The 57,294-nt window shown below is 67.4% G+C and carries 47 protein-coding genes and 1 tRNA gene; 19 read left to right on the forward strand and 29 right to left on the reverse strand.

The annotated features are described in order from the left end of the window. Positions 1-114: 114 nt before the first annotated feature. Positions 115-636 (reverse strand): DUF2244 domain-containing protein, encoded by a 522-nt coding sequence (locus MGN01_RS18505; RefSeq protein WP_147048310.1) that lies wholly within the window; start codon positions 634-636, stop codon positions 115-117. A 20-nt stretch (positions 637-656) separates the two neighbouring features. Here MGN01_RS18505 and nth point away from each other — a divergent pair, with 20 nt between their 5' ends. Beyond that, complete coding sequence (gene nth / locus MGN01_RS18510; RefSeq protein WP_147048311.1) at positions 657-1,427, forward strand: endonuclease III; 771 nt, start codon at positions 657-659, stop codon at positions 1,425-1,427. 189 nt (positions 1,428-1,616) lie between these two features. Next, positions 1,617-2,411, forward strand: coding sequence for a phosphoribosylaminoimidazolesuccinocarboxamide synthase (gene purC / locus MGN01_RS18515; protein WP_147048312.1), 795 nt, complete (start codon positions 1,617-1,619; stop codon positions 2,409-2,411). Positions 2,412-2,414: 3 nt separating this feature from the next. On the opposite strand, the gene MGN01_RS18520 is transcribed toward purC, so the two are convergent. The 4 genes from MGN01_RS18520 to MGN01_RS18535 form a co-directional block, all read right to left on the reverse strand. Then, positions 2,415-4,070 carry a glycosyltransferase family 2 protein gene (locus MGN01_RS18520; RefSeq protein WP_147048313.1) on the reverse strand — a complete coding sequence of 552 codons (1,656 nt, stop codon included), beginning with the start codon at positions 4,068-4,070 and terminating at the stop codon, positions 2,415-2,417. Between the two features lie 151 nt (positions 4,071-4,221). Further along, entirely contained in the window at positions 4,222-6,315 is a 2,094-nt protein-coding gene (locus MGN01_RS18525) for a glycosyltransferase family 2 protein (RefSeq protein ID WP_147048314.1), read from the reverse strand. 43 nt (positions 6,316-6,358) lie between these two features. After that, complete coding sequence (locus MGN01_RS18530; RefSeq protein ID WP_147048315.1) at positions 6,359-7,027, reverse strand: hypothetical protein; 669 nt, start codon at positions 7,025-7,027, stop codon at positions 6,359-6,361. Between the two features lie 58 nt (positions 7,028-7,085). After that, complete coding sequence (locus MGN01_RS18535; RefSeq protein ID WP_238257813.1) at positions 7,086-7,622, reverse strand: invasion associated locus B family protein; 537 nt, start codon at positions 7,620-7,622, stop codon at positions 7,086-7,088. A 342-nt stretch (positions 7,623-7,964) separates the two neighbouring features. Here MGN01_RS18535 and MGN01_RS23690 point away from each other — a divergent pair, with 342 nt between their 5' ends. From MGN01_RS23690 to MGN01_RS18550, 4 genes are all read left to right on the forward strand, one after another. Further along, positions 7,965-8,132: a hypothetical protein gene (locus MGN01_RS23690; RefSeq protein ID WP_170246061.1), complete on the forward strand. Its 168-nt coding sequence runs from the start codon at positions 7,965-7,967 to the stop codon at positions 8,130-8,132. Beyond that, complete coding sequence (locus MGN01_RS18540) at positions 8,129-8,893, forward strand: fumarylacetoacetate hydrolase family protein (RefSeq protein ID WP_147048316.1); 765 nt, start codon at positions 8,129-8,131, stop codon at positions 8,891-8,893. Before MGN01_RS23690 ends, MGN01_RS18540 begins: the two co-directional genes overlap by 4 nt. 146 nt (positions 8,894-9,039) lie before the next feature. Next, the gene (locus tag MGN01_RS18545) at positions 9,040-10,047 is read left to right on the forward strand and encodes a 2-dehydropantoate 2-reductase (protein ID WP_147048317.1); all 1,008 of its coding nucleotides are present in this window, start codon (positions 9,040-9,042) and stop codon (positions 10,045-10,047) included. 28 nt (positions 10,048-10,075) lie between these two features. Then, on the forward strand, positions 10,076-11,626 hold the full coding sequence (locus MGN01_RS18550; RefSeq protein WP_147048318.1) for an acyl--CoA ligase: 1,551 nt from the start codon (positions 10,076-10,078) through the stop codon (positions 11,624-11,626). 65 nt (positions 11,627-11,691) lie between these two features. On the opposite strand, the gene MGN01_RS18555 is transcribed toward MGN01_RS18550, so the two are convergent. Both MGN01_RS18555 and MGN01_RS18560 read right to left on the reverse strand, forming a co-directional pair. After that, entirely contained in the window at positions 11,692-13,575 is a 1,884-nt protein-coding gene (locus tag MGN01_RS18555; protein WP_238257815.1) for a potassium transporter Kup, read from the reverse strand. Between the two features lie 219 nt (positions 13,576-13,794). Beyond that, the gene (locus MGN01_RS18560) at positions 13,795-14,049 is read right to left on the reverse strand and encodes a hypothetical protein (RefSeq protein ID WP_147048320.1); all 255 of its coding nucleotides are present in this window, start codon (positions 14,047-14,049) and stop codon (positions 13,795-13,797) included. A 243-nt stretch (positions 14,050-14,292) separates the two neighbouring features. On the opposite strand from MGN01_RS18560, the gene MGN01_RS18565 reads away from it, so the two are divergent. Beyond that, entirely contained in the window at positions 14,293-16,614 is a 2,322-nt protein-coding gene (locus tag MGN01_RS18565; RefSeq protein ID WP_147048321.1) for a Tex family protein, read from the forward strand. A gap of 23 nt (positions 16,615-16,637) precedes the next feature. Here the strand turns inward: MGN01_RS18565 and MGN01_RS18570 are convergent, their stop codons facing one another. Then, positions 16,638-20,111 (reverse strand): ATP-binding protein, encoded by a 3,474-nt coding sequence (locus MGN01_RS18570; RefSeq protein WP_147048322.1) that lies wholly within the window; start codon positions 20,109-20,111, stop codon positions 16,638-16,640. Beyond that, the gene (locus MGN01_RS18575) at positions 20,112-21,380 is read right to left on the reverse strand and encodes a metallophosphoesterase family protein (RefSeq protein ID WP_147048323.1); all 1,269 of its coding nucleotides are present in this window, start codon (positions 21,378-21,380) and stop codon (positions 20,112-20,114) included. 200 nt (positions 21,381-21,580) lie between these two features. Between MGN01_RS18575 and MGN01_RS18580 the strand changes: the two genes are divergently transcribed. Together MGN01_RS18580 and MGN01_RS18585 are read left to right on the forward strand one after the other, a co-directional pair. Further along, positions 21,581-22,360 carry a LamB/YcsF family protein gene (locus tag MGN01_RS18580; RefSeq protein WP_147048324.1) on the forward strand — a complete coding sequence of 260 codons (780 nt, stop codon included), beginning with the start codon at positions 21,581-21,583 and terminating at the stop codon, positions 22,358-22,360. 91 nt (positions 22,361-22,451) lie between these two features. Next, positions 22,452-24,473, forward strand: coding sequence for an AI-2E family transporter (locus tag MGN01_RS18585; RefSeq protein ID WP_238257808.1), 2,022 nt, complete (start codon positions 22,452-22,454; stop codon positions 24,471-24,473). 152 nt (positions 24,474-24,625) lie between these two features. Here the strand turns inward: MGN01_RS18585 and MGN01_RS18590 are convergent, their stop codons facing one another. From MGN01_RS18590 to MGN01_RS18600, 3 genes are all read right to left on the reverse strand, one after another. Further along, positions 24,626-26,113 (reverse strand): amino acid permease, encoded by a 1,488-nt coding sequence (locus MGN01_RS18590; RefSeq protein ID WP_147048325.1) that lies wholly within the window; start codon positions 26,111-26,113, stop codon positions 24,626-24,628. A 121-nt stretch (positions 26,114-26,234) separates the two neighbouring features. Next, complete coding sequence (locus MGN01_RS18595) at positions 26,235-27,002, reverse strand: DJ-1/PfpI family protein (RefSeq protein WP_174804606.1); 768 nt, start codon at positions 27,000-27,002, stop codon at positions 26,235-26,237. A 10-nt stretch (positions 27,003-27,012) separates the two neighbouring features. Continuing rightward, positions 27,013-28,008 (reverse strand): alpha/beta fold hydrolase, encoded by a 996-nt coding sequence (locus tag MGN01_RS18600; RefSeq protein ID WP_147048326.1) that lies wholly within the window; start codon positions 28,006-28,008, stop codon positions 27,013-27,015. A gap of 179 nt (positions 28,009-28,187) precedes the next feature. Here MGN01_RS18600 and MGN01_RS18605 point away from each other — a divergent pair, with 179 nt between their 5' ends. Beyond that, positions 28,188-28,661 (forward strand): Hsp20 family protein, encoded by a 474-nt coding sequence (locus MGN01_RS18605; protein WP_147048327.1) that lies wholly within the window; start codon positions 28,188-28,190, stop codon positions 28,659-28,661. 114 nt (positions 28,662-28,775) lie between these two features. Here MGN01_RS18605 and MGN01_RS18610 read toward each other — a convergent pair whose 3' ends face one another. From MGN01_RS18610 to tesB, 5 genes are all read right to left on the reverse strand, one after another. Then, the gene (locus tag MGN01_RS18610; protein ID WP_147048328.1) at positions 28,776-29,075 is read right to left on the reverse strand and encodes a hypothetical protein; all 300 of its coding nucleotides are present in this window, start codon (positions 29,073-29,075) and stop codon (positions 28,776-28,778) included. Positions 29,076-29,209: 134 nt separating this feature from the next. Further along, entirely contained in the window at positions 29,210-30,490 is a 1,281-nt protein-coding gene (locus tag MGN01_RS18615) for an outer membrane beta-barrel protein (protein WP_147048329.1), read from the reverse strand. 366 nt (positions 30,491-30,856) lie between these two features. Then, complete coding sequence (locus MGN01_RS18620) at positions 30,857-32,365, reverse strand: ammonium transporter (RefSeq protein ID WP_147048330.1); 1,509 nt, start codon at positions 32,363-32,365, stop codon at positions 30,857-30,859. 88 nt (positions 32,366-32,453) lie between these two features. Continuing rightward, entirely contained in the window at positions 32,454-32,792 is a 339-nt protein-coding gene (locus tag MGN01_RS18625; RefSeq protein WP_147048331.1) for a P-II family nitrogen regulator, read from the reverse strand. Positions 32,793-33,116: 324 nt separating this feature from the next. Then, entirely contained in the window at positions 33,117-33,989 is an 873-nt protein-coding gene (tesB, locus tag MGN01_RS18630; protein ID WP_147048354.1) for an acyl-CoA thioesterase II, read from the reverse strand. A gap of 394 nt (positions 33,990-34,383) precedes the next feature. On the opposite strand from tesB, the gene MGN01_RS18635 reads away from it, so the two are divergent. Next, complete coding sequence (locus tag MGN01_RS18635) at positions 34,384-35,643, forward strand: FAD-dependent monooxygenase (RefSeq protein ID WP_147048332.1); 1,260 nt, start codon at positions 34,384-34,386, stop codon at positions 35,641-35,643. Between the two features lie 11 nt (positions 35,644-35,654). Here MGN01_RS18635 and MGN01_RS18640 read toward each other — a convergent pair whose 3' ends face one another. Continuing rightward, entirely contained in the window at positions 35,655-35,843 is a 189-nt protein-coding gene (locus tag MGN01_RS18640; RefSeq protein WP_147048333.1) for a hypothetical protein, read from the reverse strand. A 373-nt stretch (positions 35,844-36,216) separates the two neighbouring features. Between MGN01_RS18640 and MGN01_RS18645 the strand changes: the two genes are divergently transcribed. The 4 genes from MGN01_RS18645 to bioD all read left to right on the forward strand — a co-directional run bounded on the left by MGN01_RS18645 (position 36,217) and on the right by bioD (position 40,135). Further along, complete coding sequence (locus MGN01_RS18645) at positions 36,217-37,353, forward strand: ATP phosphoribosyltransferase regulatory subunit (protein ID WP_147048334.1); 1,137 nt, start codon at positions 36,217-36,219, stop codon at positions 37,351-37,353. Between the two features lies 1 nt (position 37,354). Continuing rightward, on the forward strand, positions 37,355-38,344 hold the full coding sequence (gene hisG / locus MGN01_RS18650; protein WP_147048335.1) for an ATP phosphoribosyltransferase: 990 nt from the start codon (positions 37,355-37,357) through the stop codon (positions 38,342-38,344). Positions 38,345-38,630: 286 nt separating this feature from the next. Next, on the forward strand, positions 38,631-39,404 hold the full coding sequence (locus MGN01_RS18655; RefSeq protein WP_147048336.1) for a ferredoxin--NADP reductase: 774 nt from the start codon (positions 38,631-38,633) through the stop codon (positions 39,402-39,404). Then, complete coding sequence (gene bioD, locus MGN01_RS18660; protein ID WP_244612310.1) at positions 39,401-40,135, forward strand: dethiobiotin synthase; 735 nt, start codon at positions 39,401-39,403, stop codon at positions 40,133-40,135. Before MGN01_RS18655 ends, bioD begins: the two co-directional genes overlap by 4 nt. 28 nt (positions 40,136-40,163) lie before the next feature. On the opposite strand, the gene MGN01_RS18665 is transcribed toward bioD, so the two are convergent. From MGN01_RS18665 to MGN01_RS18675, 3 genes are all read right to left on the reverse strand, one after another. Beyond that, positions 40,164-41,336 (reverse strand): zinc-dependent alcohol dehydrogenase, encoded by a 1,173-nt coding sequence (locus MGN01_RS18665; RefSeq protein WP_147048337.1) that lies wholly within the window; start codon positions 41,334-41,336, stop codon positions 40,164-40,166. Between the two features lie 82 nt (positions 41,337-41,418). After that, positions 41,419-41,904, reverse strand: coding sequence for a DUF3429 domain-containing protein (locus MGN01_RS18670; RefSeq protein ID WP_147048338.1), 486 nt, complete (start codon positions 41,902-41,904; stop codon positions 41,419-41,421). 10 nt (positions 41,905-41,914) lie between these two features. Continuing rightward, a complete protein-coding gene (locus MGN01_RS18675) occupies positions 41,915-42,727 on the reverse strand; it encodes an SDR family oxidoreductase (RefSeq protein ID WP_174804607.1) in 813 nt (270 codons plus the stop codon). Between the two features lie 486 nt (positions 42,728-43,213). Here MGN01_RS18675 and MGN01_RS18680 point away from each other — a divergent pair, with 486 nt between their 5' ends. Then, complete coding sequence (locus tag MGN01_RS18680; RefSeq protein WP_147048340.1) at positions 43,214-43,597, forward strand: VOC family protein; 384 nt, start codon at positions 43,214-43,216, stop codon at positions 43,595-43,597. On the opposite strand, the gene MGN01_RS18685 is transcribed toward MGN01_RS18680, so the two are convergent. The 3 genes from MGN01_RS18685 to MGN01_RS18695 all read right to left on the reverse strand — a co-directional run bounded on the left by MGN01_RS18685 (position 43,594) and on the right by MGN01_RS18695 (position 47,023). After that, the gene (locus MGN01_RS18685; protein WP_147048341.1) at positions 43,594-44,523 is read right to left on the reverse strand and encodes a prephenate/arogenate dehydrogenase family protein; all 930 of its coding nucleotides are present in this window, start codon (positions 44,521-44,523) and stop codon (positions 43,594-43,596) included. The genes MGN01_RS18680 and MGN01_RS18685 overlap by 4 nt on opposite strands. 1 nt (position 44,524) lies before the next feature. Continuing rightward, positions 44,525-45,637, reverse strand: a complete 1,113-nt coding sequence (hisC, locus tag MGN01_RS18690) for a histidinol-phosphate transaminase (RefSeq protein ID WP_147048342.1) — start codon at positions 45,635-45,637, stop codon at positions 44,525-44,527. Positions 45,638-45,712: 75 nt separating this feature from the next. Further along, positions 45,713-47,023: an MFS transporter gene (locus MGN01_RS18695; protein WP_147048343.1), complete on the reverse strand. Its 1,311-nt coding sequence runs from the start codon at positions 47,021-47,023 to the stop codon at positions 45,713-45,715. A gap of 237 nt (positions 47,024-47,260) precedes the next feature. On the opposite strand from MGN01_RS18695, the gene metX reads away from it, so the two are divergent. Together metX and metW are read left to right on the forward strand one after the other, a co-directional pair. Continuing rightward, positions 47,261-48,472 (forward strand): homoserine O-acetyltransferase MetX, encoded by a 1,212-nt coding sequence (gene metX, locus MGN01_RS18700; RefSeq protein WP_147048344.1) that lies wholly within the window; start codon positions 47,261-47,263, stop codon positions 48,470-48,472. Positions 48,473-48,483: 11 nt separating this feature from the next. Further along, on the forward strand, positions 48,484-49,161 hold the full coding sequence (metW, locus tag MGN01_RS18705) for a methionine biosynthesis protein MetW (RefSeq protein ID WP_373319206.1): 678 nt from the start codon (positions 48,484-48,486) through the stop codon (positions 49,159-49,161). Positions 49,162-49,170: 9 nt separating this feature from the next. Here metW and MGN01_RS18710 read toward each other — a convergent pair whose 3' ends face one another. Both MGN01_RS18710 and gltX read right to left on the reverse strand, forming a co-directional pair. Then, positions 49,171-50,556: an FAD/NAD(P)-binding protein gene (locus tag MGN01_RS18710; RefSeq protein ID WP_147048346.1), complete on the reverse strand. Its 1,386-nt coding sequence runs from the start codon at positions 50,554-50,556 to the stop codon at positions 49,171-49,173. Between the two features lie 258 nt (positions 50,557-50,814). Continuing rightward, the gene (gene gltX, locus MGN01_RS18715) at positions 50,815-52,161 is read right to left on the reverse strand and encodes a glutamate--tRNA ligase (protein WP_147048347.1); all 1,347 of its coding nucleotides are present in this window, start codon (positions 52,159-52,161) and stop codon (positions 50,815-50,817) included. A 120-nt stretch (positions 52,162-52,281) separates the two neighbouring features. Here gltX and MGN01_RS18720 point away from each other — a divergent pair. Continuing rightward, a tRNA-Val gene (locus MGN01_RS18720) sits at positions 52,282-52,356 on the forward strand. A 314-nt stretch (positions 52,357-52,670) separates the two neighbouring features. Here the strand turns inward: MGN01_RS18720 and gph are convergent. The 3 genes from gph to MGN01_RS18735 all read right to left on the reverse strand — a co-directional run bounded on the left by gph (position 52,671) and on the right by MGN01_RS18735 (position 57,038). Beyond that, a complete protein-coding gene (gene gph / locus MGN01_RS18725) occupies positions 52,671-53,348 on the reverse strand; it encodes a phosphoglycolate phosphatase (protein ID WP_147048348.1) in 678 nt (225 codons plus the stop codon). Between the two features lie 457 nt (positions 53,349-53,805). Beyond that, entirely contained in the window at positions 53,806-54,708 is a 903-nt protein-coding gene (locus MGN01_RS18730; RefSeq protein ID WP_147048349.1) for a class I SAM-dependent methyltransferase, read from the reverse strand. Between the two features lie 326 nt (positions 54,709-55,034). Beyond that, positions 55,035-57,038 carry a putative bifunctional diguanylate cyclase/phosphodiesterase gene (locus MGN01_RS18735; protein WP_147048350.1) on the reverse strand — a complete coding sequence of 668 codons (2,004 nt, stop codon included), beginning with the start codon at positions 57,036-57,038 and terminating at the stop codon, positions 55,035-55,037. Positions 57,039-57,294: the final 256 nt, after the last annotated feature.

Genomic DNA, 57,294 nt, shown 5'->3' on the forward strand with positions numbered 1-57,294 from the left:
GACGGAGATATACGGATGGTCCGATCGGGCGTCAACCCGAAAGTGCGCCGCAACAAAGAGACGTCTGTCGCAACGGCGGCGCAGCGAATGCGACGGTCGGTACGAGCGGCTGCCTCAGTATCCCTTCTTCGCCTGGGCCAGGGCCCGGCTCAGTCCTTGTGCAACGGCTTCACGCTCCGAGGGTGATGCATCGCGCGCGACTGCGACATGCTCATGACGAGAGACGAAGGTGAGAGATCTGAGGCCATACTCTTCGTCCTCGACGCGGGTCAGGCGGGTCCAAAGCGGGTTGAAGCGCCATTCATGCCGCTCCCCACGATGGCTCACCCGCCTCAGCAGCACCTCGATCGGCGAGATCGCCACTTCCTCGAAGGAATGCGCACGCCGGAAGCTCACCTTGAGCGCGACGTAGAGGGCCAGCATGTCGAGACCGAAGAATCCGGCGACCGGCCAGAACCCCTTCGTCAGACAGGCAATCGAGGTGACAAGGGAAACCACGCAGCACGCCGCCATGACGAGGCGGAAGCCATCCTGGCTCAGCGATTGGTGCGGCCTGATCACCGCCGCGTAGATCGGGCGGTCGACCGCGTCCGGATCGAGGCCGTCGGGATGAGCATGGAGGTTGCCGCTCGCCATGGGGGCAATATAACGCCCGGATGCCCGCCAGGAAGACGCCGCCCGTGACAAAACCGACGGCGAAAGCGGGCCGAGCCGCCAAGCCTGCGGGCCGGCTCGAGACGCCGCTCGCCGCGCGGGTCGAGACCACGCCGAAGCCCGTCGATGCGGCGACGCTCTCCGAGATCTTCTCCAGGCTGCGCGACGCCAACCCGGAGCCGCGCGCCGAGCTGCATTATATCAACCCCTACACGCTGCTCGTGGCCGTGGTGCTCTCGGCCCAGGCGACCGACAAGGGCGTGAACATCGCCACGCGGCCGCTCTTCGCCATCGCCGATACGCCGCAGAAGATGCTCGACCTCGGCGAGGAGCGGGTGCGCCATGCCATCCGCACCATCGGCCTGTTCAACACCAAGGCGAAGAACGTGATCGCGCTCTCGCGCATCCTGGTGGAACGGCATGGCGGCGAGGTGCCGCGCACCGCCGAAGAACTCGAAGTGCTGCCGGGCGTGGGCACCAAGACGGCGAGCGTCGTGCTCAACGTCGCCTTTGGCATCCCGCGCATCGCGGTCGACACCCATATTTTCCGGGTCGCCAACCGCATTCCGCTCGCCGTCGCGGCGACCACGGACAAGGTGCAGGCGGCGCTCGAGCGGATCGTGCCCGAGCCGTTCCTGCTCAATGCCCATCACTGGCTGATCCTGTTCGGGCGCTACATCTGCAAGGCGCGCCGGCCCGAATGCCCACGCTGCCCGATCGTCGATCTCTGTCGTTACCCCTCGAAGACCACGGAGATCGGGGCGGCCGACTAAGAGCCAGCGGCGGCTTTGCACGCAGGCGCGATGCCCGACCAACGCGTTGTGCTGCCTCGGCTCATCGGGTAGTTTGGCAGCCGGCTGCGGCAGATTTCGGCAACGATGTCTTCCGCTGCCCGACCCCGCTCCGGGTCGCCGCGCCGCGGATTCCGCATCAGGTGCCAATCCCGCAAGGAGCCCCGGCCCATGGACTTCCTCAAACCACGGTACATACCCATGAACCGCCGCCGTCGCATTTACGAGGGCAAGGCGAAGGTCCTCTATGAGGGTCCGGAGCCGGGGACGCTGATCCAGCATTTCAAGGACGACGCGACGGCCTTCAATGCGAAGAAGCACGAGGTCATCGACGGCAAGGGCGTGCTGAATAACCGGATCTCCGAGTTCCTCTTCCAGCACCTCAACGACATCGGCGTGCCGACGCATTTCATCCGCCGGCTGAACATGCGCGAGCAGCTCATCCGTGAGGTCGAGATCATTCCGCTCGAGGTGGTGGTCCGTAACGTTGCCGCCGGCTCGCTGGCGACGCGCCTCGGCCTCGAAGAGGGCACGCAGCTGCCGCGCTCGATCATCGAGTTCTACTACAAGAACGACGCGCTCAACGACCCGATGGTCTCCGAGGAGCACATCACCGCCTTCGGCTGGGCGACGCCTCAGGAGATCGACGACATCATGGCGCTGGCCATCCGGGTCAACGACTTCCTGTCCGGCCTCTTCCTCGGCTGCGGCATCCGTCTCGTCGACTTCAAGATGGAGACCGGGAGGCTCTGGGAAGGCGACCTGATGCGCATCGTCGTCGCCGACGAGATCTCCCCCGACTCCTGCCGGCTCTGGGACATCAAGTCCGCCGACAAGCTCGACAAGGACCGCTTCCGCAAGGATCTCGGCGGCCTGATCGAGGCCTATACGGAGGTCGCCAAGCGGCTCGGCATCATGTCCGAGAACGAGAAGGTCCAGGGTGGCGGTCCCCGCCTCGTCCAGTAAGCGCTAGCGCGGCTCGGCTGGCTCCAGACCGGTCCAGCCCGCCCGGAGCCGGGCGTGGGTCGACAGGTTCGGGTCGAAGCCCGGGTGATAATGGGGGTCCTGCGCGAGCAGCGGCCCCCATCTCGTTTCGAGATTGGCGACCTCCCGGTGGTGGCGCGCCTCCGCCTCGGGATTGCGCACACGGCTTGCAGCCTCGCGGTGATGGAGCACGGCCGAGGGCACCAGCAGGGTGCGCCAGCCCGCTGCGTTCAGGCGCAGGCACAGGTCGACATCGTTGAAATCGACGGAAAACCGCTCGGCATCGAAGCCGCCGACTGCCCGGAATTTGCGAGCCTCCACCACGAGACAGGCGGCCGTGACGGCAGAGACGCGGTGCGTCGCCAGCAACGCCCCGAGATAGCCCGACGCATCGCCAGGAAAATGCCGGTGGCCGTGCGTGACGAGGCCGCCACCGGTGCCGAGCACGATGCCGCCATGCTGAATGCGGCCTTCGCCGTCGAGGAGCTGGGCGCCCACCGCTCCAACCTCTGGACGCAGCGCCTCGCGCACCAGGCGCTCGAGCCAATCCGGCCGGAACGCCTCGACATCGTTGTTCACGAAGGCGAGCAGGCGGCCCCGCGCTGCCTCGGCCGCCCGGTTGTTCATGCCGGCGAAGTCGAAGGGGCCCGGACAGGAAATTGTGCGGCCGAGCCCGCGTGTTTCGAGGTCGCGCAGATAGGCCAGCGTCTCCGGCTCGCGGCTGCCATTGTCGCAGACGAGGATTTCCTTGGCCGGCCAGTCGGTGCGCTCCAGGAGGCTCGCGATGCAGGGCCGGAGCAGATCGAGCCGATCGCGGGTCGGCACGATGAGGCTGACGAGCGGGCGCGGCTCGGGCAGCGGATGCGCGATGGCAACGATCCCGTCCTCGACCGAGACCTCGCCGCCCTCCCCGCGTCGGTCGAGATCCGCACGCACGGCCGCAAGGCGTGTCTCGGGACCGGAATCGGCGAGGTCAGCCAGAGGCGAGAACGAGAGAATGCGCGGGAGATGGCAGACGAGACCGCCCGCGGCATCGATGCGCAGACACAGATCAAGCGCCTCCGCCCCCACCACGAGATTCTTGCCGAAGGCGGCGAGGCTGTTGCGGCGTAGCGCCAAGACCGGCCCAACGACGTCGAGGCCTCGCAGAAAATCCGGATCGAAGGCCGGTCGCAGGATCGGCAGCACGGCGCCGTCCTCCCGTTCGGCCAGGGCGTCGCCATAGAGGGCCTGGACCGCCTCGTTCTCCGAAAAAACCTGCGCGATGGCTGCGGCTGCACCTGCGACGAGGCTGTGCCCGGCCGGAAGCAGCACGATCAGCGGCGCATCGCCGATGGGCGTATCCGAAAGCCGACTGGGTTCGCGAGCGTCGATCCCGCTGGCCGCGAGTGCCGCGGCAGTCTCCGGCGCGGGCCGGGCACTCGCGGCCAGCCAGAGTCGGTGATCGATGCCCGCGAGCGCCGCAAGCTTCTGCCGCGACCGCAGGCGCTTTCCCATCAGCCGCGCCCAGGCGACGGCGCGCGCCTCACGCGGATGGCGCAGGAGAGCGGCGGCGATTGTTACGAGCCCGCGTTTCGGTGTGGTGGCGAAGCGCAAGTGAGCAGGCAGAGCACCGGGGGAAGACGTGTCGCGTTCGCTCATCCAGCGGTGCGCCTTCGACTGAAGGGCTTGCCGGTCCCCGTTCCGTCCTTGGGAGCGAAGCAAAGCAATCCAGGGCCGCAGACAGGGCGATAGCCCGTCGGCTTTGAATGGCTTCGCCTGCGGATCGCGATGAAGATTGTCGAAGCCCCCACTATTCCAGGTCCTCGCCGAAGGTCGTGAGCGAGAGCGCCGGGTGGTAGTACGGGTCGTGGCGGATCACGTTGCGCCAGCGCGCAGCAAAGGCGTCGGCCTCGCGCTCGAAGCGGCGCCGTTCCTCACCTTTCGGCCGGCCGCGGCTGACCGATTCGAGATGCGACAAAGTGGCCTTCGGCGTCCAGATCGTCTTGAAGCCACGCGCCCCGAGGCGCAGGCAGAAATCCACGTCGTTGAAATCGATGCCGAAGGTTTCCTCGTCGAAGCCGCCCACCGCATCGAATTTGTGACGCTCCACCGCGAGGCAGGCCGCCGTCACTGCCGAGACCTCATGCGCCACCGTCAGCCGGCCGAGATGGCCGGGCGTATCGCCGGGCCGCCGCCGCAGGATGTGGCCGGCGCGGCCTCCGAGACCAACGACGACGCCGGCATGCTGCAAGGTGCCGTCCTCGTAGAGGAGCTTGGCTCCAACGGCCCCCACCTCCGGTCGCACGGCCTGGCCCACCATCGCCGAGAGCCAGCCCGGTTCCAGTATGGCGATGTCGTTGTTGAGGAGCACGAGCACCCGTCCGCTGGCGACGCGCACGCCGGCGTTGGTCATGGCCGAGAAGTTGAAGGGATGCGGATAGGGTTCGATGCGCACCCGCGGGTCAGCGCGTAGCCTCTCGTAGAGTTCCAGCACCTTCGGATCGGTCGAGCCATTGTCGACGATGACGAGCTCGATTGCGGGATAGTCGGTCTGGCGCAGCACCCCCTCGGTGACACGGTCGATCAGGTCGAGCCGGTCGCGGGACGGGATGACAATGCTCGCGAGCGGTGCGGGTTGCGGAACCGGCCAGCACAGGTCGAGCACGCCGCCGTGGATCTCTGCCCGGGCCGGCGAGCCGACGGCGGCGAGGTGTCGATTGAGCGTCGCGGCCCGTCCAGCTGTGTCATCGGGCACCGGCTCGGTTCGGCACAGGATGCGCGGAACATGGGCGATCCGTTCGGCTGCCGATGTCGCGGCCAGAGTGAAGGCAAGCCCTTGCTCGATCGCATCTTCTCCCAGGCGGTTGCAGAGCCGTCGCGACAGCAACATGAGCCCGCCCGGATATCCGGTGACGAGGGCAAGGTCGGGACTCCAGTCCGGCTTGAGGCTCGGCAGGAGGGCTGTGCCTGTCGATTCCTCGTCCGCATAGACAAGATCCGGCGCGTCGGCCTTGCCGAGGCGGCCGGCCAGGATGTCGAGGGCCTCAGAGCGGAGCTGGTCGCCGGACCGAAGCACGAGCAGGGCGTCGGCATCGCCTAGATGTGTGGCTGCCGACGCAGTGCCATCCCAGACGGTCTCGGCGATCCGCGGGTTGTGCACGGGACGCTGCCCGGCTCGATCGTCGTCTTTCCGAGCGATCGTCGCCGACCAAAGGCGGTGCTTCTGCGCAACCAGGCTGGCGAGCGTCGTCCCGAGCGCAGCAGCGTCGGAGCGGCTGACCGAGACGACGACACGGATCGCCAGGGCCGATCCGGCGGGCGCCGAGTCTCGCAAGCGCTCCTCACGCCAAGTCCGATAGCGGGACTGGGGTGTGACCGCGCAGGCGCCGCGCAGGATATCCCGGAAGCGCCGCTCGTTGCCGCGCAGCCGGTTGTAGAGCGCTGGCACCACGCGGATCGGGCGTTTCCCAAGGCATTCCGCGATGACGCTCGCATGGTCCCGTAAACCGACCCGCTCCAGAGTGAAGCCGGGACCGGCCGCAAGCCGGATCTCCTCGAGATCCCTTGGCAAGAACCCGAGCCAGGAAGCGGCGCCGAGCGCGACGCCCGGCAACACGAAATCCTGCGAGGCTCCATCGGCGCGTAGGAGCCGGATCAAGGGACGCGACGGCGGCGCGAGAACATCCATCCGGTAGCTCAGCACGATCCAGCGGTCGCGAAGCCGTCCGGCAGGCACAAGGCGTTGGTCGAAGAGCGGGTCGTCGACGGGCTCGAGTGCGAATGCGGTCTCGCGGCCGATCCAGCGACCGGCCGGGCGGCATGGTTCTATCGGCGCGATGGCGACTGCATCCCGATGCTGAGCCGGGCCTGGCAGCGGCGAGGGGGACGCGGGAGCCTGCTCCATAGTGCGCGGCTTATGCGGGACGCCCTCGCGCGCGTCACCCCTCTCACTGGGCGTCAGGAGCCGGTTCGGCTGGGGCAGCGACGGCCTCGGCCGGGGCTTTCCGCGAACGGCGCGCCGCGCTCTTGGCCTTGGGCTTGGCAGCCGAGCCGGCGAGCGCCACTTCGATCTCGTAGCCGACCGCCATGTCGGCCGGCACCTGCAACCCGTCCTCGACGACCGAGGTCTGGCCGAGCGCGGCGCCCGCCGGCACCGACACCGCGACCTGCCGCGTATGCGTGGCCATGACCTTGTCGTTGTACTTGAGTGAGACGGTGAGCGGCGCCTGGAAGGTGCCCGGCCCGCCGGCCGGGCCGAGCAGCGCCCGCACCTGAACGCCGACGCGCACACGAACCCCGCCATCCGGGAGTGGGGCACATTCGCGGCTCATCTGGCCGAAGATGATCTGGTGTCGTAGGCGGCTGGAATCGCCGGAGGCGCCCGCAAAGGCCTGGATGGCGGCTCCGCCGTCACGCACGTCGATCTGCGGGCAGTACGCCTCGTCCGGGTCCTGGAGCTTCGGGCCCCTCAGGAGCGGAGTCGCGTCACCGCCGCTGCTCGAGCCTCCGCCCCCTCCGAACATATTCTTGAAGAAGCTGCCCGATTCCGCCTGCGCCGCACCGATCCCGGCGAGCAAGAGCGTGAGAACCGCCGCCGACTGACCCCATCCCCTCATGGTACCGTTTTCCGATTCGTCTCGTCCGCTGCGCCTCTGGCACCGAAATCGGACGATTTTATTTCATCGACTCGAAGCCGGTGTCGAAGCCCTTGAGCGACAAGGGGATGCCGACCCCCTCCTCCGGCGTCTGGAAGACGATGAAGGTCGCCTGCTTGCCGCTTTTGAAGGTGCGGATCAGGCCGTCATCCATGACGACCTCGGCGACGCAGCCCGTGGTCAGGCAGCGCACGAAGCCGGCGCGGCCGATGTCGTTGGCGTCGATCTTGAGGCCAAGGCCCGAGGGAAGCAGCACGCCGAGCGGAGCGACCACGCGCAGCAGGTAGCCACGATTGTCGGCCGTCTTCAGCACGATGACCACCAGCGAGAGGTTCGGCCGGTCCTCGGCAGCGACGTATTGCACGAGCGCGCATTGCTCGGCCTTAGCGCCGGCCGGCGTCTCGCAGCGCAACTGCCAATCGTCGAAGGTCTTGCGGACCTCGCCCTGGGCCTGCGCCGTGCCTGGCACGGCAAGTCCGAGGGCAAATGCCAGCGCCACGAGAAGGCCCGGCAGATGGCGAACCGTGCGGGGCCAGCCTACCCGTCGCAACCCCATGCTCAGCCTCACGCGCCGTCCCTCGCACCACACTCGTGTGTCCCGCGGGGCGCCGGATGCACCGCGAAAAGCCAGGGTGTTCCGACCATGGAGGGCTGTCGCCTGTCAAGCGACCGAGCGGGCCGAGAAGGCGTCGCCACACCAGCAGCTTGACCGTCGGCCGGATATCCGGCGCACGCCTCTGACCGCGTGCATCTTTACGTTGACCTTCAAATTTTTTGCAGCCGTGCGCTAAATATTTTGCGGAGACCCGGAAGGTCCACACAGACGAAGCTTGTTGTATTCAAAATGCGCCGACCTAGAAGCAAAAGCGCAAAGAAAAACTCAAAGACACCATCTGGGATGCCGAGGAACGCTCATATGGCCGCGCACGCCGCCGACCCTTTGCCCGGCGACGCCACCTATGCCGGGGCCGTTACCGTCCCCGCCTTCGGCCGCTGGGGGCAGCTCGCCATTGCCGTGCTGAAGCCCTGGCGCGCCCGCGTCGTCGCCCGGAGTGCCGAGGCATGACCTTCTGGATCCGCTACACCCATGACGGTCGCGAGGGCTTCGGCCAGCTCGACGGCGACCGCATCGCCGTCTTCGCGGGAGATCTGTTCGGGGAGGCAACGGCGACAGGTGAGACCCTGGCTCTCGCCGAGGTTACGGTTGCCCTGCCCTGCCGCCCCTCGAAGCTGATCGCCCTGTGGAACAACTTCCACGCCATGGCCGAGAAGCAGGAGCTGACGCGTCCCGAGGCGCCGCTCTTCTTCGTGAAGCCTGCAAGCAGCTACGCCGCCTCCGGCGCCGTGATCGCGATCCCCGAGGCTGCCGGCCGCGTGGTCTACGAGGGTGAGCTCGGCATCGTAATCGGCAAGCGCATCCGCGACGCGGACGAGGCCACCGCCGCGGAGGCGATCTTCGGCTACACCTGCACCAACGATGTCACCGCGCCCTCCATCCTCAAGGCGGATGCGAGCTTCGCGCAGTGGGTTCGTGCCAAGGGCCTCGACGGTTTCTCGCCTTTCGGCCCGGTCATCGCCACCGGCATCGACCCTGCGACGCTCACGGTGCGCACGCTCGTGAACGGACGCGAGCGCCAGAACTACCCTGTCGCCGACATGATCTTCCCGCCGGCCCGCCTCGTCTCGCTGCTCTCGCAGGGCATGACGCTGGAGCCAGGCGATCTCATCGCCTGCGGCACCTCAAACGGCGTCGGACCGATCCCGAAGGGCGGTACCGTCGAGGTCGCGATCGACGGCGTCGGAACGCTGTCCAATCGCTTCGAGTAGGAGTCGAGCAGGACTAAGGGACAGGTGTCTCCATCGGACTGGCATGGAATATTACCGCCAGCCTAACGTTTGAACGACACGCGACAGGCCTCTACGGGACGACAGTTCCGGTAGGGGCTCGAGAGAAACAAGACACGGAAACAGGCATGAGCATCGCGATCGTCGGCGCCGGAGCCATCGGCGGCTATCTCGGGGTCAGGCTGGCGGAAGCCGGCGAGGACGTCACCTTCATCGCCCGCAGCAACGCCGCGGCCATCGCAAAGGATGGCCTGCGTCTGATCGAGGAAGACGGCCGGGCGATCCACGCCAAGTCCGTGAAGGCGACGCGCTCCATGGAGGAGGCCGGCCGGCACGACATCGTGCTGCTGACGGTGAAGGCGCATCAGGTCGGGCCGATCGCGGCCGATCTCAAGCACCTGATCGGACCCGAGACGGTCGTCGTGACCATGCAGAACGGCATTCCGTGGTGGTACTTCATGGGCGGCCACGGCGGCCAGTACGAGGGCACGCAGCTCGAGACCGCCGATCCGGGCGGCCTGATCGCCCAGCATCTCGACCCGCGCCAGGTGATCGGCTCGGTGGTCTACCCGGCGGCCGTGCTGACCGATCCCGGCACCGTGACGGTGATCGAGGGCAACCGCTTCGGCCTCGGCGAGCTCGACGGCTCGAAGTCGGAGCGCGCGCTCAACCTCTCGCAGCGGCTCAACAAGGCCGGCTTCAAGGCGCCGGTGACCAACGACATCCGCGCCGAGATCTGGCTCAAGCTCTGGGGCAACCTCTCCTTCAACCCGATCTCCGCGCTCAGCCACGCGACGCTCGAGGACATCTGCCGCTTCCCCGACACCCGGGCGCTTGCCGTCGAGATGATGAAGGAAGCCGAGAAGATCGCGAACGCCCTCGGGGTCGTCTTCCGCATCGGCATCGACAAGCGGGTCGCCGGTGCCGAGAAGGTCGGCGCGCACAAGACCTCGATGCTGCAGGACGTCGAGGCCGGCCGGCCCATCGAGCTGGAGGCCCTGGTCGGCTCCGTGATCGAGCTCGGCAAGCTTGTCGGCGTGCCGACCCCGCATATCGATACCGTTTACGCCTTGATGAGGCTCCTGGCGCGCAGCCTCGAGACGGCCAACGGCCGCCTCGCCATCGCGAAGAGCTGATTTCCAAACCATTCCGATCGCAGGGAAAATGACCGTGGCCGCATCTGCTCCCCCGTCAGCGACGACCCTTCACGCGCTTATCCAGCACGGCGCCGAAAACGCTCCGGCGCTGTCGAGCCCCGGCGGCGTGCCGCTGAGCTTCGGCGCGCTCCGCGCCCTCGCCGACCGCACCGTCGCCACCCTGAACGCACAGGGCATCGGCCGCGGCGATCGTGTGGCGATCGTGCTGCCGAACGGGCCGGAGATGGCCACGGCCTTCATCTCGGTCGCCTCCGGCGCCACCTCGGCGCCGCTGAACCCGTCCTACAAGGGGGACGAGTTCGAGTTCTACATGAGCGACCTCAAGGCGAAGCTGCTCATCGTGGCCGAGGGCAGCGAGTCGCCCTCGATCGCGGTGGCAGCGAAGCTCGGCGTCGCCGTCGCCCACCTGATCTCGACACCCGAGCAGGGTGCCGGCAGCTTCACGCTGACCTTCGCGGAACAGGCCTCCGCTCCTGCCGAGAATCCGGGCCCGGCCGAGCCGGACGACATCGCGCTCGTGCTGCATACCTCCGGCACCACCTCGCGCCCGAAGATTGTGCCGCTCAAGCAGTCCAACGTCTGCGCCTCGGCCCGCAACATCCGCACCGCGCTCGCCTTCACGCCGGAGGATCGCGGCCTCAACATCATGCCGCTGTTCCACATCCATGGGCTGATCGCGGGCGTGCTCGCGCCGCTCTCGGCCGGTGGCCAGGTCTGCTGCTCGCCGGGCTTCAACGCGCTGAAGTTCTTCGGTTGGATGGAGGAGGTGAAGCCCACCTGGTACACGGGCGTGCCGACGATGCATCAGGCGATCCTCGGCCGCGCTGCGCGCAACCGCGAGATCATTGCCTCGACGCCCCTGCGCTTCATCCGCTCGTCGTCCTCCTCGCTGCCGCCGCAGGTCCTGCGGGAGCTCGAAGAGACCTTCAACGCGCCGGTGATCGAGGCCTACGGCATGACCGAGGCCGCTCACCAGATGGCTTCGAACCCGCTGCCGCCCAAGCCCAATCGTCCGGGCTCCGTCGGCCTCGCCGCCGGCCCGGAGATCGCCGTGGTGGATCACGACGGCGAGCCGCTGCCCGCGGGCGAGACCGGCGAGATCGTCATCCGTGGCGACAACGTGATGTCGGGCTACGAGAACAACGACAAGGCCAATGCCGAGGCCTTTACCCGGCAGGGCTGGTTCCGCACCGGCGACCAGGGCGTGATCTCGCCCGACGGCTACCTGACGATCACCGGGCGCCTCAAGGAGATCATCAACCGCGGCGGTGAGAAGATCTCGCCGCGCGAGGTCGATGAGGTCCTGATGGACCACCCGGCGGTGTCCCAGTGCGTGACCTTCGCAGTGCCCCACGACAAACTCGGCGAGGACATCTGTGCGGCCATCGTGCTGCGCGAGGGCGTCTCGGCGCTCGAGAAGGAGATCCGGGGCTTCGCCTCCGAGCGGCTCGCGGCGTTCAAGGTGCCGTCGAAGATCGTGATCCTCGACGAGATCCCGAAGGGCGCTACCGGCAAGCTGCAGCGCATCGGCCTCGCCGAGAAGCTCGGGCTGGCCTGACAAGGTCGGGGAGCCGGCTCCCCGACGGTGCCGAGACGCCGCCCTGTCGATGGGCGGCGCTCGACTCAGATCTCGATCTCGGTGCCGACCTCGACCACTTGGCGGGTCGGCAGCCCGAAATGCGCGCCGGTGCGCTCGGCGTTGCGCTTCATGAACGCGAACACGCCCTCTCGCCAACCGGCCATCCCAGGATGGGTCGATGAGGGGATCACCGCCTCGTGCCCGACGAAGTAGGTGAGATCCTCGATGAACTCGGGCGGCAGCAGGCCGCTCGCCACGGCGCATTTCAGGCCTTCGGGAATCGAGGCGGTCTGCATGAAGCCGTAGCGCAGCACGACGCGCTCCATGCCGCAGGTGTGATGCGAGATCGCCTTGCGGATGCCGGAGGCGACGAGGGTTACCGTCGCGCGCTCGCTGACATCGATCACCGGCTCCTCCTCGTAGATCACGGTGATCAGCAGGATGCGCTCGTGCAGGCAGCGGCTGCGATCGACCAGCCGGCTCAGCGCCAGAGGGATGCCCTCGGTGGATGTCGCGAGGAAGGCCGCGGTGCCCGGCAGCGTCACCGGCGGGTCCGATGCCAGCTTCGCAAGGAAGCTCTCGACCGGCTCGCGCAAGCTCTTGCGCTGCTCCTCCAGCAGGCGGTTGCCGGTCAGCCAGGTCAGCATCAGGAAGGCGACGGTGAAGGCGAGCACGAGCGGAAACCAGCCGCCCTCGAACAGCTTCACGCTGTTGGCTGCGAGGAAGACGAGGTCGATGACCAGGAAGGTGCCGTTCAGCGCGAAGACGGCGATCGGGTTGTAGCCCCATTTGAGCGCGACGAGCGCCGCGAGCAGGGTGGTGATCGCCATCAGAGCCGAGACGGCGATGCCGTAGGCACCGGCCAGCGCGTCGGAGGAGCCGAAGATCAGCACCGCGGTGATGGTGGCGAGCGCGAGCAGCCAGTTCACCGCCGGCACGTAGATCTGGCCGCGCTCGTCACGTGCCGTGTGGACCACGCGCAGGGGCGGCATGAAGCCGAGCTGGATCGCCTGCTGGGTGAGCGAGAAGACGCCGGAGATCACGGCCTGGGAGGCGATCACGGCGGCCAGCGTCGCGAGGGCGAGCAGCGGATAATGGGCCCAATCCGGCGCGAGGCGGTAGAACGGGTTCTCGATCGCGTCCGGCTCGACGATGAGCAGCGCGCCCTGCCCGAAATAGTGGATCACCAGCGCCGGCAGCACGAGGCAGAACCAGGCCTTGCGGATTGCCGAGGCACCGAAATGGCCGAGATCGGCATACATCGCCTCTCCGCCGGTCACTGCGAGGAAGGCCGCGCCCATCATCGCGAAGCTGACATGCCAGCCGGCATGGGCGATGAACTCCACCGCCTTGAGCGGATTGATCGCCAGCAGGATCTGGGGGGCGTGCACGATGCCGCCGACACCCATGAGCGCCAGCACCACGAACCAGATCAGCATCACCGGCCCGAACACCTGCCCGATCCTGGCGACGCCCTTGCGCTGCACGTAGAAGACGCCAAGCAGGATCACGAGGGTGATCGGCACCACGAAGCGCCCCAGGGCCGGCGCATCGACCTTCAGGCCCTCAATGGCGGAGAGCACGGAGATCGCCGGTGTGATCGCACCGTCGCCGTAGAGCAGCGCTGCGCCGATCAGGCCGACGACGAGCAACAGCCCCTGACGTGTGCCGGCCGCGGCGTGGCGCGCGCCGAGCAGCGCCAGCATCGCGACGATGCCGCCCTCGCCCCGGTTGTCGGCGCGCAGGATCAGCACGGCATATTTCAGCGAGACGATGAGGATCAGCGCCCAGAGGATCAGCGAGATCGCGCCGGTGGCGGCCAGCGGAACGGGAGCGCCACCTGCCGTGGCCGCCCTCACCGCCTCCTTGAAGGCGTAGAGCGGGCTGGTGCCGATGTCGCCGTAGACGACGCCGAGCGCCCCGAGCATCACGGCCGGACCCGCTGCACGGCGCACCGCCCCGGGCTTGCGCGCGACGGGAGGTGTATCGACGATCGGCGCAGCAGCTTGGCTCAACGGACGGCTCCGATCGCGGGCGCCACTCTCGTCCATGGAGGTATTCCAAACCGCAGCCGCGTCCAGGGCCTTGCGCGTGCTATCCCCTTCGGATCACGGCCTCGTGTCGCGGCGATGACGGCCTCGCCATCATCAGGCCAGGGCCGGGGCCCGCTCGATCGAAGCCGGCCCAGCGCCAAGCGGGCCGGCGAGCAGCGCGTCGGCGAGGCTGCGGATCTCGTCGGGGAGCAGCGAGACGTGCTCCAGGCCGAAGGCGGTGTCCAGCGCCGGGCCGAGGGCTCTAACGAGGGTATGGCGAGCCGCCTCTTCCTCAGCGGCGCTGCCGGCGGCGCCGAACTGGATGAAGCCGGAGACGAAATCGATGGAGAAGGCCCGAGGGGCAGGCATGGCAGTCCGAACCAAGCACGTCCGACGGGAATTGCACCGCGGCTCGTGCATCGGTCCAAGCTGAGGCATTGCGCTTGAACGGGGGCTGAAACCCGCTGCGTGACTCGGTTCAGCTATGAGCACGGCCGAGGCCGAACGGGGCGAGGCCGGCGTCTCGGACATCCGCCGGCGGTCGGCAACGGCGCGGCGACCTGATAGGTGATGTGCCGGGGGCGCAGGCCCGTGACATTGCCGGAGGGACCCTTGAAGTCCGTGACCCTGCTGATCGCCGAGGAACTCGGAGTGAGGGAGGCGCAGGTGGCCGCCGCCGTCGAGTTGCTCGATGGCGGAGCAACCGTGCCGTTCATCGCGCGCTACCGGAAGGAGGCGACGGGTCTGCTCGACGATGCCCAGCTGCGCACCCTCGAAGAGCGCCTCGGCTATCTCCGCGAGTTGCAGGATCGGCGCAAGGCGATCCTCGACAGCATCGGCTCCCAGGACAAGCTGACACCGGAGCTCGCCGCGGCCATCGCCGCCGCCGACACCAAGGCGCGGCTGGAGGATATCTACCTTCCTTACAGGCCGAAGCGTCGCACCAAGGCGCAGGCCGCTCGCGAGGCTGGCCTCGGCCCGCTCGCCGAGGCACTGCTGGCCGACCCGTCGAGAGCCCCTGAGACGGTGGCGCGAGCCTACGTCTCGCCTGCCAAGGGCGTGCCCGGCATCGACGAAGCGCTGGAGGGCGCCCGGAACATCCTCATCGAACAATTCGCCGAGGATGCCGATCTCGTCGGCCGCCTGCGCGAGGATTTCTGGCGCGGTGGCAGTGCCGTGTCGAAGGTCTGCAGGGGCAAGAAAGAAGCCGGCGCCAAGTTCGCGGATTATTTCGACTGGAACGAGCGCCTGGAGCGGATGCCCTCGCACCGTATCCTCGCGCTGTTTCGCGGCGAGAAGGAGGAGATCCTCAGCATCGAACTCGCCGCCGAGGGCGAGGACATGCCGGCCGGCCAGCCAGGCCCGTTCGAGCTCGCCATCTGCCGGCGCCACGGCGTCTCCGACAGGGGGCGGCCGGGAGACCGCTGGCTTCTTGAAACGGTGCGCGCGGCCTGGCGCACCAAGATCCGCCCCGGGATCAAGGCCGACCTGCGCACCCGCCTTTTCGAGAGGGCCGAGACCGAGGCCGTGAAGGTTTTCGCCGGCAACCTCAAGGACCTGCTCCTCGCAGCACCCGCTGGCGGACGCGCGACGATGGGGCTTGACCCGGGCTACCGGAACGGCGTGAAGGTTGCGGTGGTCGACGCCACCGGCAAGGTTCTCGCCGTCGAGACCACCTACCCGCACGAGCCGCAGCGCCGCTGGGCGGAGACGGTGCAGGTGCTGGGCCGGCTCTGCCGCCAGCACAAGGTCGAGTTGCTGGCGATCGGCAACGGCACGGCCTCGCGCGAGACCGACAAGCTCGCCGCCGAGATCCTCGCTGCCCAGCCGGACCTCAAGATGGCGAAGATCATGGTCTCGGAAGCGGGCGCCTCCGTCTACTCGGCCTCCGAGATCGCCAGCCGCGAATTGCCGGGGCTCGACGTCTCGCATCGCGGCGCGGTGTCGATCGCACGCCGGCTGCAGGACCCGCTGGCCGAACTCGTGAAGATCGACCCGAAGTCGATCGGCGTGGGCCAGTACCAGCACGACGTCGGGGAAGCGAAGCTCTCGAAATCCCTCTCGGCCGTCGTCGAGGACGCGGTGAACGCCGTCGGCGTCGACGTGAACACCGCCTCACCCTCGCTGCTGGCGCAGGTTTCCGGCCTCAGCACGACGGTCGCCGGCAAGATCGTGGCCCATCGCGACGCGAACGGCCCTTTCCGCACCCGCGCGGGGCTGAAGAAGGTAGCGGGGCTCGGCGCCAAGACCTTCGAGCTGGCAGCCGGCTTCCTGCGCATCCAGGGCGGCGAGGACCCGCTCGACAGTTCGGGCGTCCATCCGGAATCCTACCCAGTGGTGCGCCGCTTCCTGGCGGCGACGAAGAGCGACATCCGTGTTCTCATCGGCAACGAGACGGTGCTGAAGGGCCTGTCGCCCGCCGCCTTCGCGGACGAGCGCTTCGGCATCCCGACCGTGCGCGACATCATCGCCGAGCTGGAGAAGCCCGGCCGCGACCCGCGCCCCGCCTTCAAGACCGCGACCTTCCAGGAGGGCGTCGAGAAGATCGGAGACCTGAAGCCTGGCATGCAGCTCGAGGGCGTCGTCACGAACGTCGCCGCCTTCGGCGCCTTCGTCGATATCGGCGTGCACCAGGACGGCCTGGTCCATATCTCGGCGATGGCGCGCAAGCGCATCGCTTCGCCCGCGGAGGTGGTGAAGACCGGCGACGTGGTGCGCGTGCTCGTCCTCTCCGTCGATCCCGCCCGCAAGCGGATCGGTCTCTCCATGCGCCTCGACGATCCGGTCGACCGTGCGGCGGCCCCAGCGGGCCAGCGCCCGGGCGCGCGGCCGGACCCGCGGCACAGGGAGCCGAAACCGGCCCCGGGCGCGCAGCCCGGCGGTGCCCTCGCCGATGCTCTTCGCCGCGCGGCGGAGACCCATCGGCGCCGGTAAGAGGCTGCCTGCGGCCTCCTCGATCAGGCCCCCGGCAGTTCGTGGATGCGCACGCCGGGGCTGACCTTCCTGGCCACGTCGCAGAGGTGGCCGTGGTGGGTGAGGTAGACGACCTGACCCTCGCGGGCCATGCCGGCGAGCAGCCCGAACGCCTCCTCCGCGCGAAAATCGTCGAAGGTCTCCATGATGTCGTCGGCGATGAAGGGCAGCGGCGCCCGCGCCCGCACGAACTCGTGGTAGCCGGCCACGCGCAGGGCCAGGTAGAGCTGGAAGCGCGTGCCCTTCGAGAGCTGGTCCGCCTCCTTCGAGCCGCCGCTGGCTGAGAGGGCGATCAGGGTCTCGCCGTCCTTGGCCGGTTGCGCCGCGAGGCCCGAATAGGCGCCGCGGCTGATCGTGCAGAAGGCCTCCGAGGCGCGGGCCATCATCGAGCTGCGATGCCGCTCGCGATAGACGCGCAGCCCGTGCTCGGTGGCGGCCGTGCCGGCCCGGAGCTGCAGGTAGCGCGCCGCCCCCTCCTCGATCTCCAGGAGCGTCGTGCGGCGGCGGCTCTCGATCTCGGCGACCCGGTCGTCGCCGCCGATGGCCTCGACCTTCGCCACCGCCTCGCTGCGCTGGGCGAAGGCCTCCTGGCAGAGCCGGTCCTGGTCGTCGAGGCGCTGCCGGAGTTCCGCCACCTCGGCATCGAGCGCCGCGCGGTCGGCAGCGTCGAGCCGCTGCTCGGCCTCGGCGATGCTGGCGAGGCGCAGGGCGTCCAGGATCTCGCGCTCGGCCGCCTCGGCCTGCTCGCGCAGCTCGTTGCGCCGGCTCACATCCGCCAGCCGCTGACCAACCTCGGCGAGGGTTTCGACGGCGAAGAGAGCAGTCATCTCGGCCTTGCGGCCGGCATGGATCGCCAGGGCCTCGTCGAGACGGGCCTTGCGTGCGCCGGCCTCCGCGGCGGCCTCGACGAGCTTCTGCCGGCGCTCCCGATCGGCCCCGGCCTCGCGGATGCGCTCGCCGATGCGCCGCGCCAGATCGAGCGGATCGGCGGCCTCCGCGAGACCGAGTTCGCCGGCCATGCGGGCGGTGGCGGCGCGAAACGCCTCCTGGTCCTTCACCATCGCCTCGATCCGGTAGGCGAGACCCGTCTTGTCCTTCACCGCCGGCGCCAGTTCCTCGACCGCCGCGAGCATCTCGCGCACCGCCGGCAGTCCCGGCACCGCGCCGCCCTCGCCGAGCCAGCAGCCGCCGCAGGTCTCGGCCCAGGCCCTCTCCCACTCGGCCGCGCGCACCTCGGCCTGCGCGACGGCACGGCGGCGGGCGGCGAGGTCGCGCTCGCGCTCCTCGACATCCTTATGCAGGCCGCGGATCTCGGATTCGCGGTCGAGGGCATCCTGCGCCGTGGCGAGGAGCGCGGCGAAATCCGCCTCGGATTCGGTCCGCAGGCCGGCTGCCGCCAGCGCGGCGCGCAGGCGCTGCTCGCCGTCCCGCTCGCCGGCCAGGGCCGCGCGCAGGTCGGATTCGGCGGCAATCAGGGCCTCGCGCGCAGCGAGCGCGTGGGCGCGACGGGTCAGCCATCCGTCGAGCTCCGCCGGGGTCATGGCCGGATCGAGGGAGGGGGCGATGCGTGCGACTGCAGCCGCGATCTCGTCGCGCAGCGCCTGCAGGGCCTCGACTGCCCTGGCGTGCAGCCCTTCGGCGCGACGCAGCTCGGCTTCGGTGACGGCAAGGGCCTGTGCGCGCTGCTGGAGGGTGGCGAGGTCGGCGACGTGGGCGAGCCGTGCGGAGGCCGCGAGATCGTCCTGGCGGAGCAGGGTCTCGAAGGCGTCGGCCGAGCCCGCCGTGAGGTCGCGCCGATGCGCGGCCCAGGCCTGTTCGCGGCGGGCGCGCAGGTCCGCGGCCTCGCGGTCGTCGACGAGGCCTTTGACCGCCGCCATCGCCTCGCGCTCGGCCGTGAGCCGGCCGACCTCGCCGGTCAGGCGCTCGACCTCACCGGCATGCCGGGCGAGGGTCGCACGGCGCGTCTCCAGATCGGCCGACCACTGGCGGAGCGTCGCCGGCTCGGGGCAGCGCAGGGCGAGCAGGTCGCTCGCATCGCCCTGCCAGGGGGCGAGCAGGCGCAGCCGGTCGGCGAGCCGCGCCTGCTCCGCATCGCGGCTGCGCTCGGCCACCCGGCGGCGGGCGGCGTGATCCGAGCTGCGCAGGGCAGACAGGGCAGCAGCAAGTCCGGCCATCGCGGCGGCGGGCGCGGCGGTCCCGCCGGCATCGGACGCCGCGAGCCTGTCGCGCGCCTCGGCGAGGTGGCTCTCGGCCCGCGCCTGCTCGGCCAGGGCCGCCGCCTTCGCCGCATCGAGCCCGGAACGGGTCTCGATCAGCTCGCGCAGGCGCCCGGTGGTCGAGGCGCCGAGCAGAAGCCTGTGCGGTTCCACCTCGTCCGGCCGTTCGAGGCGGGCGAGGATGGCGGCGATGGCGAGATCGGCCGCCCGCGCCTGGGCGCGGCGCTCGGGCAGGTCGATCTCTGCCGTGGTATGGCGTGCCTTCAGGGCTTCGAGCCGTTCGAGGGTGTCGTGATGGCCCAGGGCCGCCTCGTCGACGGCGATGGCGTCGATCTCGTCCTGCAGGCGTCGCATCTCGTCCTCGGCCGCCCGCAGCCTGACGCCGAGTTCGATCTCCTGTTTCTGCAGCGACGGAAGCTCCGGAAGCCAGTCGCCGGCCGGCTCCGGTAGGCTGGCCAGCGGCGCGAGGCGTTCGCGGATCGCGCGAAGCGCTGCCAGACGCGGCAGGGCGTTCAGCGAGCGCTGCGCCGCGTCGAGCCGGCCCTGCAGCTCCGAGCGCTGCTGGATCGCCGCATCGTACTGCGCGCTCGCCCGGTCGCGCGTGGCGATCAGGCGGGCATAGTCCGAGGCGATGGTGTCGAAATCCTCGCGCTCGGCCTTCAGCGCGGCGAGGCGGGCCTTGAGGTCGGCAAGCGCGCCGCCGCGTGCGCGGTACCGGTAGAAGGCATCGGCCTCGGCGCGCAGGCCGAGCAGGTTGCGGCTGAGGTCGGCCAGGCCCGCACCGGCCGAGAACAGCAATTCGCCGAGGTCGCCCTTGCTGGCCAGGATGCTCTCGCCGCCCTTCTCCAGGGTCTCATCGTCGAGCGAGAACATGGTCCGGTAGGCCTCGCGATCGATCCCGCCGAGATCGGCCTTGATGGCGCTCTCGGCGATCGGGAGGTCGTTGCCGTCGAGCAGGCTGCCCTGGGGCTTCTTGAGCCGGCCGAAGCTGCGCGGGCCGTCGGAGAAATCGAGCACGCCGCCGATCCGCATGGTCGGATAGGGGTGCAGGAAGTTGTAGGGGCTCTGGCCCCCAATCCCAAAGATCAGGTCGAGAAAGGCTGCCAGCGTGGTCGACTTGCCGGCCTCGTTGGGGCCGTAGACGATATGCAGGTCCGGCACGCCCTCGACCCGCTCGCCGAAATCGATCGCGTGGTCCGTGAACTTGCCGTAGCGCGTGAGGTCGAGGCGGCGCAGACGCATCTAGCCCTGCTCATCGAGCGCGTGGAGACGGGCCAGCACCTCGTCGGTCCCCTCGCGGGCATGGCGGGCGAGGAGGGCCTCGAACCCCGCTTCGTCGGTACCGAAGCTGTCGCGGCATTCGGGCGGAAGCTGCGCCTTCAGCTCGTCGGCGATGAGGCCGAGTTCCCGGCGGAAGGCGTCGGAGCCGAGCACCTCGTCGTCGATCAGGCGCCGCAGCTCGTGCAGCGGGGCGGACGAGCCGGCCGTCCCCTCCTCCATGGGCACGCAGGCGATCTCGAGCTTCTCGACCCAGCAGGCGCCGACGAGGCCGGCGCGTGCCTCCGCCTCCGCCTTGAGCAGGTCGCCGTCGCGGCGCATCCGCCAGGCGAGCAGCGTGGCGCCGGTGAGCCTCAGGCGCGCCACGAGGTGGCGGGAGGCCACCGCCGCCCGCGCCCGCTCCAGCGCGCGGCCGACGGCGCCGATCATCTCGCGCCACTCAGTAATGCCGGTGACGTCGACCGAGACGCGCTCGAACTGTGCGATGCCGATGGCGCGCTCCTCGACGCGGATGGCGCGGTCGTCGCCGATCGTCACGAGGGTCACGGATTTCGCGCCGGCCTCGTTGATGTCCCGGCCCTGCGGCATGCCCGGCATCACGATGGTGCAGTCGCCCTCGGTCACCGAGCGCCGGTGAATGTGGCCGAGCGCCCAGTAGCGGAAACCCGTCGCGCGCAGATCCGCCGGGCTGCAGGGCGCGTAGGGATCGTGGCCGAGAGCGCCCGAGAGGCTCGTGTGCAGGATGCCGATATTCACGGCGCCCTCCACGGGGCTGCGGTACTTCGCGAGCAGGCTCTCGGGCGCCTGCGCCTGCGAGAAGCTGAGGCCATGGATCGCCACGGGAAAATGGCTGCCGTCCCGGTCGATCGCGATGGTCTCGGCCCGGCCACCGAACACGGTGACGGTCTCGGGAAACACCAGCTCCTTGGTGATCTTCGAGAGCGCGTCGTGGTTGCCGCGGATCACGAAGACGCGGATGCCGCCCTCGTGCAGCCGCCTGATCTGGTCGGCCAGGAAGCGGGCCGTCTTCATCGAGGTCTGCTCGCCGTCGTAGAGGTCGCCGGCCAGCAGCAGCGCGTCCACGCGCTCGTCGAGGCAGAGATCTACGATGGCGGTGAGCGCCTGCCGCGTCGCGTCGCCGATCAGAGCGGCGAGGTCGGGGTTGCGCAAGGCGAGCGACCGCAGCGGGGAATCGAGATGGATGTCCGCCGCGTGGACAAAACGATACGCCAAGGACCCGGTTACTCCGCACCGCCCGCCCGGTCTGTGCCGGGCTCGTGCGGTTGCGATTATCTCCGATGGAGTCCGCCGGTTCAACGCGCATGGCGGCCATCCACCGGGGAGGAAGACTTTGCCGAGCCCGGCGGCGGCTTGCGCGGACGGCCCCGGTGACCGAGACCTGACCGGCATCGAGGAAGCGACGAGGGATGGAGATGAGCGGCTCGATCGATCTCAACGCCGATCTCGGCGAGGGTTTCGGTTCCTGGCGCATGGGCGACGATACCGCCCTCCTCGACATCGTCACCTCAGCCAACATCGCCTGCGGATTCCATGCCGGCGATCCGAACATCATGGTCGAGACAGCCCTGGCCGCGAAGGCGCGCGGCGTCGCGATCGGCGCCCATCCCGGCTTCCTCGACATCCGCGGCTTCGGCCGCAACGTGATCCGGGACACACCGAAGAGAATCGAGCGGGACGTCGCCTACCAGATCGGTGCGCTCCAGGCCTGCGCCGCGCTGGCCGGAGCACGCGTGACCTACGTCAAGGCGCACGGGGCGCTCGCCAACCTCGCCAATGTGGAGGATGACGTTGCGCAGGCCATCGCGGGGGCCGTGGCCGGCGTCGATCGCGGGCTCGCCCTGGTGGTGATGCCGGGCCTGCCCGCCGAGCGCGCGGCCGAGCGCGCCGGCCTGCGCACGGTCCGCGAGGTCTATGCCGACCGTGCCTATGCCGATGACGGCACCCTCGCGCCGCGCGCCCTGGACGGCGCCGTGCTGCACGATCCAGGGGCGATCGCCGAGCGCGTGCGCCGCATGGTCGAGGATGGCGCAGTCACGACATTGTCGGGTCGGCGCATCCCGGTGGCGATCGATACGGTCTGCGTCCACGGCGATACGCCCGGCGCCGTCGCAGCCGCTGCAGCGGTGCGGGCTGCCCTCGAATCCGCTGGGCTCGCGCTGGCGCCGTTCGCCCCGCACCGGATGCAGGGCTGACGCAGCGCAAGAACCCGGGATCGAATTCATGATCTTCTGTGTTCCTGAGGCGCGCCAGTCGGCGCGCGTGGCGTGAGAGAGTGCGTCGGGTATGAAGGCCGATCCGAAAGACCGTTCCGTCGCCATGCCGCTCCGCGCGACCCGGGTCGTCGCGGCCGAGACGCCGACCGGCGCCATCGTCTCTCCGCTGATCGTGACCGCGATCATCGTCTCCGGGCTCTATGTCGCCCGCGACATCCTGATCCCGATCGCCATTGCGGTGCTGCTGTCTTTCGTGATCGCGCCGCTCGTGAACCTGATCCGCCGGCTGAAACTCGGCCGGCTGATCTCCGTGCTGATCGCGGTGCTGATCTCCGCCGGGATCATCGGCGCGCTGTCGACGGTGATCGGCGTGCAGGTCGCTGACCTGGCGAAGGATGTGCCGCGCTACCAGCACACGATCGAGCGCAAGATCGAGGGCCTGCGGCATGGGCCGCTCGGCACGGGCATGGACTACCTCGCCAATATCAACCGGGCGATCCACGACGCCGGCAACGAGGCGGAGAAGCAGAAGAAGGCGGAGGCGTCCCCGACCAAGCCCGATCCCGAGCCAGCGCCGGTCCTGGTCCAGGTGAAGGACCGGCCGCCGAACCCGTTCGAGCTCGCCCACACGGTGCTCGCACCGGTGCTCGGACCGCTCGCCAATGCCGGCATCGTGCTCGTGGTGCTGCTCTTCATCCTGATGCAGCGGGAGGATTTGCGCGATCGCCTGATCCGGCTCTTCGGATCGAGCGACCTGCACCGGACCACCGTGGCCATGGACGACGCGGCGCGCCGTCTCAGCCGCTACTTCATCGGCCAGCTCGCCCTGAATTCCGGCTTCGGCCTGGTGATCGGCTTCGGGCTGTGGGCGATCGGCGTGCCGAACCCGGTCCTGTGGGGCATCTTCTCGGCGCTGATGCGCTTCGTGCCCTATATCGGCGCCTTCCTGTCGGCGGTCTTCCCCGTCGCCGTGGCCGCCGCGGTCGATCCGGGCTGGGGCATGGTCATCGCCACGCTGGCCCTGTTCGGGCTGATCGAGCCGATCGTCGGCCAGATCATCGAGCCGCTGGTCTACGGGCACTCCACCGGACTCTCACCCTTCGCGGTTCTGGTCTCGGCCCTGTTCTGGATCTGGCTGTGGGGGCCGGTCGGGCTGATCCTGTCGACGCCGCTCACCGTCTGCCTCGTCGTGCTCGGGCGCCACGTCGAATCGCTCGAATTCCTCGACGTGCTCTTCAGCGACCGGCCGGCGCTGACGCCGGTGGAGAATTTTTATCAGCGCATGCTCGCGGATGATCCGGAGGAGGCGCAGGAGCATGCCGACCTGATCCTGCGGCAATGCTCGCTCTCGGCCTATTACGACGAGGTGGTGCTGAAGGGGCTCGAACTCGCCTCGCGCGATGCCACCCGGGGCGTGCTGACCCTCGAACAGAAGAACGACATCCGCACCTCGATCAACGCCCTGATCGAGGACCTGGAATCGCGCGAGGACGAGCGGCCGGACGAGCCCACCAAGACGGCGCGGAGCTTCTTCTCCGGCGAGGCGGTGGCGGCGGAGAACGTCATCGACCCCTCCCCCGCCATCGACGATCCGCCGCCGCCCGAGGAGCTGCCCGAGCCGTGGCGACAGGAGGGCGCGGTGCTCTGCGTCGCCGGCCGTGGCTTCCTCGACGAGCCGGCCGCCGCGATCCTGGCCCAGCTCCTGCGCAAGCACGGGCTCGGGACCCGGCTTGCCGCCTTCTCGGACCTGGCCCGCGCCAAGATCGACGATTTCGATGCCGGCCCGGTGCAGATGGTCGTGGTGATCTCGCTGGCGATCGGCGGCGAGCCCGGCCATATGCGCCGCCTCGTCGGGAGGCTGCGCAAGAAGCTGCCCGGCAAGCCGATCGCCGTCGGCCTCTGGCAGATCGACGACGATTCCATCGAGGCGGCCGGGCGCCGCGAGATCGATGCCGACGAGCATGTCTGCTCGCTACGCGACGCCGTCGAGGCGGTGCTGACCAGCGCGGGCACGAAATCCGCCGCCGCAGCCGCGGAGGCCGAGAGGGCCGCGGCGACCCCGCCGCGCCAGGCCCTGCCCACGCCGGTTTGAGGGCCAGCCCCTCCCCGGACGCAGCCCGCAGCGATGCGGGGGGCGATCCGGGAAACAGGGGCAGGTCACTGTGACGGGCGGCTGCAGGATCGCGTCCCTTGCGCCCTGCCCTGCGAGACGAGGGAGAAGCGGCGCGGGGTGCGCCGCCTGGCTCAGATCGCCGTCTGCGCCGCGGTGCCCTCCTCCCGGCCGATGCGGCTGTTGCGGCGGCTCCAGGCGAAATAGATCACGAGGCCGATGCCGAGCCAGATGATCAGGCGCAGCCAGGTCTCGCCGTCGAGGGAGACCATCATGGCGAAGCAGGACAGGACGCCGAGGATCGGCACGAGGGGCACCATCGGCGTGCGGTAGGCGCGCTCCGCATCGGGCTGCGTGCGGCGCAGGATGATCACGCCGATGCAGACCAGGATGAAGGCGAGCAGGGTGCCGATCGAGGTCATGTGGCCGAGTTGCGAGATCGGCAGGAAGCCGCCCAGCGCGCTCGTGAACACCATGAAGAACATGTTCGAGCGGTAGGGCGTCTTCCACTTCGGGTGGATCGCCGCGAAGAAGCCCGGCAGCAGCCGGTCCTGGGCCATCGTGTAGAAGACGCGGCTCTGGCCGAGCAGCAGCACCAGGATCACGGTGGAGAAGCCGCAGATCACGCCGAAGGTGACGAGGCTGCGCAGCCACGGGAACGGCGTCTGCGCGATCGCGGTGTTCACCGGCGCGGCGTCGCCCTTCATCGCGTCGTAGTGGACGAGGCCGGTGAGCACGCCGGCGAAGGCGATGTAGAGCACCGTGCAGATCGCCAGCGACCCGAGGATGCCGATCATCATGTTGCGCTGGGGGTTCTTGGCCTCCTGCGCCGCGGTCGAGACCGCGTCGAAGCCGACATAGGCGAAGAACACCACGCCGGCCGCGCGCATCACGCCAGAGACGCCGTACTCGCCGAAGGTGCCGGTGTTCGGGGGCAGGAAGGGATCGTAGTTCTGGGTCTTGATGTAGAACAGGCCCACACCGATCACGGTGAGCACCACCGCGACCTTGACCAGCACGATCACCGCGTTGACGCGGGCCGATTCCCGGATGCCGATCATCAGGAGCGCGGAGGCCGCGACGATGATGAAGATCGCCGGCAGGTTCACGTAGCCGTAGACCATGGTGCCGTCGGGCAGCTTGTCGCCGAAGGGCGAGGTCACGAGGCTGACCGGCAGGTTGATGCCGAGGGTGTCGTGGAGGAAGCGCGTCACGTAGCGCGACCAGCTCACGGAGACGGTCGCGGCCCCCACCGCATATTCGAGCACCAGATCCCAGCCGATGATCCAGGCGACGAACTCGCCCATGGTCGCGTAGCTGTAGGTGTAGGCCGAGCCGGCCACCGGGATCATGCCGGCCAGCTCGGAGTAGCACATGCCGGCGAAGGCGCAGCCGATCGCGGCGATGGCGAAGGAGATGGTCACGGCCGGCCCGGCATGCTCGGCCGCCGCGATCCCGGTGAGGGAGAACAGGCCGGCACCGATCACCGCGCCGATCCCGAGGCCGATCAGGCTCCACGGGCCGAGCGTCCGCTGCAGGGTGTGCTCACCGCCCTCAGCATCGGCATTCAGCCGATCCAGGCTCTTGATGCGAAACAGATCTCCCGCCATGCCTGACGCCATGTCCGCTCCCTCGCGCTCTTCATCTCGTTGGCGGTGATTGAGCGTTGAAAACGCTGTGCTTGCAAGGACGTTGCTGCAATTCGGCGCCCCTGCACGAATTCGCGCCTGCAGAGATCATGCCTCAGCGCCCGGAGGCCGCTTTCGCCGCCCCCTCGGCAAGCTCCTTCAGGATCTCGCCGGCCGCACGCGTGATCTCCGGGCCGGCCTCGCCCGGCGTGCCGGCCCGGAACGGCGGCTGCGGGGCGTATTCGGCGACGAGCTGGGCCGTCCTGGCATAGGCCTCGCCCTTGAGCCGGGCGGCCAGGGCGATGGCGAAGTCGAGCCCGGCCGAGATGCCGGCGGCGGTGACGCGGTTGCGGTCGAACACCACGCGCTCGTCGACGGGCGTCGCGCCGAGGAGCGGCAGCACGCACTCGCGCACGCACCAGTGCGAGGTGGCGCGGTAGCCGTCGAGCAGGCCGGCCGCGCCGAGGATCAGCGAGCCGGTGCAGACGCCCGTGATCCACGCGGCGCCTGCGGCGCGCTCGCGCAGGAAGGCCAGGGTCTCGGCATCGCGCATCTGCGCCGGCGTACCGTCGCCGCCCGGCACGAACAGCACCGTGACCGCGCGCGGGCAGCCCGCGAAATCGTGCGTCGCCAGGAGCGAGAGGCCGGTATCGCTCTCCACGGGGCCGGCCTGCTTGGCCACGAGATATAGGCCGGCATCTGCGAGCCCGGCGAGCAGCTCCTGCGGGCCGACGAGGTCGAGCGCCGTCATGCCGGGATAGAGCAGCATCGCGATGGAGATGCCCTTCGCCGATGCGCCGGGCGCGGGCGTGGCGAGCGCCGCGGCCGGGCGCGGAAGCAGGGCCGCCGCAAGCGCGGCCTTGGCAAAGTCGCGCCGCTTCATCGCAGCCCTCTCAAGCCGGCTCCTGCTGCAGCTCCCCTCGGGACGAGGCACCGCTCTCCGTGCCCGCACGGCCCGGAATGAAGGCGTCGAAGGCAGCCCAGAAATCCGCGCGGATCGCGTCGATCTCCGTGAGGATCTCGTGGCGGGCGCCGGGCAGGACAATGAGGTGGCCGGCGCGCAGCCTGCCGACGAAGCGCTCGGTCGCCGGCAGGCTGCAGACCGGGTCGGCTCCCGCGCCGACGACGAGCACCGGAAGCGCGATTCGCGGCGGCACGCGCGGATCGCGCAGGCGCCGCATGGCGCGGAAGGCCGAGGCGAGCCAGGCGATGGTCGGGTCGCCCACCGCCCCGGCGCCAACCTCGGTCGCGGCAGCGGCATTGCGGGCATAGCGGACGGGATCTCCGGAGAGCCGGTTGCCGGCAAACGGCTTCGTCGCGATCGAGACCCCGCTGCCGAACGGGATGTAGGCCTTGCCGAAGCCGAGCCGGTGGAGGCCGCGCGAGAGCAGCGAGGCGGCGAGCGGGTACCTCACCATCCGGAGACCGAGCATCGGCGCCACCGTGACCAGCCGCCTGAAGGGCAACCAGCCCTCCAGCGCACCGGTGAAGGCGATGGCGCCGCCCATGGAATGGGCGAGCCCGAAATGCGGCTCCGGCGTCGAGGGCACCAGCACGGTCTCCGCGACCGCGGCGAGGTCGAGCCGGTAATCGTCGAAGCGGGCGACATGGCCCTTGTGCGCATCGCGCACCTGTCGCGAGGACTCGCCCTGGCCGCGCCAATCGAAGCCAACGACGTGAAAGCCGCGACCGCGCAGCTCGCCGATCGTCTCGTAGTATTTCTCGATGAATTCCGCCCGGCCCTGCAACAGGCAGACGGTGCCCTTCTCGGTGCGGCCCGTCGGACGCCAGTAGGCGGCGCGCAGGGTGAGGCCGTCGGCGGTCTGGACGGGCACCAGCGTCGCGCCCGGCGGGACCGGATTTCCGGGCGTGGATTTGAGCGTCAGCATCGTCGGATGGGGCCTCGCCGATTGCGCCTGCACCTGCGCTGCAAATGCACCTGAAAGAGTCTTGAAGCCGTGAAAAACCGACCCGATATCAGCCTTGCGCCGGCCGGTTCGGCGGCGCGCAGGTCCGGCCCTCGGGCGGACCGATGCAGTCTACATGTTGCTCATCGAGAGGATATGTCATGCGCCAGTACGATCTCGCCCCGCTCTATCGCTCCACCGTCGGATTCGACCGGCTCTTCGCAGCCCTCGATGGTTTCGTGAGCACCGAGCAGGCTCCCACCTACCCGCCCTACAATATCGAGCGCACCAGCGAGAACGCCTACCGCGTCACCGTGGCGGTCGCCGGCTTCACCGAGGCCGACCTCTCGATCGAGACCCGCGAGAGCACGCTGACTATCAAGGGTGAGCGCAAGGCCAAAGACGGCGAGAAGGCGGAGGTTCTCCACCAGGGCATCGCCGCGCGCGCCTTCGAGCGACGCTTCCAGCTCGCCGACCATGTGCAGGTGACCGGTGCCACGCTCGAGCACGGCCTCCTCCACGTCGATCTCGTGCGCGAGGTCCCCGAGGCCAAGAAGCCTCGCCGGATCGAGATTGCCGCCGGTGCGCCCTCGATCCAGCCGACGATCGAAGGCTCGGTCCAGACCGCCGCGTAAGCCGGTCTCCGCAGCCCCGACAGGGTCTCGCCGTTCCGCCCTCTCTCCTCTGCGGGAGCCGGCGGCGGTGGGATCCTGTCGGTGCCCGTCATCGCGGGCGGCATTCCCCAACCCTCAAAAATCGCCGAAGCGGTCGCTGCGTCCCGGCTCGTAGCAGGTGAAGCCGACGAAGCATTGCGGCGTGTCGCGGGCCGGCACGAAGGCCCGCTTGCCGATCTCGGTGGGCTCGCAGAAGCTCCTGTCGCGCACGAAGCGGTCGTAGGTCTGGCCGCCGGTGCCGAGCACCACGCCGCCCTGGCGCTGGACGACGGCCTGGGCCTGGGCGCAGGTCATCTCGGTGGTGGAGGGCCGCGCCGCCGCCGTCGAGGCGAGAGCGGCCAGCAACAGCGCAGACAGTCCCGTGGTGCGGATCATGGCTTGGCCCGTCGATCGCAGCGCGTCCCACGCGCCACGAACGGACAAGTCCAAACCCGCCCCTTCGGTCCCCTCGGAAACGAAAAAAGCCCCGGATCGCTCCGGGGCTTTCTGTCTCGGTCGTGAAGGACGGATCAGAAGGTGAAGCCCGTCTCGACCATGTAGCGGTCCTGGCCGCTCTTGTTGCCGAGGCGGCCGAAACCGAAGCCCAGGTTCGGGCCACCGGCGAAGGCATCGCCGCGCTGGAAGTTGGCGAGATCGACATGCGAGTACTCGCCGCGGAGGAAGTAGCGGCCGTAGGTGAAGGTCGGGGTGATCGTGTAGGAGAAGGCCTCGCTGCCCGGTCCGTAGAGCACGTTGGTGCGCCCGAGCGGATCGTTACGGTTGCCGCTCTGCGTGATGTACTCGAAGCGGCCGCCGAGCGAGAACCAGTCGCTGAAGTTGTAGGCGGCGAGGATCGCCGCGCCGAAGGTCTCTGCACCGGCCAGGCCGAGCGCAGCGTCGCGATCGACGCTGGTGTACTGGATGTACGGCGCGATCGTCAGCGGACCGTTGGAGTAGGTGTAGTTCGCGCTGATGATGCTGCTGTTCTGCAGCGCCAGCGGCGTGGCGAACTGGAAGCCGGGGCCGCGCAGGCCCGAGTTGAACTTGCTGAAGTGCGTGCCGCCGTTGACGCCGATCGTGTTCGCGTCGTCGATCTTGTAGGTGATGAGGCCGGTGATCCAGTTCAGCTCACCCGAGTAGAAGCCGTCGGTCACCGCGAGCGAGGCGTTCCACGGGCCGCTCGAATAGTTCACCTGAGCGCCCTGGTTGATCAGGTTCTCCTGGTTGAAGACCAGGCCGCGCGAGATGTTGATGTTCTGGAAGGTGAAGGGCGCCTCGGAGCCGATGTTCGTCGGCATGCGGCCGCCCTGGATCGACCACTCTTCGTTGACCTGGTACTTGCCGAAAACGATCGGCACGGGTCCGAACAGCAGGCTGTTCTGGTCATACGAGTAATAGACCGGGGCGCCGAGCGCCGGGATCGAGTAGAGACCGGCCAGTGCGAAGAACTGGAACGGGCCGTCGGCCTTCTGGACCCAGAGCAGCGCGTTGCTGACGTCGAGGCGGGAGTTCCGATCGGGATCCGTGCCGGGCGGGGGCGCCACCGCGGAGAAGGGATCCTGGAAGCTGTAGGCATAGCCCGTGAAGGCACCGCCGAGATACAGGTCGCCGATCGGCGAAGCCCAGCAATTGTTGTCCGTCGGGGCTTTGATGGTGGGACCGTAGGCCGGCGTGGACAGCGTCGCCTTGCAATGCTCCTCGACCACGATCGGCGGCGCAGACTTGACCGGAAGGTCGGCGGCGAAAGCGGAACCGGCAGCGAGGATTGCAAGCGTCGCCGCGGAGCCCCGCAGCACGAGTTTGGAAGACATCAGTCGAGCCCCTTTGTTTTTTGTATGGTCAAGGTTGCCGAACTGGCCCGTGCACCGCAAAATCAAGTTTGAGGCAGTTGCCTATTTCTTAGGCAATTTGGCCCATGTTAAATTCGTCGGGGGCCCGTGTTGCGCGCGAGCAACAATTTTGACGGCCTCTCCAAGGTGCCGGCAAAGCTCCCGCGGGGCTTTCATTTACTTTTCGTTAACGATCGGAGCGCGTTCGACGTCCGCGCACGAACTCTCGAACTCTTTCGAATCACACGATTCGGCGATCACTGCGCTGAAACGGCAGAAGACCCCGGTGCCAGGCACCGGGGTCTTCCTTTTCGAGCAACTTATCTTGGTAGGATCGAATAGATCCTATCAGTAATTGTAGGCACGCTCGCCGTGATCGGTGATGTCGAGGCCCTCGCGCTCCTCGTCTTCCTTCACGCGCAGGCCGATGGTGAAGTCGACGAGCTTGAAGAGGATCGCCGAGCCGATACCCGACCAGAGCAGGGTTAGGCCGACGGCCTCCGCCTGGGTGATGAGCTGGCTCATCATGTCGTAGGTGCCGAGCACGAGCTCACCGGGCTTGGTGGTGTAGTCGGGGATGCCGACGCCGCCGAGCTTGGGATCGACCAGGATGCCGGTCGCCAGGGCGCCGAGGATACCGCCGATGCAGTGGACGCCGAAGACGTCCAGCGAGTCGTCGTAGCCCAGCGCGTTCTTCACGGTGGAGCACATCACGAAGCAGACCACACCGGCGGCGAGGCCGAGGACGACCGAACCCATCGGGCCGGCGAAGCCCGAGGCCGGGGTGACGGCGACGAGACCCGCGATGGCGCCCGAGAGCATGCCGAGCAGAGAGGGCTTGCCCTTGGCGGCCCATTCCACGAGCAGCCAGGCCACCGCCGCCGCCGCGGTGGCGACGAAGGTGTTGATCATGGCGAGCGCCGTGGAGCCGTTCGACTCGAGGTTGGAGCCGGCGTTGAAGCCGAACCAGCCCACCCACAGAAGCGAGGCGCCGATCGTGGTCATGGTCAGCGAGTGCGGGGCGAGCAGGTCGCGGCCGTAGCCGATGCGCTTGCCGAGGATCAGGCAGCCGACGAAACCGGCGATGCCCGCGTTGATGTGCACGACCGTGCCGCCGGCGAAGTCGAGCGCGCCCTTCTTGAACAGGAAGCCCGCATCGGCCATCGCCGCATCATACGCAGCCTTGGCCTGGGCATTCGCCTCGCCACCGGCAGCCGCGAGCGCCTTGGCGGCGTCGGCGGTCAGGTCCGGGCCGGGCCAGTACCAAACCATGTGGGCCATCGGGAAGTAGATCAGCGTCACCCAGAGGACGACGAACACGATCAGCGCCGAGAACTTTATCCGCTCGGCGAAGGCGCCGACGATAAGGGCCGGGGTGATCATCGCGAACGTCATCTGGAAGCAGATGTAGACGTATTCGGGGATCACGACGCCGTTGGAAAAGGTGCCGACCGTGGAGTTCGGATCGACGCCCTTGAGGAAGGCCTTGGAGAAGCCGCCCACGAAGTCGTTGAGGCCGCCGCCATTGGTGAAAGCGAGGCTGTAACCGTAGCAAACCCACAGCAGGCAGACGATGCAGGCGATGGCAAAGACTTGGGTGAGCACGGACAACATGTTCTTCGTGCGCACGAGGCCGCCGTAGAAAAGAGCCAGGCCGGGCACGGTCATCATCAGCACGAGTACGGCCGAGACGAGCATCCAGGCGGTGTCGCCCTTGTTCGGCAGCGGCGCAGCGGCAGCGGCGGGAGCGGCCGTGGCGGCTTCCGGCGTCGGCGTCTGCGCCAGGGACGGCTCGAGGAAGAGGAGGCCGAGGGCGGCCCCTCCCAAGCCGAGCGCGAGGAGGTTACGGAGTTTCATGGACACGGGGCTCCCGATCGCTATGCGATTGTAATGAAAAAGAAAAAAAGAGGATCGGCCTGGACCGGATCACGCGGAGCGACGGGGCTCAGAGGGCGTCCGCGTCGGTCTCGCCGGTGCGGATGCGGATGGCCTTCTCGAGCGGCATCACGAAGATCTTGCCGTCGCCGATCTGGCCGGTGCGGGCGGCACCCGCGATGGTGTCGATGACGCTGGTGACGAGATCGGCGGCCACCGCGACCTCGATCTTCAGCTTCGGCAGGAAGCTGACGGCGTATTCGGCGCCCCGATAGATCTCCGTATGGCCCTTCTGACGGCCGTAGCCCTTGACCTCTGTCACCGTGAGGCCGTGCACGCCGATGCCGGTCAGGGCGTCGCGCACCTCCTCCAACTTGAACGGCTTGATGATCGCCATCACGATTTTCATGGGCGGCGCCCCCTGGGTTCACGTGGTGTCCCGCCGGTCGCCTTCTTCGTCGCTGTCGACGGGCTTAGGTCCGGCGGTTCCGCAGGTCTCTGGCTAGAGCCTGGGATCGCACCCCTCATTCAAGGACTGTGCCAGACGGAACTTTTTGAGGTTTCGCACTTCTGCCCAGAAACTGGGCCGACCCCGACGCGCGAGCGGGCACATCAAAAAGGCCAAGCTGCCTATTTTTGCGCCAAACCGGTGAAAACGGTGGCGAAAACCCGGTCACGGCCTCGTTCAACGGGTTTATCCGGCCGAAAACGGCTGAAATTCGAGCAGGTGCCGCTAGCGTCGCGGCCGGATCAAGCCTTCTTGCGCAACCGAGGCAACGAGGCGGCCGTCGCGCGAAAAAATCGCGCCGCGTGCGAAGCCGCGGGCACCCGACGTGTTGGGACTCTCCTGAGCATAGAGCAGCCACTCATCGGCTCGCGCCGGACGATGGAACCAGAGCGCGTGGTCGAGGCTCGCCGACTGGATCTCAGGGTCGAACACCGTGCGGCCATGGGCGATCAGCGTCGAGTCGAGAAGCGTCATATCGGAGGCATAGGCGAGCACCGCCCGGTGGACAGCCGGATCGTCGGGCAGGGGCGCAGCCGTGCGCATCCAGACGTGGAAACGCGGCGGGCGCGCGACGCGGCTGAGATAGCGCTCGATCTCGACCACCTTCAGCTCGATCGGCCACCGCTGCGTGAAATAGGCGAACTTTTTCGCCGGCAGGATCGTCTCGCCTTGGTCGGGGCCGGTAGCGATGAAGCTGCGCGGCTCCCCGAGTTCCTCCGGCATCGGAACGTCGGGCATGGCGCTGGCATGCTCGTAGCCCGGCTCCTCGCCGTGGAAGGAGGCCGACATCGCGAAGATCGCGCGGCCGTGCTGGATCGCCTTCACCCGCCTCGTGGTGAAGCTGCCTCCGTCGCGGATGCGCTCGACCTCGTAGACGATCGGCACCGCAGGGTCGCCGCCGAGCAAGAAATAGGCGTGCAGGGAGTGCGGTGGCCGCGCCGCCTCCACGGTACGCGAGACCGCGACGAGCGCCTGCGCCACCACCTGGCCGCCGAACACCCGCGGCCAGCCGTTCTTCTGGCAGGTACCGCGGAACAGATCGGTCTCGAGCTGTTCGAGGTCGAGGATGGCGAGGAGTTCGCTGACGGCGTCGGACATGGTCTCGCGGGGTTCGGTCGAGCGGGCGATATAGCGCGCGGGCCGAGCCTGTCGCCATGCTCCGCGCTCGTAGAGGCAGAGCGTCTGAGGCGGATCGAAGCCTCCATCGGCAACAAGTTTGTTGACCGCTCCAATCTTGCCATCCCAAACCGTTGGCATGCTGAGGAGTTCGCGCAAGCGAGCCTCAGAGCACGGCCGACGATTCTGCGAGTCCGGCGAAGGGTTGCCGGATAAGGCGGGCCAATGCGCTTTCGTACAGGCGATGTCCTTCTGGATCAGCCGCGACCGTGCTGTGAGGCTCGCTTACGCAAGCTCTTCGGCATGAGGACCGTTATGGGTTCCGGCAGCTGAACCAACGGTGCAGCATCGGTCGAAGACCTTTGAGGAGACGACGATGAAGGGTTCGGTGAGCCGTAGGGGCAGCCGTGGGCTGATCGTGGCCGGAGCCGGCATTCCGGGCCTGACCCTCGCGCTCGCCCTGAAGCAGGCGAATGGCGAGGCCATCGACATCACGGTCTGCGATCCGGGCCTGTCGGCCGGCGCAGCGCGCCATCGCGGCCGCGCCTATGCCGTAGCGGCCGGCCCGCGTCGAATGTTCGGGCAGCTCGGGCTGTGGGAGAGGATCGCGCCAGCGGCCGAGGCCATCCTTGATATGGCGATCACCGATAGCCGTCTCGCTGACCCTGTACGCCCGACCTTCCTCACCTTCGCACAGGGTGACGAGGCGGCGGATGGCGAGCCCTTCGCGCATATGGTTGAGGCCGAGCCCCTGGTGGAGACCCTGCTCACCGCCTCCCGCGAGACGGGCATAACTTTCGAGGGGACGGGCATCGCGACGGCCATCCCGGAGCGTGACCGCATCCGGGCGACGCTCGGCGACGGGCGCGAGCTGGCCGCCTCCCTGATCGTCGCAGCCGATGGCGCCCGCTCGCGCCTCCGCGAGGCGGCCGGCATCGGCTGGGTCGGCTGGTCCTACCCGCAAGCGGGCATCGTCGCGACGATCGCTCACGAGCGTGAGCACGAGGGCCGCGCCTACGAGCACTTCCTTCCGAGCGGCCCTTTTGCGATCCTGCCGCTGCCAGACCGGAACGGCCGGCACCGCTCCTCGATCGTCTGGACCGAGCGGCAGGCCGACGTGGCAGCCCTGCTCGGCGGCGAGCCCGAGGACACGCTGGCGGAGATCGAGCGGCGTTTCGGGTTGAAGCTCGGCCGCCTCACGCTGGAGGACGGCCCGAGCACGCACCCGCTGAATTTCGGCATCGCCCGCGCCTTCCGGGGCGATCGGCTCGCGCTTCTGGGCGACGCCGCCCACGTGATCCATCCGGTAGCCGGTCAGGGGCTCAATCTCGGTCTGGCGGGCGCCGCGGCACTCGCCGAGGCCGTGACCGAGGCGCTGCGGCTCGGCACCGATCCGGGCGCGCCTGAAGTGCTGCGCGCCTATGAGCGTGCTCGCCGCTTCGATACCGTGGCGATGGCTGCGGCCACCGACGGGCTCAACCGGCTGTTCTCCAACGACGCCCTGCCCGTTCGACTCGCGCGGGATCTCGGCCTCGGTCTCGTCGAGCGTCTGCCCAGCCTAAAGCGGTTCTTCATCGGCGAGGCCTCGACCTCGCGCGGTGCGCAACCGCGCCTGCTGCGGGGTGAGGCGCTCTGAAGTGGGTCAGGTCAGGTCGGCTTGCGGAACAGGAAAACGACGTTGTCGCCGAAATCCGGAAGCTGCGATTCGCGGCAGGCAACCTCGGCCTTCGTCTCGGTGTGGATGGGCCGATTCGTGTTCCAGGCGATCCAGCGGGCCGCCGGCCGCTCGCTGCTCCGCCTCTGAATCCAACTTGGTACCTTGGATCGTGTTGCCATGCCCCCCTCCATCGCCATCCCCTGGCACGAGTTGGCTCAGTCCAAAGTCAGACCAAGAACGGGAGTTTGGCAAGAGGTAACCATATCCGGAGCCTGACCATTCCCCAGATTCGATCACGGCGCCGTGATCAAGCAACGCTTCGAGGTGCAACGGGTTTGCCGCCGAATCCTGCGTAATCAGCGTCTCTCCCCGAGCGGCGAAACGGTCGCCAACGGGCGCTGCGGTTGGTAGGAGAGCCGGGCTGTAAGCATCTTCGCAGGAAGGCGATCGCCACCCGCGAGAAGAAGAAGTGCCACGACAAGGCCTTAGCACTTTCTCCATGAATCGCCGGTTCATGGATAGTGTGAGATCGGTCGAGCCTGGACGAGGATCATGACGAGACCGGAGGCCAGCGGAGCAGGTGCGGCGGAGGCGGAGGCCCATGCGCGTCTGCTCGGCCATTTCGCGGAGGCCGGCTATGCCTCGGTGGCGCCGCCCGTGCTTCAGCCGGTCGAGCCTTTCCTTGAGCTGTCGGGCGAGGACATCCGCCGCCGCATCTTTGTGACGACGGACGGCGCGGGCACTGAACTCTGTCTGCGTCCAGAATTCACGATTCCCGTCTGCCGCCACCACCAGGCTATGCGCCCGAGTGAGTCGGCCGACTACTCCTATCTTGGTCCGGTCTTCCGGTTGGCGGCCGGCGAGCCCGACGAGTTCACGCAAGCCGGTATCGAGTCGATCGGCCGTACCGATACCCCAGCGGCCGATGCCGAGGTGCTTGGCATGGCGCTCGACGGGCTGGAGCGCCTCGGCCGTACGGATGTTTCGGTGCGCCTCGGCGATATGGGCCTGATTCATGCGTTGCTCGATGCGCTCGCGGTGCCCCCCGTTGCCAAGCGTCGGACGTTGCGCGCCATCGCCGCCGGACGAGCGCTCAACGAGGTCGCCAACGCTGCCCATGTCGAGGATCCGCATGCCGGGCTGCTGGCCGCGATCCAGGGACAGGACCCGCGGGGCGTGCGCGCCTTCGTCGAGGACGTACTCTCGATCGCCGGCATCTCGCGCGTCGGCGGACGCAGCGCCGGAGAGATCGCCGAACGCTTTCTCGCCAAGGCCTCGGCCCAGGCTCATGGAGGCGCCGGGCTCAACGCCGAGAACCGGGCGCTGGTCGAGCGCTACTGCGCCATCACGGGAGACCCGGACAGTGCCTGCGAGGCCGTGCGGGCCCTCGCCCGCGAGGCCGGACTCCGGCATGACGGCCTGGACGCCGCGCTCGCGCTCTTCGAAGAACGCACCGGTTTCATGGCGGCGCGCGGTCTGGCCGTGGAGCGCTTCGTCTTCTCGGGCGGCTTCGCACGTAACCTCGACTATTATACCGGCTTCATTTTCGAGGTGACAGACGGCAGGCCCGGCACGCCGACTCTCGTTGGCGGCGGCCGCTACGACGGCCTGCTGCAGCATCTCGGCAGCCCCGTGCCGCTGCCGGCGGTGGGCTGCGCCTTCTGGCTCTCGCGCTGCGGCGGGAACTGACATGACCGTTCAAGCCACCACCGAGCCGTTGGTGCTCGCCGTCCCCTCGAAGGGACGCCTCCAGGAGAACGCCGCCGCTTTCTTCGGCCGGGCCGGCCTGAAGCTCGCCCAACTCAGTGGCGCGCGCGATTACCGCGGCACCCTCGTCGGCGTGCCCGGTGTCGAGGTGCGCTACCTCTCGGCCTCCGAGATCGCGAGCCAGCTCGCCAGCGGCGCAGCCCATCTCGGCGTGACGGGCGAGGACCTGATCCGCGAGACGCTGCCCGACGTTGAGGGCTCGGTGGAGCTGCTGACACCGCTCGGCTTCGGCAACGCCACCGTGGTCGTTGCCGTACCGCAGGCCTGGATCGACGTGCGCGCCATGAGCGACCTTGACGAGGTTGCCAGCGAGATGCGCCTGCGTCAGGGCCGGCGCCTACGGATCGCCACCAAATACGTGAACCTCACGCGCCGCTTTCTCGCCCGGCACGGCATCGCCGATTACCGTATCGTCGAGAGCCTCGGCGCAACCGAGGGCGCACCGGCCGCAGGCTCGGCCGAGATCATCGTCGATATCACCACAACCGGAGCGACGCTCGCGGCCAACGCCCTGAAAATCCTCGACGACGGCATCATTCTGCGCTCCGAGGCAAACCTCGTCGCCTCTTTGAAGGCGCCGTGGGGACCAAACCAGCGCGAGGCGCTGCGGGCCGTACTCGGCCGCATCAGCGCGGAGGAACGCGCCCGCACCACACGCGAGGTGCGGGCTGGCATGCCGGAAGGCGGCGAAATCGACCTTGCCAGCCTTGCCGCCTTGCACGAAGCCGAGTTGCCCTACGGCGCGCCAAAGGGACTCGATGGAGAGATCGTGATGCGCTGCCCAGCTGAGGCCGTGTTCGGGCTCTGCGACGCTCTCGTCCGCGCGAGCGCCCGCTCGGTTAGCGTACGCCGCATCGACTATGCCTTCGCTGCCGAGAACCCACTGGCCGAGAGGCTGCTCGCGCGGCTCTAACGGTCGCACTGCACTGGGCAGGCTATCGGGATGGAAGAGAAAGCAGCCGCTTGCCACCCTTCTTGTGCCGCACAGCACATCGATTGATGGGTGGCCTGACATGGCTATCCCTCGCCAAGCTTGCCGGCGGCGCGATCCAGTCATGAAGCGCTGGCATGGCGTTACTCGGCAGCGAGGGAACTTCCGTGCTGTTGGGAGGGTCTCGGCATTGTCTTCAGCTTGACGCGCGGGCTGCACCTGCGAGAAGAGCGGCAAAAAATCACCGGATTCGGGACAATTTAGAATTATGAGCAAGTACTACGAAGAGCGAGTTCTCTCCGTCCATCATTGGACCGACACGCTTTTCTCTTTCCGGACGACCCGCGATCCTTCGTTCCGCTTCCGCAACGGCGAGTTCACGATGATCGGCATCGAGGTCGAGGGCCGGCCTCTGCTGCGTGCCTACTCGGTGGTCTCGGCCAATTACGAGGAAGAGCTCGAGTTCTTCTCGATCAAGGTGCCGAACGGCCCGCTCACCTCGAAGCTGCAGCACCTCAAGGTCGGCGATCCGATCATGGTCGGCAAGAAGCCCACCGGCACGCTGGTGCTCGACAACCTGCTTCCGGGCAAGAACCTCTACCTGCTCGGCACCGGCACCGGCCTCGCGCCCTTCATGTCGATCATCAAGGACCCGGAGACCTACGAGCGCTTCGAGAAGGTGGTGCTCGTCCATGGCTGCCGTCAGGTGCAGGAACTCGCCTATGGCGAGACCATCACCAAGGACCTGCCGAACCACGAGTTCCTCGGCGAGGTGATCTCGGCCGGGCTGATCTACTATCCGACCGTGACCCGCGAGCCCTTCCGCAACCGCGGCCGCATCACCGACCTGATGATCTCGGGCAAATTGTTCGAGGATATCGGCCTGCCGAACATGTCGATCGAGAACGATCGCTTCATGCTGTGCGGCTCGCCGGAGATGATCCGCGACACCCGCGAACTGCTCTCCGGTCTCGGCTACGAGGAGGGCAACCACGGCGAGGCAGCCCACTACGTCATCGAAAAAGCCTTCGTCGAAAAGTGAACCAGATCGCCCGGCGCCGCGCCCTCTTCATTGCCGGCGCCGGAACCGAGATCGGCAAGACCTACGTCACCGCCGCGCTGACCCGCCGGCTGCGCGATGAGGGCCGCTCTGTCCTGACGCTGAAGCCGTTGGCGAGCGGTGTTCCCCCCATCGATAACCCCGCCTTCGCAGAGAGCGACACCGCAATCCTGCTCGCGGCGCAGGGGCTTCCCGTGACCATCGAGACAGTCGAAGCCTGCTCTCCCTGGCGTTTCGCAGCCCCCCTGGCACCCGACCAGGCGGCGGCCCGAGAAGGGCGGAGGCTCCAACTGGACGAACTCGTCGCATGGTGCGAGCGCCGCCTGTCCTCCTACTCGCACTCTCATCCTGAGGTGGTGGACGGGAGCGCCGGAGCTTTGGAAGAGCCTACGGTGCTCATTGAAGGCGTCGGCGGTCTGATGAGCCCGATCACCGGTGATGCTACAGGCCTCGATTGGCTAAGGCAGCTTAGTTTGCCGGCGCTCCTCGTGTCCGGCAGCTATCTCGGCGCCATCAGCCATGCTCTCACGGCCATCGAGACACTGCGTGTCCACGGCGTTCCGATCGTAGGCATTGTGGTGAGCGAGAGCGAGGGCGCGCCCACCCCGCCGGAGGTCGTCGCGGATGCGATCGCGCGCCACGCTCATGCACCGGTTGCCATCGTGCGCCGAGGCAGCGCGTTTCCCGACACTCTCTTGAGTGCAATCGGGTGAGCGCCGCCTGACTGTTCAGCCCTGTCGATTAGTTCGGGTGGAACACCACCTTCACGCAGCCGTCCTTCTTGTCGCGGAAGGTCTTGTAGAGGTCCGGTCCATCAGCGAGGTTCGTCGAGCGATGGGTGATCATCGAGGTCATGTCGAGCTTGCCCTCCTGGATCAGCTTGGTCAGCGGCTCCAGGTAGCGCTTCACGTGCGTTTGGCCGCTCTTCATGGTCAGGCCCTTCTGGACGATCGAGCCCATATTGATGGGTACCGGCCCGCCATAGACACCGGGCACCGAGATGATGCCGCAGGGGCGCACCGCCTTGATCGCCTCGGCCAGCACATAGGGACGCTCAGTCGCCGTCAGCTTCTCCTGAACGGCAGCGAGCGCTCCGGTGATGCCGCCATGGCCCGAGGCTTCCATGCCAACGCAATCGATGACGCCGTCGGCGCCCTCGCCTGTGCTGATCTCCTTGATCCGTTCGAACACGTCTTCTTGCGCGAAGTCGATGATGTCGGTCGCGCCCATCTTGCGAGCCAGCGCGATACGCTCGGGCACCGTCTCGATGACGATAATGCGCTCAGCGCCCATGAGCTTGCAGGCCTGCACCGTGAACAGGCCGACTGGACCGGCGCCCCAGATCGCGATGGTCTCGCCGCCCTGGATCTCGCAGTGCTCGGCGCCCTGCCAGGCGGTTGGCAGGATATCGGTGAGGAACAGGACCGACTCGTCATCCATTCCGTCGGGCACCTTCATCGGCGCGACGTCGGCCATCGGCACGCGCACATACTCGGCTTGGCCGCCCGCGTAGCCGCCGGTGATGTGCGAGTAGCCGAACAGGCCAGCGGTGGTGTAGCCGAATAGGCCTGCAGCCACCTCGGCGTTGCGGTTCGAGCGTTGGCAGACCGAGTAATTGCCGAGCTTGCACTGGCGGCACTCGCCGCAATTGATGTTGAAGGGCACGACGATGCGGTCGCCCTTCTTGAATTTGGTGAAGCCCGCACCCGTCTCGACGACCTCCCCCATGAATTCGTGGCCCAGGACGTCGCCCGATTCCATGCCCGGCATCTGGCCGTCCATGAGATGAAGGTCCGAGCCGCAGATCGCGCAAGACGTGACCTTGATGATGACGTCGCGGGCATCCTCGATTCGTGGATCCGGCACCGTGTCGCAGCGGATATCGCCCCTGCCGTGCCAGCACAGTGCCTTCATGTCGCGTCTCCAGAATTCTCAGTACCCCAGAGGGGCTCAGCGCGACATCCGTGCGGGGGCAGCAAAGTTCCACGCCGCGCGATTAGCCGCGTAAGGTCAGCGTCAGAAGCGCGCAGAGCCCGACCAGCGCGATCGGCATTTGGAACGGACGCAGGCGCGCAAAATACAGCGGCGCCTCGCCCCGTTTCGCCGCGATCGGGTCGAGCACCGCGATGGCCGCATAACCAAGGATCAGCAGAGCCAGCGCCACGCTTCCGTCGTCGAGCGCTGCGGCGACTAGCGCGAGGAAGCCGAGGCAGAACAGCCCGAGCATCGTCACGATCTGCGCGAGCCGCGGCCCGCCCTCTGTGCGGAAGCTGAGGCCACGGCGCACGCCGGACAAAAAGGTGAGGATCGCGCCGGCCCAAAGGATCGTCAGCGTGACGAGGGCCTCGCGGGTCTCGCCCTGGAACCACCAGGCCAAAGCCGCTCCGCCGACGATCGGCAGCATCGGTCCGTAGCCGAACACGACACTCAGCCAGGGAACGGTCCGCGGCTCGTGCGCCGTGATCGTGCGGCCGTCGGACATCCCACCCCGCTCAGATAAAGGGCCGCCCACCGGTCACCGGCACCGTCGCCCCGGTAATGTAGCTCGCCTCGTCGGAGGCCAACATGACATAGGCAGGAGCCAGTTCGACGGGCTGGCCGGCCCGACCCATGGGCGTGTTGTCACCGAAGCTCTTCACCTTCTCCGGCGGCATGGTCGAGGGAATCAGCGGTGTCCAGATAGGGCCTGGCGCGACGCAATTTACGCGGATTCCCTTGCTCGCGAGGGTCTGGGCAAGCCCGGCCGTGTAGTTGTGGATCGCACCCTTCGTGGTCGCGTAGGCGAGAAGTTGCGGGCTCGGCTGGTCGGCATTGATCGAGGTCGTGTTGATGATTGAGGAGCCCTCGCCCATGTGCGGCAGCGCCGCTTTGGTCAGGTAGAACATGGCATGGACGTTGGTGGCGAAGGTGATTTCCCATTCCTCGTCGCTGATCTCCTCCGGACCCGAAAACGTCGCCTGATGCGCGGCGTTGTTGACGAGCACGTCGACGCGGCCGAATTCCGAGACCGCCCTCTCGATAATGGCTCGACAATGCGCGGCGCTCTTGATGTCGCCTGGCACAAGCACGGCCTTGCGGCCTGCTTCTTCGATCAGGCTTCGTGTTGACTGCGCATCCTCCTCCTCATTGAGATAGGAGATCAGCACGTCGGCGCCCTCACGGGCGAAGGCGATGGCCACCGCGCGACCGATGCCGGAATCCCCGCCGGTGATAACCGCCTTCTTGCCAGCGAGGCGGCCTGAGCCCTTGTAGCTGGTCTCGCCGTGGTCGGGCCGGGGATCCATCGCAACTGTCGAGCCGGGCATCGGCTGCTGCTGCTCGGGCTGGGGAGGTCTGGGAAAGGACGCCACTGGATCGCTCCGTATCTGCTGGCAAAGAGGATGATGCCGCAGACAACCACGCCTGCCAGCCGAAGTTCGCCGCTGCCCGGCGTGGGCAGATGCTTCCTCGCCTTCCGGGCAGCCGCAGAGCGCATCCGCGACGTGATCGCGGCTATCGAGCGAGCGGCACAACCGGACCTGATCACGGCGATGCGCGAACCGGCCGAGCAGGCGCCGCTCCCACGTCCCGCATCATCATTCTGGGGTATGCCGCAGGCGACAGCTCAGAATCCAACCGTAATGTCCGGCTAAAACATGCTCTCGAGGCCAGTCGTGCGCTCCGGGCTCACCTTAGGCGCCCCGGAATGACCGCGATGGGAAGCGCGCTGACCATCACCATTGGCATCACGCGCGTTCTGAGCGAGTGCCGCACAATCCGCACGAAGCCGATAGCACGAGGAAAACCCGCAAATGCCCTACCGCATCGACCACGTTCACTTGCGCAGCCGCGACGCGGTCGCCGCCGGTTCGTTCTACGTCGAGATGCTGGGCGCGCGTGAAATCCGCCGAGACGGCTCTCCCGTCACCCGTGTCGTAATCGATCTCGGCGGCCTCTATCTGTTCATCGAGCAGGCGCCCGAGGATATCGCACCGGCCGCCCGGCCACCGCATCTCGGCCTCGAGCATATCGGGTTGGCGGTCGACGACATCGAGGCGACCTTCGCCGAGCTTCAGAAAAAGAAACTCGACATCGTCTCCGGCATCAACGACGTGAAGCCCGGCCTTCGCACGATCTTCATCACCGGGCCGGACGGCGTACTGATTGAGTTCTTGAAGCGCGACTTCGCACTTTAATTCGTCTTCGTATCCGATCGCGAGCGCCCGAAATCCGGCTCGGCCGTTTCCTGGCCCATCGCGACGATGCCTTTGCGGATCGCGCGAGTGCGGGTGAACAGGTTGAACAGGGTGTCGCCGTCGCCCCAGCGGATCGCCTTGGTCAGCGCCGAGAGGTCCTCGTTGAAGCGGCCGAGCATCTCCAGCACGGCGTCCTTGTTCGCCAGGAAGACGTCGCGCCACATGGTCGGGTCGGAGGCGGCGATGCGCGTGAAATCGCGAAAGCCGCCAGCCGAGAATTTGATGACTTCGGATTGCGTCACCGTCTCCAGATCGGCGGCGGTGCCGACGATGTTGTAGGCGATGAGGTGCGGCACGTGGCTGGTGATGGCGAGCACGAGGTCATGGTGCTCGGACGTCATCGTCTCGACGATGGCGCCGAGGCCCTCCCAGAAGGCCGTGACCGTGGAGACCGCCTGCGGGTCCACGCCCTCGGGCGGTGTGAGGATGCACCAGCGGTTCTGAAACAGCGTCGCGAAGCCGGAATCGGGGCCGGAATACTCGGTGCCCGCCACGGGATGGGCCGGCACGAAGGGGTTTTCGGGCTTCAGATACGGCGTTGCCGCCGCGACCACCGAGCCCTTTACCGAGCCGACGTCGGACAGGATCGCGCCGGGTTTGAGATGCGGCGCGAGTTCGGCCGCCACCGCGCCGATGGCGCCCACCGGCACGCAGAGGATCACGAGATCGGCCTCGGCCACGCCCTCAGCGAAACCTGCCGTGACAAGATCGGCGATTCCGAGCGCACGGACACGCTCGAGCACGGCCTCGTCGCGGTCCACCGCGACCACCCGCTCGGCGAGCCCATAGGTGCGCGCGCCCCGGGCGATCGAGGAACCGATCAGGCCGAGCCCGACGATGGCGACAGTGTGCAGGACGCTACCCATCCTAGCCCCGGCCAAAGCTCTTCAGCGCATCGATGAAGGCCCGGTTCGCCTCTTCGCTGCCGACGCTGACGCGTAGCGCATTCGGCAATCCGTAGGACGCGACCTGGCGGACGATGACGCCGTGCCGGGTCAGGTGTGCGTCGGCATCGGCCGCCGTGCGGCCGGGCTCGTCTGGAAAGTGCGCCAATAGGAAGTTCGCGACGCTCGGCGTCACCGCATAGCCGAGCGCCCGGATCTCATTCGTGAGCCAATCGAGCCACTCGGTGTTGTGCGCGACGGCCGCCGCGAGATGCGCCTCGTCGGCAATCGCGGCGGCGCCCGCGGCAATGGATCCGCTCGACAGGTTGAACGGCCCGCGGATGCGGTTGAGCGCATCGACGACACCCTCCGGTCCGACCATCCAACCGATCCGCTGGGCGGCGAGCCCATGGATCTTCGAGAAGGTGCGCGTCATGACGACGTTCTGGGCTTCGAGCGCCAGTTCCAGCCCGGCGCCGTAATCGTTCGCGCGGACGTACTCGGCATAGGCGCCGTCGAGCACCAGCAGCACGTTGCCCGGCAGCCCGGCATGCAGACGGCGGACCTCGTCGAAGGGCAGGTAGGTGCCCGTCGGGTTGTTGGGGTTGGCGATGTAGACGATCTTCGTGCGCGGCGTGACCGCAGCGAGGATGGCGTCGACATCCGTAGTCAGGTTCGTCTCCGGAACCACCACCGGCGTACCGCCAGCCGACAGCATCGCGATCCGGTAGATCAGGAAGCCGTGCTCGCAATAGATGCCCTCGTCGCCCGGGCCGACGAAGGCGTGGGAGAGCAGGAACAGCAATTCGTCCGAGCCCGCGCCGCAGACGATGCGGGCCGGATCGAGCCCGAAGCGGGCCGCGATGGCCGTGCGCAGCTTCGACGCGGTCCCATCCGGATAGGCCGCGAGTTTGGCCGATGCCTCCTGGAGGGCCGCCACGGCATGCGGGCTCGGGCCCAGCGGCGTCTCGTTCGAAGAGAGCTTGTACACCTTGGCGACACCCGGCGCCGTGCTCTTGCCGGGCACATAGGCATCGATGGCGAGCACGCCGGGCTTGGGCACCGGGCGGAGGAGGCTAGAGGCGGCGGCGGACATGGCTTCGGCGAACTGTCGGATGCGATCGAATCCGGATCGTCTACAGCATTTCGCGCTGCCGTGGAGTCCGCTGGGTCACGCCTCGGCGTTGGCGTCGAGATCCCTGCCCTTCGTCTCGGGCATGAGCATCGCCGCGATGGTGCCGATCACGCTGAAGGCGACGAGGTAATAGGCCGGCGCCAGCCGGTCGCCGCTCACCGCGATTAGCTTGTTCACCACCCAGTTGGTGCTGCCGCCGAAGATCGAGACGGAGAAGGCGTAGACGATCGACAGGCCCGCGCTGCGCACCGCCCGCGGCAGCGATTCCGGGATGCCAACGATGATCGCCGCCGCGTTGATCGAGGAGAGCGCCGACATCAGGAAGGTGACGGCATAGACCGAGAGTGCCGTCGGCTTCTGCGCCAGCCAGGCGAAGGCCGGGATTGCCAAGATCACAATCACGGCGCGCGGAAAAATCATGATCGGCTTGCGGCCCGTTCGATCGGCAATCCAGCCGCCGAGCAGCGGAAACGCGATCGAGGCCAGTCCTAACGCGATCGGCACGGCCGTCGAGATCTGCTCGGTGAGGCCCAACGTCGCCTGAGCATAGACCGGCATGTTGGTGCCGATGGAGTTCGAGACGGTCGAGGCCGCAATGATCAGGAAGGTGAGGAGCAAGAGCCGTCCGTGCTCGCGCACCAGTCGTGACACCACAGCAAGCGTCGAATCCGCGGCGGCCGGATCCTTCTCCTCGCCAGCCGTCTCGGGCAGGTGGCTGCGGATGACAAGACCAACCGGAACCACCGTAAGGCCGAGCAGGAACATTCCGCGCCAGCCCCATTCCGCCATGGCGTGATCGCCGACGGCGAGCGTCAGGATGGAGGCGACGATGCCGGCGATCAGAGCGGCGCAGCCCTGGCTCGCGATCTGCCAGCTCGCAACGAAGCCGCGATGGTTGGGCGGGGCTGCCTCCAGCAGATAGGCGGTGGATGGACCGACCTCGCCACCGAGCGCCAGCCCCTGAATCAGCCGCCCGACGATGACGATGGTCTGCGCCCAACCGCCGAGGACATCGTAGCCCGGCGTCAGGGCTAGCATCAGCATGCCGACGGCCATCAGCGCGATGGTGATGAGCATGGCAGGCTTTCGCCCCGCCCGGTCGGCGAAGGCGCCGATCAGGATGCCGCCGATCGGGCGCATCACATAGCCGATCCCGAAAAGTGCCAGCGAGGCGAGCAGGCTGTCGGTGGCATTCTGCGACGGAAAGAAGGCGGCGCCGATTGGAACGGCGAAGAACGCGTAGATGGTGAAATCATAGAATTCGAGGGCGTTGCCGAGCACCACAGCCCCCACGGCTTTGCGGTCCAGCCGCGGATACTCCTGTGCGCCCGCGATCTCGCCCGTCATTCCCGCTCCTTCGCCTGTTGCAGCGCACGCATAAACCAAGGCGAGCCGTTTGGTTGCAGAACTGCCGATAATCCGCCGCGAACAGTCGCTTCCTCCTTTCGTTGACGCATGGGTATGAGCACATTACCTCCTGTCGACCCGGCTAAGTCTGAGTGGCCGGCCCCCGCGTCGCCTCATGACAACGCGAGAGCTTCGACCGACGGCCGGGATGGCCCCGGGGCAGCACCCGAGCGCGCGATGGACACGACCCTGACGCCAGATGCCGAGAGCGGCCTTCGCGATGAGGCGAAGCCATCACGCCGCGACTATGACGCCCTTCCGGCCTCCGACCCGAAGAGTCCCGTCGCGCTGTTCGGCACCGACGAACCGCTGGCGATGGATTCCGGCCTCACCCTCGCGCCGTTCCAGATCGCCTATCAGACCGCTGGCACGCTCAACGCCGAGCGCTCCAATGCTGTCCTGATCTGCCACGCCCTGACCGGCGACCAACACTTCGCTCACACCCATCCAGTGACCAAGAAGCCGGGCTGGTGGGAGACGCTGGTCGGTCCCGGCAAGCCGATCGACACCGACCGCTACTTCGTCATCTGCTCGAATGTAATCGGCAGCTGCATGGGCTCGACCGGCCCAGCCTCGCTCGATCCGGCAACGGGCCGACCCTACGGGCTCGGCTTCCCGCTCGTGACCATCCGTGACATGGTCCGGGCCCAGGCAATGCTGCTCGACCGGCTCGGCATCCGCGACCTGTTCCTCTGCATTGGCGGCTCGATGGGCGGGATGCAGGTCCTGCAATGGGCTTCCCTCTTCCCCGAACGCGTCTTCGCGGCGATGCCGATTGCCACAGGCGCGCGCCATTCGGCCCAGAACATCGCCTTTCACGAGGTCGGGCGGCAGGCGATCATGGCCGACCCAGCCTGGGCGGATGGGCGCTATCTCGAAGAGGGCACGCGGCCGGCCAAGGGACTCGGCGTGGCGCGCATGGGCGCGCACATCACCTACCTCTCGGAGCCGGCCCTGCACCGCAAGTTCGGCCGCCGCCTGCAGAACCGGGCAGCGCCGACCTTCTCGTTCAACGCCGATTTCCAGATTGAGAGTTACCTGCGCTACCAGGGGCTGTCCTTCGTCGAGCGGTTCGACGCCAACGCCTATCTCTACCTCACCCGGGCGATGGACTATTTCGACCTCGCCGAGGACCATGGCGGTGTACTGGCCGAGGCCTTCCGCGGCTCGAAGACCCGGTTCTGTGTGATCTCCTTCACGTCGGACTGGCTGTTTCCGACGGCCGATTCCCGCGCCATTGTCCACGCACTGAACGCGGTCGCAGCGCCGGTCGCCTTCGTCGAGGTCGAGAGCGACAAGGGCCACGACGCCTTCCTGCTCGACGAACCGGCCTTGTTCTCCGCGGCGCGCGGCTTCATCGATGCGGCGGCGCGGGCGCGCGGCCTGTGAGCGGAGTGAGCGTGACCTCATCCACGACCGACGCCCCCTGGGAGGCGGCCGAGCAGTTGCCGCGCAGCGCGGAGGCCCGCGTCGACCACCTCGTCGTGCTCGGCCTCGTGCCGGACGGCGCCCGCGTACTCGATATCGGCTGCGGCGACGGCTCGCTTCTGGCCCTGCTTCGCGACCGTCGCGGCATCGACGGCCGCGGCATCGAGCTGTCACGCGAGGGCGTCAATGCCTGCCTCGCCCGCGGCCTACCAGTGATCCAGGGCGACGCCGATACCGACCTCGCCAACTACCCCGACGACGCCTTCGATGTCGTGGTGCTGTCCCAAACCATCCAGGCGACGCGCAACCCGCGCATCGTGCTCGAGCACCTGCTGCGGATCGGCCAGCAGGTCATCATCTCCTTCCCGAATTTCGGGCATTGGCGCGTGCGGGCGGAGCTCGCCTTCCGCGGCCGCATGCCGGTGACGGAAATCATGCCCGAGACCTGGTACGAGACGCCGAACATTCATCACTGCACGATCCGCGACTTCGTCGGCCTGTGTCGCATGGTGGGCGCGAGCATCGAGAAGGCCACCGCCCTCGACGGACGCGGCAAGCCGATGCGCTATGCGATGCCCTGGTGGTTCTGGAACCTCGTCGGTGCGCAGGGGGTGTTCCTCCTACGACGCGGCGGCTCGGCCAGTCGCTGACGCAGGGTTCTAAGCTGCCTGCGCCCGCGCTAGCTCAGCCGCGATGCCGGCGGCGAGATCGGCTGCCTGATTGCGGATATCGGGCACTGCGATGCATTCCCACAGCGCGCCTCGCATCAACGGCCCGATTGTCCAGAGTGGTCCGCCGAGGGATTGGCCACGCGCCCGGAAATCCGTGTCTACGTCGAGCCCGAGGCCGAAGGGTCCGGGGCGGACGAGGCCGCGGTCGATCAGGCGGCGCAGCAAAGGGTCCGACGTCTCACTGACGCGACCGATTCCGGTGGCGTCGAGGATGCACTGGACCGTCAGGCGTTCCGGCTCGGAAGCGCCGCGAGGTCTCAGCGTCACTACGGCCCGGCTCGGCTCGTCCTTGATCGACAGGATCCGGCCGGCTCGCACGCTCAAGGTGCCCGCGGCGATGTCCTCCGCGATCGCTGCAGCGGCGGGAGGCGCCGAGCGGTGGCGGTGGACATCCCAGAACGGACGCAAATGGCGCAGGAAGCGCCCACGTTCCGCCACCGTGAGGCTGCGCCAGATATAATCCGTGATCGGCCGGAGCGAGTCGATGACACTGCGCCAATCCTCGCCGGACGCACGGGTCGCCGCGCGGATGCGCCGCGTCAGGGCACTGAGCGAGCGCAGATCGGCCGCCGAGAGGTTCGGCATGGGCAGCGCCTCGGTCGGCGTATGCGGACTCGGCAAGAGGCCGCGCCGCGACAGGGCGACGACCGGCCCGGCAAAACCTCGGCGGCGTAGGCTGACAACTGCATCGATCATGGTCAGCCCGGTGCCGACGATCAGCACAGGCAGCTCCGGCTGCAGCCGGCCGATTGTTTCAGGCGACCAGAGATCGGCCCGATGGCTGCTGTGGGGCTCGCCAGTGCCGGCGAGGTTGCCCATGGCGAGTACTGCGCCCGCGACCGGCAGGCGCAAACCTCCCTCGGTACGCAGCGAGAAGCTGCCCGGACCGGGCGCGAGATCGGTGACCGCATCGTTGACCAGTTGCAGCCTCGGCGGTCCGGAGCCGGTGACGGTCTCGGTCAGGATCTCCGAGAGGTAGCGGCCATAGAGCGCCCGCGAGGCGAAGGTGCCGGCCGGCGTGACCCGGATGCCGGACGCCATTTCCGGCGGCAGATCGAGGGCATTGCGCGCGAGCCATTGCTCGAAATGCCGAGGCCGATCCGGGAAAGCGCTCATGTTTGAGGCGCGCAGATTGAGAAAGTGCCCCATATCGCCGGTGCCGTAGGCCAGTCCGCGGCCAAAGCTGGCGGAGCGCTCGCAGAGCAGCACCGGCCGATCATGCGGCAGCGAATCCAAAAGCCGGATCGCAGCCATGGTGCCGCTGAAGCCGGCGCCGATCACAGCAATGGGGAGCGCAGAGGGACGCGCGCTCATGGCGGAATGCTCCAAACGAGATGCGCATGGTGCTGCTTCCGACAACGCCGCGCTCTCGTTCTTTATAGAGAACGAAGCAGTAGGCCGTAAAGTACCCTGCTTTTCCAATCAGCTATCGATGAACGAATTTTTATTTTTGAAAATACGGACGAATTTTAAGAGTAGCACAGACGAAAGCGTCATCTCTTCAGATGCCTGGAACGAGAACAGCTTTCGACACATAGTTCCGTAAAAAGAACGATCTTCTAATAGCCTGCCTTAGGCACTCTCACCCGCCAACCGTCGTATGGCTCGCTCGCGGCCGATCAGCGGCAGCAGCCCTGCTAGGTCCGGTCCGTGGTCGAGCCCGGTCAGTGCGAGGCGCAGCGGCATGAACAAGGCGCGGCCCTTGGCTCCGGTCTGCTGCTTCACCGCTTCGGTCCAACTCTTCCAGGTCGCAGCATCGAAAGGGCGATCCGGCAGCAGACTGAGAGCCCTCTCCGCAAACCCTGCATCCTGGATTACCGGGCTAACCGGCCCGGCAACAATGCGCCACCACTCGGACGCCTCGGCGACCTTGCCGAGATTGGCGCGCACCACAGTCCAGAAAACCTCCGCTGTCTCCTCGGCAACGCCCAGTGCCAGCAGGCGCTCGCGTGCCTCGGTGAAGGGCATGGCGTGGACGAGTTGCGCGTTGACGACGTCGAGTTCGGCCGGGTCGAACCGGGCCGGCGCACGCGAGATCCGGCCGAGATCTACGAGGTCTGCCAGCTCGTCGAGCGACGCCACTGCTCGCACAGCCTCTGACGTCCCGGTCAAGACCGCCAGCGAGTCCACGGCCGCCGGTTCATAACCGGCCTCGCGAAGGCTGCGCAGGGAAAGATGGCCGAGGCGTTTCGAGAGACCCTCACCATCCGCCGTGATCAGCAGGTTGTGATGCGCGAAGATCGGCACGGGAAAGCCCAGCGCCTCGAAGATCTGCACCTGCACGCCGGTATTGGTAACGTGGTCCTCGCCGCGGATGACGTGGGTCACACCCATCTCGCCATCGTCCACCACCGAGGGCAGCGTGTAGAGCGCCGTACCGTCCTCACGGATCAGCACGGGATCGGAGAGCGAGGCGCAGTCAACATGACTGTCGCCACGCACGAGGTCGTTCCAGGTGACGACCTTGTGGTCGAGCTTGAACCGCCAATGCGGGCGCCGGCCCTGCGCCGCGAAAGCAGCCTTCTCCTCAACCGTGAGGTTGAGGGCAGCACGATCGTAGATTGGCGGCAGGCCGCGGCCGAGTTGGCGCTTGCGGCGGCGATCGAGCTCTTCCGGCGTCTCGTAGCAGGGGTAGAGGCGGCCCTGGGCGCTCAGCGCTTCCTTCGCGACTTCGTAGCGCGCGGTGCGCTCGCTCTGCCGCGCGAACAGATCGGGCGTGATGCCGAGCCAGGCGAGATCCTCATGGATCGCGCCCGCGAATTCCTCGGTAGAGCGCTCGCGGTCGGTATCGTCGAGGCGCAGCAGGAAGCGTCCGCCTTGGCGGCGCGCAAAGAGATAATTCAGCAACGCTGGCCGGGCGTTGCCGATGTGCAGATAACCCGTTGGCGAAGGTGCGAAACGGACGAGGGGCGTAGTCATGCACGCACGCCTAGACGGTTTGACAGCGCCTGCGAAGAGCCTGCCTTGACGCGGATCGCGCTCCGGCCCTAGAAGCGCGGCTCCGCGGGGTGCCGACTTCGGTTGCCCCACGACCGGCATGGACGGTTAGCACAGCGGTAGTGCGTTCCCTTCACACGGGAGAGGTCGCAGGTTCGATCCCTGCACCGTCCACCATTCGCCTCTCAGGAAATCGACCGGTGCGCTGGTCTTCGGCAGCGCTAGTGCGCGAGAGTTTCGGCACGACGCTCGCAGCGCTCGGCCTCCTTGGCACATTCCTTCGCCGCAAGCTTGTTGCCGGCTTGATTCCAGAGCCTCTGAGCCCGCCGCCAATGATCAGCGCGACGCCTGCAGGACTCGACCATCTGTTCCGATTTCATGCTGGCTCAACGGGTTAGAGCCACGATGGTTGCAGCGCAGCGAACCGGCGCGACGAGAACTGTTACCCGATCGCCAAGGAAACCGGACGAAAGCGGAGTGACGTCGAACGGTCAGACCGGCACCAGGGCCGCGACCGCCGCCGGCAATTCATCGAAGTGGTCGATCAGCGTGTTGGGGGCAAGGTCGCGCATCGGCACCGCCGTGTAGCCGAAGCTGACGCCAACCACCGGAATGCCGGCTGCCTTGGCCGCGTCGATGTCAGCGCGGGAATCACCGACCATCACGGCGCGTGCCGGATCACCTCCCGCCCGTTCGACCGTCAGCGTGATGTGGCGCGGATCGGGCTTTGACCAGGCGAAGGTGTCCTTGCCGACGATCGCTGCGAAGCGCGGCGCGAGCCCCAGCGCCTCCAGCAGGTCGACGGCGTGACCTTCGACCTTGTTGGTACAGACGGCGAGCCGGAAGCCCCGTGCTTCCAGGGCGTCGAGCGCCGCGACGACGCCCGGATAGAGCCGCGAATGGTCGGTGAGGTGGGCGCCATAATAGTCGAGAAAGTCATCGAACAGCTGCTCGAGCCGCGCCGGCTCCAACGTTTGTCCGGCAGCGGAGAAGCCGCGTGTGATCAGCGCACGCGCGCCAGCTCCAAGCAGATCACGGGCTTGCTCCAGTGGCAGGGCCACCAGCCCTTCGCGCTCCAGAATCACGTTCAGCGTGCCGACGAGGTCTCCCGCCGTGTCGGCGAGGGTGCCGTCGAGGTCGAACACAGCGATGGGAGGCAAATCGGACATCGGGTCTCGCGCGAGCGGGGCAGTGATGCCAGCGGGATGGACCGAATGGAGGGGGGGATCAAGACCGTGGCCGCGCGTGCCACTTCGGGAGCGGCAGGGCAGAACAAGCCGTCCCTGCCAGTGCGCGCGGCCTAATTGGCGTTCTCGGAGAGCCCCTTGAAGCCGGCGTCGCAAACGCCATCGATGGACTTCCAAACCGCGGCAGGAGGAACCCGCGAAGCTCGCGGTCTTGGTGACCTACAGAGCCATGGCAAGCGCAACGGCGGCCGTGTCTAGTCCACGACCGAGACGATCTTGAGCATTGAACGTTTCCTGAAGTCGATTGTTTTGGCCGCCTCGTCAGACCGCCCAAGAAGCCAGTGCACAATCGAACTCGGCCAGACCACTCCCGTGTGAACGGGAGAGGTGTTTCTTCCAGACCCGGCCGATGCCGTGTGGGCAGCCGGCCTCGGTTGTCTCAGTCAGCGTAGATCTCGAGATAGACCACGTTGCGGGGCTGATCACGGAAGATCTTGTAGGAGGCCTTGGGGCAGGCCGCCTCAGCGAGCGCCCGCATGTCATCCTCGTCGCGGTAGATCAGGCACCAATCCATGAAGCCAGCCATGAAGCCGCGGCCATGGCTATCGCGGGTGAAGTTGCCAACCGAGAGCATGCCGCCGGACTTGAGGCGAGCAAACATCGCCTTGATCAGCGTCACGGCCGGCGCCTTCGGCAGGTAATCGAACAGGCCAGCCGAGTAGATCAAATCGTAGCTTGCCGTCGGGCGGCGCTCCTTGATCAGGGCGGCAAAGCTCGCGACGCGGCCCTCGATGGCGAACTCGCTGTACTCGCCCTTCGCTTCGGCGATCGAGGTCTCGTCCTGGTCGAGCACGGAAAAGCGGACGTTGGTGTCGGTCGTCGTCTCCCGAAGGGCGTCGAGTTCACGCATATGGCCCGAGGCCACAGAGAGCACCTCGGCACATTCACGGGAGCCCATGTAGTCGTGGATCAGACCGGCCAGATAATCCCGGCGCCACAGGATGCTCTTGGCGTTGGGTAGGGAGGTTGTGGCTCGGTGTACCACCGAAGCGAGACCGTCCAGCTCACCGAGGTTCGGTCGGTAGATGTAGTCGAGCATGACCGCATCGCCGGCATAGCCGCGAGGCTTGTCGTAGGCTCGACGGGAATAAGGGTCGAGCAGGAAGACTTCGGAAAGCGGATGAGCCTGGCAGGATTCGCGGAACTCTGAGAGCTGCCCGGTAGAAGACGCCTGATCGTAAGACGCTCCTAGCTCTTTTGCCAACCAATCGATGATGTCTGGACTTGGGTTTGCAATCAGCCGGGTCTGAGCCTCGGACAAAACCGAATGAAGGTGCTGCATCAAAGAACTCGAGGTCATGCTGGGCTACCACGTGACCGCGCCACATCGCTCCAGGGATGTTGAGATTAACAACTCCTAAACAAATTGCACCTGATGCGAGGCATCTGCCCGCGGGGTTATCAACCTTCGACGTCGAGTTTCCCACAGCCAAGCTAAAACTGTTTACCATAAATCGGCTTGTGCAGCACTCTCTCGCTGATTTGTTAACGTTAATGGAATTATATTTTCCATTTTACGGTTTTGTATGCCGACGTGCAGAACAGTTTACCCTGCTCATGCTGGGCGGGGTTCGCGCGCGCTTTCAGAGGAAGTTCGTCTGGAACGCGTTAGGCCGACGCGGTGGTGCCAACGCGCGGGACAACCGTCTCAGCGGCGACAAGCGCGCGTAGAACCTCGGCGGCCATGGGCTTGCCGAGATGGTAACCCTGGAGCAGGTCCACCTTCAGGTCTGCGGAGAGCCGCTGCTGATCGTGGGTCTCGATACCTTCCACGATGGTGAGACAGCCAACGTTGCGGACGAGACCGACGATGTTGCGGAACATCTGCGCACCCCGCTCCGTCTCTGTGGCCTGGAGGAAGGAGCGGTCGATCTTGACCGCATCGAAGGCAACCTCGCGCACGCAAGACAGGCCGGCGAAGCCGGTGCCGAAATCGTCGAGCCAGATCTTCACGCCGAGCGTGCGCAGCTCGCGAAGGGTGCGCAGAACGTCCAGATTGCCCTCGATCTGCAGGCCTTCCGTCACCTCCACCACGAGGCAGTGGGGTGGCACGTCGGTCTCTCGGAGGATCGCGGCCACCGACAGGGCGAAGCTCGGCGTACTGAGTTGCACGACAGAGACGTTGACGCTGACCATTCCGACGCAATTCTTCGCGATCAGCTCCCGGCACGCCGTACGGATCGCCCACCGCCCGAGTTCGATGATCATCCCGGTGCGCTCGGCAATCGGGATGAACACGGCCGGGGAAATGGATTCGCCGTTGAAACCGGTCAGACGCATGAGCGCCTCGGCGCCCACGATCTGGCCGGACCTCGCATCGCGGATCGGCTGATAGACCATTGCGACATGGCCGCCGGCGATGGCGCCCCTGAGGAGATCCGTCACGCTGTCGTCGAGATTAATCTCCATCGGATCGTCCCGGTCGAACAGTTTGACGCAGTTTCGACCGGTCTTCTTGGCCGCATAGAGCGCGCGGTCCGCTTCGGTGACCAAGCGTTCGACCTTGGTGCTGGTGATGTCCCGGCTGAAGGCAGCACCGATGCTGACGGTGACAACGAAGCACGGATCGGGCCGCTGCTCGTGCGGAATCGCGAGATCTTCGACCGCTTGGCGCACGCTCTCAGCCACGAGCGCCATGTGCTCGCGCGTCTGGCAGCGCACGAGCAGGATGAATTCCTCACCGCCGAAGCGGCCGAGCGCGTACTGGCTCTGCGTCGCGGAGGTCTTCATAGCCTCGGCGACGGCAATCAGACAGCGGTCGCCGCGCTGGTGGCCGTACTGGTCGTTGTAGCGCTTGAAGTAGTCGACATCGATCAGGATGACAGCGAAGCTCTTCTCGGCTGTCTGCCAGTTGCTCCAATAGGCGCGCAGTTCCTCATCGATGGCCCGGCGGTTGGCGAGCCCCGTCAACGCGTCGGTCGTCGAGAGCCGCAGCAGCGCCGCGCCTCGCTCCGTCGCCTCCTCCTGCCGGATCTCAGCGCGCAGGGAGTTCAGGAAGACGCGGTAGCGCTCCTCATTCAACTTCCAGTTTACGAACAGCGTGAGAGTATAAGTCGAGACGTAGAGCGTGCCGATGCCGACCACGTACTCGATAGAGCTGAAGAAACTGGAGACGAGAAACACGATGAAGATCCCGAGCATCACGCTCGACGACATCACCGCCAGACCAAACCGGAAGTTGAAGAAAACGTTCTGACCGATGATGAAGATGATCCCATAGGTCAGGTAGTAGGAGGCGCTGACCTGGTAGACGCTGCAGCTCGAGAACCACATCCAGGTCGCGTAGGCGGCGACGATCCCGAAGGCGCATTGGTAGTCGACCCATCGCGAGCGGACGCCGCGTCGGATTTGTGCCTCGATGTCGAAGATGAATAGCAGGCCGATGATGAAACGTGCGGCAATGTTGTAGAGCGCCACATCGCGGATCATGATCAGATCCGTGAAGAAGAATGCGATGTAGACGATTCCGGCGATACGCGAGGAGATGCGCGCGTCCTGCCAATGCGTGCACTCGCTGCGCTCTTCGTAAAGCTTCGCCAAGGCCGGCGAGCGCCGGGAGTACCACCGCTTGCCGAGCTCCGCATCGATGTTTTCGGCGAGACCTGGTGCCATGAGCCTTTCCGGACGTCTCCGGATAAAACCGCGTCCGGGTTTCGAAACCGTGAAGTAGAGAACCGGTCGAGCGCGCCCTACACTAAGCTTGCTTCTCAGGGCTTCGCGATCAGATCCCTGATCCGGCTGGCCAAAGCCTCCATCACGAAAGGCTTGGTCAGAACCTGCATGCCCGGTTCGAGATGGCCGTTGCCGACGATGGCGTTCTCGGCATAGCCAGTGATGAACAGGATCTTGAGTTCGGGCCGCCTCACCC

The organism is Methylobacterium gnaphalii (assembly GCF_007992215.1).
Lineage (GTDB): Bacteria > Pseudomonadota > Alphaproteobacteria > Rhizobiales > Beijerinckiaceae > Methylobacterium > Methylobacterium gnaphalii.

Coding starts and splice junctions, on each gene's coding strand:
- MGN01_RS18560 (WP_147048320.1), bottom strand. CDS start 14,049: ATGCCTGCCCCTCGGGCCTTCTCCATCGATTTCGTCTCCGGCTTCATC.
- gph (WP_147048348.1), bottom strand. CDS start 53,348: ATGTCCGATTTGCCTCCCATCGCTGTGTTCGACCTCGACGGCACCCTC.
- MGN01_RS18605 (WP_147048327.1), top strand. CDS start 28,188: ATGCGCCAGTACGATCTCGCCCCGCTCTATCGCTCCACCGTCGGATTC.
- MGN01_RS18735 (WP_147048350.1), bottom strand. CDS start 57,038: ATGGCACCAGGTCTCGCCGAAAACATCGATGCGGAGCTCGGCAAGCGG.
- MGN01_RS18585 (WP_238257808.1), top strand. CDS start 22,452: ATGAAGGCCGATCCGAAAGACCGTTCCGTCGCCATGCCGCTCCGCGCG.
- metX (WP_147048344.1), top strand. CDS start 47,261: ATGGACACGACCCTGACGCCAGATGCCGAGAGCGGCCTTCGCGATGAG.
- MGN01_RS18665 (WP_147048337.1), bottom strand. CDS start 41,336: ATGAAGGCACTGTGCTGGCACGGCAGGGGCGATATCCGCTGCGACACG.
- MGN01_RS18635 (WP_147048332.1), top strand. CDS start 34,384: ATGAAGGGTTCGGTGAGCCGTAGGGGCAGCCGTGGGCTGATCGTGGCC.
- MGN01_RS18655 (WP_147048336.1), top strand. CDS start 38,631: ATGAGCAAGTACTACGAAGAGCGAGTTCTCTCCGTCCATCATTGGACC.
- MGN01_RS18710 (WP_147048346.1), bottom strand. CDS start 50,556: ATGAGCGCGCGTCCCTCTGCGCTCCCCATTGCTGTGATCGGCGCCGGC.
- MGN01_RS18670 (WP_147048338.1), bottom strand. CDS start 41,904: ATGTCCGACGGCCGCACGATCACGGCGCACGAGCCGCGGACCGTTCCC.
- MGN01_RS18600 (WP_147048326.1), bottom strand. CDS start 28,008: ATGCTGACGCTCAAATCCACGCCCGGAAATCCGGTCCCGCCGGGCGCG.
- MGN01_RS18525 (WP_147048314.1), bottom strand. CDS start 6,315: ATGGAGCAGGCTCCCGCGTCCCCCTCGCCGCTGCCAGGCCCGGCTCAG.
- MGN01_RS18625 (WP_147048331.1), bottom strand. CDS start 32,792: ATGAAAATCGTGATGGCGATCATCAAGCCGTTCAAGTTGGAGGAGGTG.
- tesB (WP_147048354.1), bottom strand. CDS start 33,989: ATGTCCGACGCCGTCAGCGAACTCCTCGCCATCCTCGACCTCGAACAG.
- MGN01_RS18695 (WP_147048343.1), bottom strand. CDS start 47,023: ATGACGGGCGAGATCGCGGGCGCACAGGAGTATCCGCGGCTGGACCGC.
- MGN01_RS18640 (WP_147048333.1), bottom strand. CDS start 35,843: ATGGCAACACGATCCAAGGTACCAAGTTGGATTCAGAGGCGGAGCAGC.
- MGN01_RS18590 (WP_147048325.1), bottom strand. CDS start 26,113: ATGGCGTCAGGCATGGCGGGAGATCTGTTTCGCATCAAGAGCCTGGAT.
- MGN01_RS18540 (WP_147048316.1), top strand. CDS start 8,129: ATGACCTTCTGGATCCGCTACACCCATGACGGTCGCGAGGGCTTCGGC.
- MGN01_RS18520 (WP_147048313.1), bottom strand. CDS start 4,070: ATGAGCGAACGCGACACGTCTTCCCCCGGTGCTCTGCCTGCTCACTTG.
- MGN01_RS18545 (WP_147048317.1), top strand. CDS start 9,040: ATGAGCATCGCGATCGTCGGCGCCGGAGCCATCGGCGGCTATCTCGGG.
- nth (WP_147048311.1), top strand. CDS start 657: ATGCCCGCCAGGAAGACGCCGCCCGTGACAAAACCGACGGCGAAAGCG.
- purC (WP_147048312.1), top strand. CDS start 1,617: ATGGACTTCCTCAAACCACGGTACATACCCATGAACCGCCGCCGTCGC.
- MGN01_RS18580 (WP_147048324.1), top strand. CDS start 21,581: ATGAGCGGCTCGATCGATCTCAACGCCGATCTCGGCGAGGGTTTCGGT.
- MGN01_RS23690 (WP_170246061.1), top strand. CDS start 7,965: ATGCCGAGGAACGCTCATATGGCCGCGCACGCCGCCGACCCTTTGCCC.
- MGN01_RS18570 (WP_147048322.1), bottom strand. CDS start 20,111: ATGCGTCTGCGCCGCCTCGACCTCACGCGCTACGGCAAGTTCACGGAC.
- MGN01_RS18555 (WP_238257815.1), bottom strand. CDS start 13,575: ATGCTCGGGGCGCTCGGCGTCGTCTACGGCGACATCGGCACCAGCCCG.
- MGN01_RS18645 (WP_147048334.1), top strand. CDS start 36,217: ATGACGAGACCGGAGGCCAGCGGAGCAGGTGCGGCGGAGGCGGAGGCC.
- MGN01_RS18535 (WP_238257813.1), bottom strand. CDS start 7,622: ATGGGGTTGCGACGGGTAGGCTGGCCCCGCACGGTTCGCCATCTGCCG.
- MGN01_RS18530 (WP_147048315.1), bottom strand. CDS start 7,027: ATGAGGGGATGGGGTCAGTCGGCGGCGGTTCTCACGCTCTTGCTCGCC.
- MGN01_RS18505 (WP_147048310.1), bottom strand. CDS start 636: ATGGCGAGCGGCAACCTCCATGCTCATCCCGACGGCCTCGATCCGGAC.
- hisG (WP_147048335.1), top strand. CDS start 37,355: ATGACCGTTCAAGCCACCACCGAGCCGTTGGTGCTCGCCGTCCCCTCG.
- MGN01_RS18680 (WP_147048340.1), top strand. CDS start 43,214: ATGCCCTACCGCATCGACCACGTTCACTTGCGCAGCCGCGACGCGGTC.
- MGN01_RS18730 (WP_147048349.1), bottom strand. CDS start 54,708: ATGCAGCACCTTCATTCGGTTTTGTCCGAGGCTCAGACCCGGCTGATT.
- MGN01_RS18685 (WP_147048341.1), bottom strand. CDS start 44,523: ATGGGTAGCGTCCTGCACACTGTCGCCATCGTCGGGCTCGGCCTGATC.
- gltX (WP_147048347.1), bottom strand. CDS start 52,161: ATGACTACGCCCCTCGTCCGTTTCGCACCTTCGCCAACGGGTTATCTG.
- MGN01_RS18675 (WP_174804607.1), bottom strand. CDS start 42,727: ATGCCCGGCTCGACAGTTGCGATGGATCCCCGGCCCGACCACGGCGAG.
- MGN01_RS18595 (WP_174804606.1), bottom strand. CDS start 27,002: ATGAAGCGGCGCGACTTTGCCAAGGCCGCGCTTGCGGCGGCCCTGCTT.
- MGN01_RS18615 (WP_147048329.1), bottom strand. CDS start 30,490: ATGTCTTCCAAACTCGTGCTGCGGGGCTCCGCGGCGACGCTTGCAATC.
- MGN01_RS18550 (WP_147048318.1), top strand. CDS start 10,076: ATGACCGTGGCCGCATCTGCTCCCCCGTCAGCGACGACCCTTCACGCG.
- MGN01_RS18610 (WP_147048328.1), bottom strand. CDS start 29,075: ATGATCCGCACCACGGGACTGTCTGCGCTGTTGCTGGCCGCTCTCGCC.
- MGN01_RS18620 (WP_147048330.1), bottom strand. CDS start 32,365: ATGAAACTCCGTAACCTCCTCGCGCTCGGCTTGGGAGGGGCCGCCCTC.
- hisC (WP_147048342.1), bottom strand. CDS start 45,637: ATGTCCGCCGCCGCCTCTAGCCTCCTCCGCCCGGTGCCCAAGCCCGGC.